The organism is Bradyrhizobium sp. NBAIM01, from assembly GCF_020194115.1.
In the GTDB taxonomy this organism is placed as follows: Bacteria; Pseudomonadota; Alphaproteobacteria; order Rhizobiales; family Xanthobacteraceae; genus Bradyrhizobium; species Bradyrhizobium yuanmingense.
Map to the genome: position 1 here is coordinate 223364 of NZ_JADYVU010000007.1, position 54707 is coordinate 278070.

General features: G+C 65.4%; 56 protein-coding genes (1 of these 56 cut by a window edge). 30 read left to right on the forward strand and 26 right to left on the reverse strand.

Annotation, left to right across the window (positions count from 1 at the left end; genetic code table 11):
- The 3 genes in view from I6F31_RS23320 to I6F31_RS23330 are tightly spaced (at most 19 nt apart) and all read left to right on the forward strand, a layout consistent with a single transcriptional unit that may run on beyond the window.
- Positions 1-280 carry the end of a heme-binding beta-barrel domain-containing protein gene (locus I6F31_RS23320; RefSeq protein ID WP_036027012.1) on the forward strand. 383 nt of this gene lie to the left of the window's left edge, so 280 of the gene's 663 nt are visible here — the last part of the coding sequence; the start codon falls outside the window, past its left edge; it ends in the stop codon at positions 278-280.
- A 19-nt stretch (positions 281-299) separates the two neighbouring features.
- Positions 300-1007: a dihydrofolate reductase family protein gene (locus I6F31_RS23325; protein ID WP_225186164.1), complete on the forward strand. Its 708-nt coding sequence runs from the start codon at positions 300-302 to the stop codon at positions 1005-1007.
- A 9-nt stretch (positions 1008-1016) separates the two neighbouring features.
- Positions 1017-2291, forward strand: coding sequence for an NAD(P)/FAD-dependent oxidoreductase (locus I6F31_RS23330; RefSeq protein WP_225186165.1), 1275 nt, complete (start codon positions 1017-1019; stop codon positions 2289-2291).
- 50 nt (positions 2292-2341) lie between these two features.
- On the opposite strand, the gene I6F31_RS23335 is transcribed toward I6F31_RS23330, so the two are convergent.
- The 5 genes from I6F31_RS23335 to I6F31_RS23355 form a co-directional block, all read right to left on the reverse strand.
- Positions 2342-2644 (reverse strand): hypothetical protein, encoded by a 303-nt coding sequence (locus I6F31_RS23335; protein ID WP_193760572.1) that lies wholly within the window; start codon positions 2642-2644, stop codon positions 2342-2344.
- Positions 2645-3058: 414 nt separating this feature from the next.
- Complete coding sequence (locus I6F31_RS23340; protein ID WP_225140509.1) at positions 3059-3664, reverse strand: hypothetical protein; 606 nt, start codon at positions 3662-3664, stop codon at positions 3059-3061.
- 229 nt (positions 3665-3893) lie between these two features.
- A complete protein-coding gene (locus tag I6F31_RS23345) occupies positions 3894-5207 on the reverse strand; it encodes a tetratricopeptide repeat protein (protein ID WP_225186166.1) in 1314 nt (437 codons plus the stop codon).
- A gap of 12 nt (positions 5208-5219) precedes the next feature.
- The gene (locus tag I6F31_RS23350) at positions 5220-6230 is read right to left on the reverse strand and encodes an aldo/keto reductase (protein WP_036027041.1); all 1011 of its coding nucleotides are present in this window, start codon (positions 6228-6230) and stop codon (positions 5220-5222) included.
- A gap of 297 nt (positions 6231-6527) precedes the next feature.
- Positions 6528-6953 (reverse strand): PaaI family thioesterase, encoded by a 426-nt coding sequence (locus I6F31_RS23355; protein ID WP_036014328.1) that lies wholly within the window; start codon positions 6951-6953, stop codon positions 6528-6530.
- Between the two features lie 70 nt (positions 6954-7023).
- Between I6F31_RS23355 and I6F31_RS23360 the strand changes: the two genes are divergently transcribed.
- Positions 7024-7650, forward strand: a complete 627-nt coding sequence (locus I6F31_RS23360; protein WP_225172155.1) for a CoA pyrophosphatase — start codon at positions 7024-7026, stop codon at positions 7648-7650.
- 56 nt (positions 7651-7706) lie between these two features.
- Entirely contained in the window at positions 7707-8924 is a 1218-nt protein-coding gene (locus I6F31_RS23365; RefSeq protein WP_225186167.1) for a hypothetical protein, read from the forward strand.
- Between the two features lie 202 nt (positions 8925-9126).
- On the opposite strand, the gene I6F31_RS23370 is transcribed toward I6F31_RS23365, so the two are convergent.
- Positions 9127-9432: a hypothetical protein gene (locus I6F31_RS23370; RefSeq protein ID WP_036014324.1), complete on the reverse strand. Its 306-nt coding sequence runs from the start codon at positions 9430-9432 to the stop codon at positions 9127-9129.
- 193 nt (positions 9433-9625) lie between these two features.
- Here I6F31_RS23370 and I6F31_RS23375 point away from each other — a divergent pair, with 193 nt between their 5' ends.
- From I6F31_RS23375 to I6F31_RS23395, 5 genes are all read left to right on the forward strand, one after another.
- A complete protein-coding gene (locus I6F31_RS23375) occupies positions 9626-10105 on the forward strand; it encodes a hypothetical protein (RefSeq protein WP_225172156.1) in 480 nt (159 codons plus the stop codon).
- Positions 10106-10449: 344 nt separating this feature from the next.
- Positions 10450-11397, forward strand: a complete 948-nt coding sequence (locus tag I6F31_RS23380) for a TAXI family TRAP transporter solute-binding subunit (protein WP_225172157.1) — start codon at positions 10450-10452, stop codon at positions 11395-11397.
- 162 nt (positions 11398-11559) lie between these two features.
- The gene (locus tag I6F31_RS23385) at positions 11560-13680 is read left to right on the forward strand and encodes a TRAP transporter permease (RefSeq protein ID WP_036039900.1); all 2121 of its coding nucleotides are present in this window, start codon (positions 11560-11562) and stop codon (positions 13678-13680) included.
- The gene (locus tag I6F31_RS23390; RefSeq protein ID WP_225151903.1) at positions 13641-14054 is read left to right on the forward strand and encodes a DUF1850 domain-containing protein; all 414 of its coding nucleotides are present in this window, start codon (positions 13641-13643) and stop codon (positions 14052-14054) included. The genes I6F31_RS23385 and I6F31_RS23390 overlap by 40 nt, the downstream gene beginning before the upstream one ends.
- A gap of 93 nt (positions 14055-14147) precedes the next feature.
- Positions 14148-14954: a glucose 1-dehydrogenase gene (locus tag I6F31_RS23395; protein ID WP_225186168.1), complete on the forward strand. Its 807-nt coding sequence runs from the start codon at positions 14148-14150 to the stop codon at positions 14952-14954.
- 78 nt (positions 14955-15032) lie between these two features.
- On the opposite strand, the gene I6F31_RS23400 is transcribed toward I6F31_RS23395, so the two are convergent.
- Positions 15033-15368: an antibiotic biosynthesis monooxygenase family protein gene (locus I6F31_RS23400; protein ID WP_225186169.1), complete on the reverse strand. Its 336-nt coding sequence runs from the start codon at positions 15366-15368 to the stop codon at positions 15033-15035.
- Between the two features lie 149 nt (positions 15369-15517).
- Here I6F31_RS23400 and I6F31_RS23405 point away from each other — a divergent pair, with 149 nt between their 5' ends.
- The 4 genes from I6F31_RS23405 to I6F31_RS23420 all read left to right on the forward strand — a co-directional run bounded on the left by I6F31_RS23405 (position 15518) and on the right by I6F31_RS23420 (position 19989).
- The gene (locus I6F31_RS23405; RefSeq protein WP_225186170.1) at positions 15518-16759 is read left to right on the forward strand and encodes an FAD-binding protein; all 1242 of its coding nucleotides are present in this window, start codon (positions 15518-15520) and stop codon (positions 16757-16759) included.
- A complete protein-coding gene (gene glcF / locus I6F31_RS23410) occupies positions 16759-18081 on the forward strand; it encodes a glycolate oxidase subunit GlcF (RefSeq protein WP_225186171.1) in 1323 nt (440 codons plus the stop codon). The genes I6F31_RS23405 and glcF overlap by 1 nt, the downstream gene beginning before the upstream one ends.
- 85 nt (positions 18082-18166) lie before the next feature.
- Positions 18167-18538, forward strand: coding sequence for a histone (locus I6F31_RS23415; protein ID WP_225113355.1), 372 nt, complete (start codon positions 18167-18169; stop codon positions 18536-18538).
- Positions 18539-18975: 437 nt separating this feature from the next.
- Positions 18976-19989, forward strand: a complete 1014-nt coding sequence (locus I6F31_RS23420) for a TorF family putative porin (RefSeq protein WP_036027050.1) — start codon at positions 18976-18978, stop codon at positions 19987-19989.
- A 141-nt stretch (positions 19990-20130) separates the two neighbouring features.
- Here the strand turns inward: I6F31_RS23420 and I6F31_RS23425 are convergent, their stop codons facing one another.
- Positions 20131-21882, reverse strand: a complete 1752-nt coding sequence (locus tag I6F31_RS23425; RefSeq protein WP_225186172.1) for an ABC transporter ATP-binding protein/permease — start codon at positions 21880-21882, stop codon at positions 20131-20133.
- A gap of 387 nt (positions 21883-22269) precedes the next feature.
- Here I6F31_RS23425 and I6F31_RS23430 point away from each other — a divergent pair, with 387 nt between their 5' ends.
- Positions 22270-22668 (forward strand): META domain-containing protein, encoded by a 399-nt coding sequence (locus I6F31_RS23430; RefSeq protein WP_036014293.1) that lies wholly within the window; start codon positions 22270-22272, stop codon positions 22666-22668.
- 125 nt (positions 22669-22793) lie between these two features.
- Here the strand turns inward: I6F31_RS23430 and I6F31_RS23435 are convergent, their stop codons facing one another.
- The 3 genes from I6F31_RS23435 to I6F31_RS23445 all read right to left on the reverse strand — a co-directional run bounded on the left by I6F31_RS23435 (position 22794) and on the right by I6F31_RS23445 (position 26243).
- On the reverse strand, positions 22794-23999 hold the full coding sequence (locus I6F31_RS23435) for a hypothetical protein (protein WP_225175161.1): 1206 nt from the start codon (positions 23997-23999) through the stop codon (positions 22794-22796).
- Positions 24000-24196: 197 nt separating this feature from the next.
- Entirely contained in the window at positions 24197-25828 is a 1632-nt protein-coding gene (gene groL / locus I6F31_RS23440) for a chaperonin GroEL (protein ID WP_036014289.1), read from the reverse strand.
- 118 nt (positions 25829-25946) lie between these two features.
- Positions 25947-26243 (reverse strand): co-chaperone GroES, encoded by a 297-nt coding sequence (locus tag I6F31_RS23445; protein WP_008544107.1) that lies wholly within the window; start codon positions 26241-26243, stop codon positions 25947-25949.
- Between the two features lie 313 nt (positions 26244-26556).
- Between I6F31_RS23445 and I6F31_RS23450 the strand changes: the two genes are divergently transcribed.
- Positions 26557-27078 carry a hypothetical protein gene (locus I6F31_RS23450; protein WP_036014287.1) on the forward strand — a complete coding sequence of 174 codons (522 nt, stop codon included), beginning with the start codon at positions 26557-26559 and terminating at the stop codon, positions 27076-27078.
- 232 nt (positions 27079-27310) lie between these two features.
- On the opposite strand, the gene I6F31_RS23455 is transcribed toward I6F31_RS23450, so the two are convergent.
- On the reverse strand, positions 27311-28096 hold the full coding sequence (locus I6F31_RS23455) for a protein phosphatase CheZ (protein ID WP_036014285.1): 786 nt from the start codon (positions 28094-28096) through the stop codon (positions 27311-27313).
- 316 nt (positions 28097-28412) lie between these two features.
- On the opposite strand from I6F31_RS23455, the gene I6F31_RS23460 reads away from it, so the two are divergent.
- Positions 28413-29243 carry a L,D-transpeptidase gene (locus I6F31_RS23460; protein ID WP_225186173.1) on the forward strand — a complete coding sequence of 277 codons (831 nt, stop codon included), beginning with the start codon at positions 28413-28415 and terminating at the stop codon, positions 29241-29243.
- A gap of 649 nt (positions 29244-29892) precedes the next feature.
- Here the strand turns inward: I6F31_RS23460 and I6F31_RS23465 are convergent.
- From I6F31_RS23465 to I6F31_RS23490, 6 genes are all read right to left on the reverse strand, one after another.
- Positions 29893-30708: a DUF2076 domain-containing protein gene (locus tag I6F31_RS23465; protein ID WP_036014279.1), complete on the reverse strand. Its 816-nt coding sequence runs from the start codon at positions 30706-30708 to the stop codon at positions 29893-29895.
- A 305-nt stretch (positions 30709-31013) separates the two neighbouring features.
- Complete coding sequence (locus I6F31_RS23470; RefSeq protein ID WP_225186174.1) at positions 31014-31859, reverse strand: ChbG/HpnK family deacetylase; 846 nt, start codon at positions 31857-31859, stop codon at positions 31014-31016.
- Positions 31856-32893, reverse strand: a complete 1038-nt coding sequence (locus I6F31_RS23475; RefSeq protein WP_036014274.1) for a glycosyltransferase family 2 protein — start codon at positions 32891-32893, stop codon at positions 31856-31858. Before I6F31_RS23475 ends, I6F31_RS23470 begins: the two co-directional genes overlap by 4 nt.
- A gap of 86 nt (positions 32894-32979) precedes the next feature.
- Positions 32980-33957: an ATP phosphoribosyltransferase gene (gene hisG, locus I6F31_RS23480; RefSeq protein ID WP_036014272.1), complete on the reverse strand. Its 978-nt coding sequence runs from the start codon at positions 33955-33957 to the stop codon at positions 32980-32982.
- Positions 33958-33960: 3 nt separating this feature from the next.
- Positions 33961-35112 carry an ATP phosphoribosyltransferase regulatory subunit gene (locus I6F31_RS23485; RefSeq protein WP_036014271.1) on the reverse strand — a complete coding sequence of 384 codons (1152 nt, stop codon included), beginning with the start codon at positions 35110-35112 and terminating at the stop codon, positions 33961-33963.
- Positions 35113-35349: 237 nt separating this feature from the next.
- Positions 35350-36105 (reverse strand): 16S rRNA (uracil(1498)-N(3))-methyltransferase, encoded by a 756-nt coding sequence (locus tag I6F31_RS23490; RefSeq protein ID WP_036014268.1) that lies wholly within the window; start codon positions 36103-36105, stop codon positions 35350-35352.
- A gap of 208 nt (positions 36106-36313) precedes the next feature.
- Here I6F31_RS23490 and I6F31_RS23495 point away from each other — a divergent pair, with 208 nt between their 5' ends.
- Together I6F31_RS23495 and ubiA are read left to right on the forward strand one after the other, a co-directional pair.
- Positions 36314-36976, forward strand: coding sequence for a hypothetical protein (locus I6F31_RS23495; RefSeq protein ID WP_036014267.1), 663 nt, complete (start codon positions 36314-36316; stop codon positions 36974-36976).
- Positions 36973-37905 carry a 4-hydroxybenzoate octaprenyltransferase gene (gene ubiA, locus I6F31_RS23500; protein ID WP_036014265.1) on the forward strand — a complete coding sequence of 311 codons (933 nt, stop codon included), beginning with the start codon at positions 36973-36975 and terminating at the stop codon, positions 37903-37905. The genes I6F31_RS23495 and ubiA overlap by 4 nt, the downstream gene beginning before the upstream one ends.
- Positions 37906-38014: 109 nt before the next feature.
- Here ubiA and I6F31_RS23505 read toward each other — a convergent pair whose 3' ends face one another.
- Positions 38015-38533 (reverse strand): DUF6101 family protein, encoded by a 519-nt coding sequence (locus tag I6F31_RS23505; RefSeq protein ID WP_225186175.1) that lies wholly within the window; start codon positions 38531-38533, stop codon positions 38015-38017.
- A gap of 265 nt (positions 38534-38798) precedes the next feature.
- On the opposite strand from I6F31_RS23505, the gene I6F31_RS23510 reads away from it, so the two are divergent.
- The 6 genes from I6F31_RS23510 (at position 38799) to lpxK (ending at position 44333) form a co-directional block, all read left to right on the forward strand.
- Complete coding sequence (locus I6F31_RS23510; protein ID WP_036027073.1) at positions 38799-40190, forward strand: TldD/PmbA family protein; 1392 nt, start codon at positions 38799-38801, stop codon at positions 40188-40190.
- Complete coding sequence (locus I6F31_RS23515) at positions 40177-40995, forward strand: 3'(2'),5'-bisphosphate nucleotidase CysQ (RefSeq protein ID WP_225186176.1); 819 nt, start codon at positions 40177-40179, stop codon at positions 40993-40995. The genes I6F31_RS23510 and I6F31_RS23515 overlap by 14 nt, the downstream gene beginning before the upstream one ends.
- Positions 40996-41056: 61 nt before the next feature.
- Positions 41057-41299, forward strand: a complete 243-nt coding sequence (locus I6F31_RS23520) for a DUF4170 domain-containing protein (protein ID WP_036039955.1) — start codon at positions 41057-41059, stop codon at positions 41297-41299.
- The gene (locus I6F31_RS23525) at positions 41296-42015 is read left to right on the forward strand and encodes a lysophospholipid acyltransferase family protein (protein ID WP_036039958.1); all 720 of its coding nucleotides are present in this window, start codon (positions 41296-41298) and stop codon (positions 42013-42015) included. Before I6F31_RS23520 ends, I6F31_RS23525 begins: the two co-directional genes overlap by 4 nt.
- Positions 41978-43324: a 3-deoxy-D-manno-octulosonic acid transferase gene (locus tag I6F31_RS23530; RefSeq protein WP_225186177.1), complete on the forward strand. Its 1347-nt coding sequence runs from the start codon at positions 41978-41980 to the stop codon at positions 43322-43324. The genes I6F31_RS23525 and I6F31_RS23530 overlap by 38 nt, the downstream gene beginning before the upstream one ends.
- Complete coding sequence (gene lpxK / locus I6F31_RS23535) at positions 43317-44333, forward strand: tetraacyldisaccharide 4'-kinase (RefSeq protein WP_225186178.1); 1017 nt, start codon at positions 43317-43319, stop codon at positions 44331-44333. The genes I6F31_RS23530 and lpxK overlap by 8 nt, the downstream gene beginning before the upstream one ends.
- A 317-nt stretch (positions 44334-44650) precedes the next feature.
- On the opposite strand, the gene I6F31_RS23540 is transcribed toward lpxK, so the two are convergent.
- From I6F31_RS23540 to I6F31_RS23560, 5 genes are all read right to left on the reverse strand, one after another.
- Complete coding sequence (locus I6F31_RS23540) at positions 44651-44836, reverse strand: hypothetical protein (protein ID WP_225124433.1); 186 nt, start codon at positions 44834-44836, stop codon at positions 44651-44653.
- Between the two features lie 351 nt (positions 44837-45187).
- Positions 45188-45565: a TadE/TadG family type IV pilus assembly protein gene (locus I6F31_RS23545; RefSeq protein WP_225113339.1), complete on the reverse strand. Its 378-nt coding sequence runs from the start codon at positions 45563-45565 to the stop codon at positions 45188-45190.
- The gene (locus I6F31_RS23550; RefSeq protein ID WP_081494560.1) at positions 45562-46065 is read right to left on the reverse strand and encodes a TadE/TadG family type IV pilus assembly protein; all 504 of its coding nucleotides are present in this window, start codon (positions 46063-46065) and stop codon (positions 45562-45564) included. The genes I6F31_RS23545 and I6F31_RS23550 overlap by 4 nt, the downstream gene beginning before the upstream one ends.
- An 11-nt stretch (positions 46066-46076) precedes the next feature.
- Positions 46077-47312 carry a pilus assembly protein TadG-related protein gene (locus I6F31_RS23555; protein WP_225186179.1) on the reverse strand — a complete coding sequence of 412 codons (1236 nt, stop codon included), beginning with the start codon at positions 47310-47312 and terminating at the stop codon, positions 46077-46079.
- Between the two features lie 304 nt (positions 47313-47616).
- Positions 47617-47841: a DUF2093 domain-containing protein gene (locus I6F31_RS23560; protein ID WP_036009228.1), complete on the reverse strand. Its 225-nt coding sequence runs from the start codon at positions 47839-47841 to the stop codon at positions 47617-47619.
- A 192-nt stretch (positions 47842-48033) separates the two neighbouring features.
- Between I6F31_RS23560 and I6F31_RS23565 the strand changes: the two genes are divergently transcribed.
- A complete protein-coding gene (locus I6F31_RS23565; protein WP_225186180.1) occupies positions 48034-48828 on the forward strand; it encodes a dienelactone hydrolase family protein in 795 nt (264 codons plus the stop codon).
- 43 nt (positions 48829-48871) lie between these two features.
- Positions 48872-49018, forward strand: coding sequence for a hypothetical protein (locus I6F31_RS23570; RefSeq protein WP_225147348.1), 147 nt, complete (start codon positions 48872-48874; stop codon positions 49016-49018).
- Positions 49019-49163: 145 nt separating this feature from the next.
- Here the strand turns inward: I6F31_RS23570 and xseA are convergent, their stop codons facing one another.
- Positions 49164-50783: an exodeoxyribonuclease VII large subunit gene (gene xseA, locus I6F31_RS23575; RefSeq protein ID WP_225186181.1), complete on the reverse strand. Its 1620-nt coding sequence runs from the start codon at positions 50781-50783 to the stop codon at positions 49164-49166.
- 170 nt (positions 50784-50953) lie between these two features.
- Between xseA and I6F31_RS23580 the strand changes: the two genes are divergently transcribed.
- The 3 genes from I6F31_RS23580 to I6F31_RS23590 all read left to right on the forward strand — a co-directional run bounded on the left by I6F31_RS23580 (position 50954) and on the right by I6F31_RS23590 (position 53835).
- Entirely contained in the window at positions 50954-51757 is an 804-nt protein-coding gene (locus I6F31_RS23580) for an acetoacetate decarboxylase family protein (RefSeq protein ID WP_225186182.1), read from the forward strand.
- 150 nt (positions 51758-51907) lie between these two features.
- Positions 51908-53083, forward strand: coding sequence for an ABC transporter substrate-binding protein (locus I6F31_RS23585; protein WP_225186211.1), 1176 nt, complete (start codon positions 51908-51910; stop codon positions 53081-53083).
- Positions 53080-53835: an SDR family NAD(P)-dependent oxidoreductase gene (locus I6F31_RS23590; protein WP_225186183.1), complete on the forward strand. Its 756-nt coding sequence runs from the start codon at positions 53080-53082 to the stop codon at positions 53833-53835. Before I6F31_RS23585 ends, I6F31_RS23590 begins: the two co-directional genes overlap by 4 nt.
- A gap of 440 nt (positions 53836-54275) precedes the next feature.
- Here the strand turns inward: I6F31_RS23590 and I6F31_RS23595 are convergent, their stop codons facing one another.
- Positions 54276-54470: a hypothetical protein gene (locus I6F31_RS23595; protein WP_225186184.1), complete on the reverse strand. Its 195-nt coding sequence runs from the start codon at positions 54468-54470 to the stop codon at positions 54276-54278.
- Between the last annotated feature and the right edge of the window lie 237 nt (positions 54471-54707).

The window sequence follows — 54707 nt, forward strand, 5'->3', positions numbered from 1 at the left end:
CAAGACGATCTCGGTCACTGCCAAGCGCGGCGACACCGCCTACGGGATCTGCTCGACCGATTTTCTGGAGCAGGCCTTTCGCACCGATGCTTATCGCTGCGACATCACCTTCAACGAGGACGGCAGCTGGACCTATCTGATCCAGACCGAGTTGTTCGTGCGCGGCGCGCCGTTCAATCACCACGACACCAACACGCTCCAGCTCATAGCGCCACCCAAGCTCAATCCGCTGGCGGCGATCGTGAACGATCGTGCCGCGCGCGGTGGACCCGCGGCCTGAGCGCTGCCCTGAGGATTGCATGAAACCGTATGTCATCTGCCTGATGCACTCCAGCCTCGACGGGCGCACGCATCCCAGCCGCTGGCGTCCGAAGGGCGCGGGCACGGACTGGTTCGAGAAGATCCATGATGAGCTCGGCGGCGATGCCTGGGTGATCGGCCGCGTCACGGGTTCGGAGTTCGCCAAGGGCAGGCCCTATCCCCCGACAGACGCGAAAGTTCCGCGCGAAAACTGGTTCGCCCGGCGCGATGCAAAGACCTACGGCGTCGTGCTCGATGCAGAGGGCAAGATCGGCTGGGGGCGCGCGGAGATCGGCGGCGATCCGATCGTCGTCGTGCTGACCGAGAATGTCCCGGATTCGCATCTCGCTGGCCTCCGCGGCGAGGGCGTGTCCTACATCTTTGCCGGCAAATCCGAGATCGACCTCGCACTGACGCTGGACATTCTCAGCCGCGAGCTCGGCGTGAAGCGCCTGCTGGTCGAGGGCGGCGGCGTTGCCAACGGCGCGTTCCTGCGCGCCGGCCTCATCGACGAATTCAACCTGATCCTCAGCCCTGCGATCGACGGCGCAAAGGGCGCCCCGTTCGTGTTCGATTCCACCGAGGCGGACAGCGACCGGCGCGCGCCGATCGCCGCGATGACGCTGGAGAGCACGCGCGAGCTCGGCGGCGGCGTCCTGCTGCTGCGCTATCTGATCCAGAACGACCCGCAAGCCGTGAGCCGGTAAGGCGCGGCCATGTCCGATCCGTCCGAGCACATCGTCATCGTCGGCGCCGGCGCGGCCGGCCTGATGGCGGCGCGCGAGCTGGCGCGTGCGGGGCGCAAGGTGACGATCCTGGAGGCGCGCCAGCGCTGCGGCGGCCGCATTCATTCGCTGCCGGCCTCGGAGTTCGGCTATGCCGCCGACGGCGGCGCCGAGTTCGTCCATGGCGAGGCGCCGGTCACGCGCACATTGCTGCGCGAGGCAGGCCTGTCGCTTCAGGAGATCGAGGGCGAGCAGTGGAGCTTTGACGGGACGAAGCTCACGCGCGAGGCGCGTGACGATCCCCATGAAGCGGAGCTTCAGGCCAAGCTGGCGGACTTGAAGGACGACCTCACGGTCGCCGACTTCCTGCGCCGGCATTTTGCAGGCGACGACTACGCGCCGATGCGCCATTCGATCGAGCGGATGGTCGAAGGCTATGACGCGGCCGATCCCGAACGCGCCTCCACGCTGGCGCTGCGCGCGGAATGGATGGACGGCGGGCACGCTCCGCAGGCGCGCATCGAAGGCGGCTACGGCGCGATGATCGACATGATGACGGCCGACTGCCGCAGGCACGGCGTCACCATCCGCCTCGGCAGCGTCGTGTCGGCGATTGCGGAGGAGGGCGGCGCGGTGATCGTTCGCTGCGCCGGCGGCGACGTGCACGCCTGCGACCGCATGATCCTCACCGTGCCGCTGCCGCTGCTGCGCGAGATCGCGCTACCGGCAGGCGCGCGTGCTAAGCTGGCTGCTGTCGACGACATCGGCTTTGGCAACGTCATCAAGATCCTGCTGCGCTTCGCGCGGCCATGGTGGCGCGAGCGCAAGGAAGACCTTGCGGACATGACATTCCTGCTCTCGGACGAGGCGATCCCGGTCTGGTGGACGCGCTATCCGGACCAGCATCCCGTGCTGACGGGCTGGTTCGGCGGCCCGCGCACGGCGGAGCTGGAAAGCCTCGACGCGCGAGCATTGATCGATGCCGGGCTCGGCTCGCTCGCCGCAATCTTCGGCCTGCCGCGCGATCACATCGCGCGCGAGCTGGTGGCGTCCGCGGCGACCAACTGGGCGCATGATCCGTTCGCGCGCGGCGCCTATTCGTGGGCGACGCCGCGCACCCGAGCGGCACAGGCGATCCTCGCGCGTGGCGACGGCTTGGTGCTGTTTTCCGGCGAAGCGCTCTATCGCGGCCGCGACATGGGCACGGTCGAGGCGGCACTGGCGAGCGGCATGGAGACGGCGAACATGATCCTTCGGGGACAATGAAAAGAGGCCCGCATCTGATGCGGGCCTCTCGTCGCGTGTGTCTCCAGATCTTACCAGCGTCCGCCGCCGAAGCTGAACGTCACGCCGGGGCCTCCGCCGTAATAGCCGTAGGGCCCGCCGCCGTAATAGCCGTGGTGCCGCGGGTAATAGCCGTAGCTCCTGTAATACGGCCGGTAATAGCCGTGATGATGCCGCCAATGATGATGGTGGCGGTAATGCCTGCGGTGCGCGCTGATGTCGGTGGTCTGGCTTTCCTGCGCGGTCTGCTTGGCGCTTACGCTGCCGGCCGCACTCGCCGATCCACCGGCCAGCGCCGCAGCACCGAGGGCGATCGCGGCAATGAGATATTTCATGTCATCACTCCAGTTGAAGGTCGTGTGACAACACATGAGCATCCCGCGCGTTCCTGCCACTGCGGGCGTCGAAACGACGCAGATTTCAGTTCCCCGATGAACGTACGTTAACGTTCGTGAACGAGCGAAGGCCGCGCGATCTATCGTCGCATGAAGAGCCGTGGCTTGCGACTCGTGCCCCGGACGCAGCGCAGCGTCTCTTCGACGATGCGGTGCGAGTCCGGGACACGAGAGTGGCGCATGTAGATTTTCGCAACTGTCACGGATGCGGATTAGGAAAGCGGTGTCGCTCGGAGAGCGCAGCGAGGATCGCGTCCTTGTCTGCGATGAATGTACGACCGTGATAGCTGAGCGCAGTGCCAGGGCTCCGTGGCATCAGCGCGATCGTACACGTTGACGCCAGCGGACACGGACCTACTTGAACGGGTCCTGGATCGACGGGGCCGACTGACGGATGCGGCGCACGCTGACCGGGGTGCCGTCGGAGACGAACAGCAGCTCGTATTTGCGGCCCTCGCTATCGGTCGCCGAGCAGGTGACGTCGTTCACCTTTCTGGCGGCGAAGTTGCCGGTCTGCCGGCAGATGCCGGTCGAGGTCTGCTCGGCGGGCACGGGCAGGCCGTCGACCTTGGGGCGGTTCTTGGAGTTGAGCAGCACGCGGTCGATCCGCAGCTCGTAGGAATTGTCGTCGGCGCGCTTGCCGTTCTCGCCGGAGAACGACACCACGTGGCTGTCATCGGAGGGATCGTCGACCGCGACGGCGAAATTGACCCGGCCCGTGTCGCCATGGGCATAGGCCACCGTCTTGCACGGGAAGGTGCGGCCCGCGACCCTGAATGTCTTGCAGTGGCCGGACATCAGCGCCAGGAGATCGATGAAGGCGTTCGGCTGCGCCGGCGGATTGTTGACCGGAACGGGTTTGGAAGTCTCGGCAAAACAAGGACTTGCCGCGATCACGAGCAACGCGGCGAGGACCAATCGGCGAAGGCGCGTTGTCGGGCTCATGAGCCAGGGGGCCATGGCGGAAGAGTTCCGCACCATAGCCATCGAGCCGCAAGTTGGTTGCGATCCCGTTTGTGCTGCAAATCCCGTCTGGAATATCACCGCGTCAACCCCGAGGGCGATTCGTCCAAATCGCCCGATCCGTCCCGGCGGCCACATGCCATCAGGGCGGTGTTTTTTTCGTGGCGGAGCATGATCCGAAAAAGTGCGTAGCGGTTTTCCGAAAAAATCATGCTCAAACAATAACCTAACCCATTGCCGCCTGCCAGCGCGTGTCGCGGAAGGAGGGGCGGCGGTGGAGGCGGGCGTCCAGCACGGCGCGGGCGCGGGGCAGCTCACCGCTGCGCATGAGCGCGACGATATAGGTGTCCTCGATCAGCTCGCGCTGGGCGTGGCTGCCGCCGATGCGCACGACCTCGCCGAGCACCGGCGCGAGCATCTGCACGCAAGTCCGGTAATCCTCATCGGCGAAAGCCGCGAGTGCGCGGAAGATCGCCGGCACCACAGGGCCCGCCGGCAGCTTGCCGTCGGCAAGCCGCTGCTCGATCGCCGCAAGGCGGGCGGCGAGCGCTTCGCGATTCTGCGTCGCGGCTGCGAATAGCGCCATGTGGACGTCGGCAAAGGACAGGCTCGATTTCGGAAACAGTTTTTGCGCGGCGGCGTCGGCTTCCTGCCACAGCGCCTTCGGTACCGCATGACCGTACATCGACAGGCGCCACAGCAGCGAAGCGCTGTCGGTGATGACGTTGAGCGGCGGCGCCTGCGTGGCAGTGGGCCGAAGCACGTCGGCATAGATCGCGAGCGCCCGCGCCGCATCGCCATGCTCGAGCGCGCCGAGCGCCTGATGCCAACGGATATGGCCGTGGAGGATTCCGGAGCGGTCATAAGCCGGCAGCCATTCGTCGACGAGACGATCGGCGTCCTCGATCGATCCGTCCTCGAACATCGCATGCAGCACCGCGTGCGCGGCGTGGGCATTTTCCCGGCGCAGATGGAAGCCGCGCTCGGTGACGGCGCGGCCGCGCGCGACGTCGCCATTCTCCGTCATCGCCCAGCCGGACATGGTGAGGAACCACCAGTCCTCGCCGTAATGTGGGGCGACGCGTTCGCAGAGCTCGTGCCGGGCGCGGTCGTGATCGGCCATGCCTGAGAAGGCGAACAGGCCGAACGCGCCAAGCGGCAGCGACAGCACCAATGCGTCGCGGGGCCATGCGTCGATATGCTTCAGCGTCGATGCGATCGCCTCCGGCAGCCGGCCCTCGATCGCGAGCGCCAGCGTCTCGACATGCGAGCGCTCGCGCTCGCTGCCGCGCCCGGCCACGAGCTCGCGCGCGCGTGCCGCCTTTTGCCGCGCGAGATCGCCCTGCTGGTAGAAGGCATGAACGCGGCCGCGGGCGATGTGGGCCAGCGCGAAATCAGGGTCGGCCGCGATCGCGCGCTCCAGCATCTCCGCCGTGCCGGTCCAGCCCGCGAGCATGAGGTCGACGCCGTCGCGATAGGCGGATGCTGCCTCGTGCGAGGTGGTGGAGAGCGGCAGGCCGTAGCGGTCTTGAAGCGCCATCGAAGGCCCCCCTCACGCCGTCCGCGCGCGGCGGCCTTCGATCGGATAGGCCGGATCATTGTAGCCTGGCGTCGAGGGATGGCCTGGCGTCACCAGGCGGTCGATCAGCGCCTCGTCCTCCGCGGTGAAACGATAATCGAGCGCGCTGATGTAGCCGTCCCATTGCTCCTCGGTGCGGGGACCGGCGATCACCGACGAGACGAAGGCGGAGTTGAGCACCCAGCCGACCGCGAACTGGCCGGCGGTGATGCCTTTCGTCTCGGCGTGAGCCTTGATCTCCTGCGCAAGCTGGAGCGATTCCGGCCGCCATTCGGTCTGCATCATGCGGGTGTCGTTGCGCCCCGCGCGCGTCTCCTTGTCGGGCGCTGCATCCACCCTGTACTTGCCGGTGAGCACGCCGCGAGCAAGCGGGCTGTAGGGCACGATGCCGAGACCGTAATAGGCGCAGGCCGGAAAGTGCTCGACCTCCGGCATGCGGTTCATGGCGTTGTAATAAGGCTGGCTCACCGCGGGCCGGTCGATGCCGAGCCGGTCGCAGATGTTGCAGATCTCGGCGACGCGCCAGGCGCGGTAGTTGGAGACGCCGAAATAGCGCACCTTGCCGGCGTGGATCAGGTCGCTCATGGCGCGCACCGTCTCCTCCAACGGCGTGGCATGGTCTTCCTTGTGCAGATAGTAGATGTCGATGTGATCGGTGCCGAGCCGCATCAAGCTCTCGTCCGCCGCCTGCAACACCCAGCGCCGCGACAGCCCGCCGCGATTGGGATCGTCCCCCATGGGGTTTGCGAGCTTTGTGGCAAGCACCCAGGCACCACGATTGCGCGCGATGGCGCGGCCGACGACCTCCTCGGAGGCGCCTTTGGAATAAGCGTCCGCTGTGTCGATGAAATTGATCCCGGAATCGCGTGCCTTGTCGATGATCCGCTTCGACGTGGCCTCATCGGTCGGCCCGCCGAACATCATGGTGCCCAGGCAAATCGGCGAGACCTTGAGGCCGCTGCGGCCGAGCTGGCGGTATTGCATGGGCGAGTCCTCGATGTTGGTGGACGGCAGCATAGCCAGCAAAGTCCGTCATTGCGAGCGCAGCGAAGCAATCCAGAGATGTGTCCGCGGAGGGATGCTGGATTGCTTCGCTGCGCTCGCAATGACGGTGGGGCACGTTTGCGCCTCACATTCAGTGTCATCGCCCGCGAAGGCGGGCGATCCAGTACGCCGAGACAGTCGTGATCGATCGAGGGGCCGCGACGTACTGGATTCCCCGCCTTCGCGGGGAATGACGGCTGCGGGTGTGGCGCGCAGCAGCGCCGGCCTGATCGCCCGCTACCCCGGCCCCTTCAAGATCTTGAACACGCCGTTCGCCATCACGATGCAGCGGTCGTCCACGGTCACCTCGGTGCTCATGAAGATCAGGCTGCGGGTCGAGCGCACCACGCGCGGGCGGGAGATCAGGGTGTCGCCGATCTGGCCGGCCTCGACGAAATGGGTGTCGAGCTGCACCGTCGCCAAGTACTCCTTGCCGGAGACGTAACGGGCCGTCATGCCGCAGGTGCGATCGGCGAACGTCATCATCACGCCGCCCTGGACCATGCCGCGGCGGTTGTGGTGCTTGTCCTCGGTCGCGAGCGCGAACTCGTAATGGCCGTCGACCTTGCGCTCCCACAACGGGCCGATCAGATGCAGGAAGCCCGTGGTCTCCAGGATGCTCCAGCCCTCTGATTTCAACCTTGCGGCGGCCTTGCTGGTCATGTCGTCGTTCGTCCTTGCAACGCGATGTCTCCTCGTTTCATCAGATGCAGTCCTGGTGTAGTCAAGCATCATGAGAACGTTCGACGATGCCACCAGACGGAATATCGCAGAGGCCTGCGCGGCCTTCGCGCGGCTGCCCGTCACAGCCGAGCCGTCGGCGCTGAAGCGCGCCGCGGTCGTGCTGGCGCTGACCGAATCCGACGACGGTGGCGACACCGCCTTCCTGCTCACCAGGCGCGCCCCGCACCTGCGCGCCCATCGCGGCCAATGGGCGCTGCCCGGCGGACGCTGCGATGCCGGCGAGACGCCGGTCGAGGCGGCGCTGCGCGAGCTCGACGAAGAGCTCGCACTCGCGCTGTCAGCCGATGCGGTGCTCGGCCTGCTCGACGATTATCCGACGCGCTCGGGCTATCTGATCACGCCGGTCGTGGTCTGGGCGGCCGACAGTGCTGCGATCCGCCCGAACCCGGATGAGGTCGCCTCCGTTCATCGCATCGCGCTGGCCACGATCGAGCGCGACGATGCCTTCGATTTCACTGAGATCCCCGAGAGCAGCCGCCGCGTGATCCGCTTCCATCACCAGATGAGCCTGATCCATGCCCCGACCGCGGCGCTGATCTACCAGTTCCGCGAGGTGCTGGCGGGGCGGCACACCCGCGTCACCGACCTGGAACAGCCGGTATTCGCCTGGACGTGACGATGGTAAACGGCGCGTTAACGCGACGGTTACCGGATGCCTGCTAAGAAGGCAGCATGCATCATTCGATTCGAAATAAATTGGCGCTGGTTCCGCTCGCGCTCGTCCTGATCTCGCCTGCGGCGCGCGGCGCCGAGGCCGACGCGCTGTCGCCCGCCGTTCGCAATGCCAACGCCCAGCTGCTGTCGCAGTTTTTCGCGCAAGGCGCGGGGGCTTCGCCGGCCGTGCTCGAATATCGCCGCAAGCTCGCGGAATATCAGGCCGCGCGCGCCGCCTTGGATGCCGAGGCCGGCGCCTATTGGAGCCAGATCTCGGAGAAGCGGAAGGCCCGCAACGCCAAGCGGCGCAATGGGCAGCAGATCACGCTCGATGACTACGTGCTGGAGCATCCGCCGCTCTATACCGGGCCGAAGAAGCCGGTGAATCCGGAGCCGGAGGAAACGCCGGATCGCCCCGCGAGAAGACCGATCCCCGTGGTCGCCGATTTCCTGCGTGCGGCGCAGGAACTCTACCAGTTCACGCCGCAACGCCCGTCCAGCGAGCTCGAGTTCAAGCGCGCCTATGCGCGCTACGCTCTGGCCCATGGCCTGACGCGCGAGCAGGCGGTGCGGGTCTATTCGTTCGAGACCGGCGGCACCGGCAGTTACGACGTGCAGGCGGGCATCGAGCATGGCGGCAAGCGCGCGATCTCGACCGCGATGGGCTACAACCAGCTGCTCACCACCAACAGCGTCGAGCTGCTCGCCGAGCAGGGCCATGAACTGATCCGCGCGCTGTCCGAGAAGGTGACGCGCACATCTGGACCGGCGCGGCATGCGCTCGAGCACAAGCTCACTGTCCTGAAGAAGATGGTGGCGCACGCGAAGTCGGTGCCCGATACCTGGTCGGAGCACGAGAAGATGGGCGCCACCCCGCAGGGCTGGGCCATGCATGCGATGGTGCTCGACGTTGACATCGGACCGATGCTGCAGACCCACAAGCTGCTGACTTCGGTGCATTTCGCCCGCGCCAAGGGACACTCGCGCCCGCTGTCGGCGGCCGAGCTCGAGATGATGAACCTCACCGGCGACGGCACCGGCCTCGACATGGTGACGATGCCGCAAGCGATGCGCGAGCGGGTGCCGACCTCGAATTTCTTCCAGCGCGGCGGCTATGAGCGCAACCCAGTCGCGATCCGCCACAACACGGTGGCGAAGCTGCTGGCCGTGACCGACGAGCGCATGGACGTGAACAGCGGCAAACCCGGCGCAAGGGAATTGGCAGGGGCGTTCTAGGACGCTGGCGCTTTCTTCACCTCTCCCCGCTTGCGGGGAGAGGTCGGATTGCATCGTCAGATGCAATCCGGGTGAGGGGGTACAGGTCCCTCGACGATCTCATGCGTGGAGAGAGGCCCCTCACCCCAACCCTCTCAGCGCGAGCGAAGCTCGTCGCGGCCCTGTAAGAACGGGGCGAGGGAGCGCACCGTGATCGCAGCTTCTACTGATCCGGCCCGAACTTGAACTTGCCGTCACCCTCCAGATACGGGCCGGTGCGCATGTAGAGCTGGCCGTTCTGGCCGATGAAGAACAGTGTGCCCTTGGGTACCTTCTTGGCGCCCTTCAAGAGCTCGCCGGCGTTGCTGGTGCCCATCTTGTAGGAATAGGTCTTGCCCTCCCTGTCGTAGGCGTAGCCGGTGTCGGTCTTCAGCTCCCAGGGCGTCGCTGCGGTTTGCGCCAATGCGGGCGCTACCAATGCGCCGAGCGCGGCTGCGAGTGCAAATGTCTTGATTGAAAATGCCGTCATCCCATCCTCCCAAGATCGGGACATTCCATGATTGAACAAATCACGAACGATGCGTCCCGGTCAACTTGCGATAGCGCCGCAGCGCATCACGTCTTGCCCAGCAGTTTGTGATTTTCCCTCCGTCCCCTCGCGACTATGTTCCGCTTTCCGTTTAGAACGCAACTCGACAAAAATATTGGTGGGGATGATTCGAATGAACCTTGTCGTCAAAGCCTGCTCGGCTGCCGCGCTGTTGCTCACGGCGCTGGGGCCGGCCGCCCAAGCCGATGACTACCGGCTCAGCCACAACCAGCGGATTTCGTGCAGCCGCGGCCTTGCCCCGGGCAAGCTGAACACGGCGACCTGCAAGTCCTACACCTATCTCTTCAACACCAGGACCTCGGAATATTTCCGCTGCCAGGTCTCCCTGGCGCTGACCCGCGACAACAAGGAAGTCATCAACGTCCAGACCGACGGCGGCTGCACCAAGAAACCGCGCATTTTCGAGACCGACGGCAAGTACGATTTCGACGCCACCGAGACCGAGCCGCCGAACACCAATTCGTTCTTCGGCCCCGGCGGCTATTCGGTCTGGGCCGCCGACGTCGGCGCGCAGAAGGTGCGCGGCTGCATCACCATCTCCTCCGGCCTCGGCTCCGACATCTCCAAATGCCTGGACATGACGTTCCAGTGAGCGATCGCTCGATAGCCACTGCGTAGACGGTGCGCTCCCTGCCCCGCCTACGGGGGAGGGCTGGGGAGAGGTGTCTCCGCATCGGGACAATCTCCTAGAGGAGAAAACCCTCACCCGCGCCTTCGGCGCGACCTCTCCCGCAAGCGGGAGAGGTGACCGAGCAAGCCGCTCCGACTCGAACCTAACGCGACTCCAGTCCCGCTGCGCCACCTCGCCGCACCGTCCGGTTCCCAAAAACCCAGCGGGAACGGCCCTTTGCCGCAGTCCTGTTTTGCCTTTTGGATGGGTTGACCCGCATCCCTCATCCGGCCAATTTCGCCGCCGGTTTGGGGAGAACAACAACCATGAAACGGACGATTTTCGGCGCGGCCGCGGCTCTGGCTCTGGCGGCGTCGGCACCTTGCGCCCAGGCGCAATCCTTCATCAACGTGCTGACCGGCGGCACCTCCGGCGTTTACTATCCGCTCGGGGTCGCGATCGGAAAGATCTACGGCGAAAAGATTCCGAACGTGAAGACGCAGGTGCAGGCCACCAAGGCGTCGGTCGAGAACCTGATCCTGCTGCAGCAGGGCCGCGGCGAGCTGGCGTTCACGCTGGGCGACTCGCTGAAAGCCGCCTGGGAGGGCGAGGAGGAGGCGGGCTTCAAGACCAAGCTCGACAAGCTGCGCACCATCGGCGCGATCTACCCGAACTACATCCAGATCGTCGCGACCGCGGACAGCGGCATCAAGACGCTCGCCGACCTCAAGGGCAAGAGCCTGTCGGTCGGTGCGCCGAAATCGGGCACGGAGCTGAACTCCCGCGCGATCCTGGCCGCTGCTGGCATGAGCTACAAGGAGCTCGGCAAGGTCGAATATCTGCCCTTTGCCGAATCCGTCGATCTCATGAAGAACCGGCAGCTCAACGCCACGCTGCAATCGGCCGGGCTCGGCGTCGCCTCGCTGAAGGACCTTTCGACCTCGAGCCCGATCACGGTGGTGTCGGTGCCGAAGGAGACCGTCGACAAGATCGGCCCGCCGTTCGTCTCTGCGACCATTCCGGCCAACACCTATACCGGCCAGGACAAGGACGTGCCGACTGCGGCCGTGATCAATTATCTGGTCACGAGCTCCGCCGTCTCGGACGATCTCGCCTACCAGATGACCAAGCTGGTCTATGAATCGCTGCCCGAACTCGTCACTGCGCACGCGGCCGGCAAGGAGATCAAGCTCGAGACCGCCGCCACCGGCAGCCCGGTCCCGCTGCACCCCGGCGCGATCCGCTATTACAAGGAAAAGGGGCTGATCAAGTAATCAGCTCCTGTCGTCGGACGTCATGGCCGGGCTTGTCCCGGCCATCCACGTTCTGCGGCTGTGCATGGAAGTTTCGTGGATGCCCGGGACAAGCCCGGGCATGACGGCTCGGGACATACCGTGCCAATGCTACAAGCGCTCGACGATTGGGGATGGGCTGAGATGCTGGAAAAGGCAGAGGGGACTGAGATCGCGCCCGACAAGGTCAAGGTCGAGTTCGACAATTTCGAGCATGGCTTCCCAGAAGGCTTCGGCCCGGGCTGGTGGGGCCGGCTCGCCTACTGGATCGGCATCGCGTTCGCGATCTTCCAGCTCTACGTCGCCGCCTTCAACTATCTGCCGAGCCAGGTGGTGCGCGGCGTCCATGTCGGATTCCTGCTGCTGCTGACCTTCGGCCTGATCGCCAACTTCACCGCGAAGAGCAATTTCGGCCGTGCGCTGGGCTGGGCGATCGGCGCCGCCGGCTTCTACTGCGGTCTCTACCAATGGATCTTCTATGCCGACCTGATCGCGCGCGATGGCGATCCGACCAGGCTCGATCTCGCCGTCGGCACCCTGCTCGCGGTGCTGATCTTCGAGGGCACGCGGCGGCTGATGGGCGCGGCGCTGCCGCTGATGTGCGGTGCGTGTCTCGTCTATTGGTTCTTCGGTCAGTACCTGCCGTCGCCGCTCAACCATCGCGGCTATGATTTCGACCAGATCGTCACGCATTTGTCGTTCGGCACCGAAGGCTTTTACGGCGTGCCGGTCTACGTCTCCGCGACCTACATCTTCCTGTTCATCCTGTTCGGCTCGTTCCTGGAGCGCGCCGGCATGATCCAGCTGTTCACCGACGTCTCGCTCGGCCTGTTCGGCCGCACCCGCGGTGGACCTGCCAAGGTCGCGGTGTTCGCCTCGGGCATGATGGGGACCATCTCCGGCTCGGGCGTCGCCAACGTCGTCACCGTCGGCCAGTTCACGATTCCCTTGATGATCAGGTTCGGCTACCGCCGCGCCTTCGCGGCCGGCGTCGAGGCGACGGCCTCGATGGGCGGCCAGATCATGCCGCCGGTGATGGGGGCGGTCGCCTTCATCATGGCCGAGACGCTCGGCGTGCAATATTCGGAGATCGTCAAGGCCGCCGCGATCCCCGCGATCCTCTATTTCGCCTCCGCGTTCTGGATGGTGCATTTGGAAGCCGGCAAGCACGGCCTGGTCGGCATGAAGCGCTCGGAGATCCCGAGCGCCTGGAAGGCGCTGGTGACGCGCTGGTACCTCGTGCTGCCGCTCGCGGCTCTGGTCTACATGCTGTTCGAGGGTTTTACGCCGCTCTATGCCGGCAGCATGGGCCTTGCGCTCACGGTGACGCTGATCCTCGGCACCGCCATCACGACGGGCGCCTCCTCGAACGTGATCCGCACCATCTTCTGGGTCGGGCTCGCGCTCGTCGTCGCGGCATTGTCGCGCGACGGCCTCCAGATCGTGCCGGTCGCGACCGTCGTGGTCGGCCTGATTGTGATCACGGCGTTCGTGCGCGGCGGCTTTGCGGCGTTGCGGGCCTGCCGCGATGCGCTGGCCGAGAGCGCGAAATCCGCCATCACCGTCGGCATGGCCTGCGCGATCGTCGGCGTCATCATCGGCATGATGTCGCAGACCGGCGTCGGCACCATCTTCGGCGGCTGGGTGATCGGACTCGGCGAGAAGAGCCTGTTCCTGGCGCTGGTCATGACCATGCTGCTGTCGATCCTGCTCGGCACCGGCATCCCGACCATCCCGACCTACATCATCACTGCCGCGCTCGCAGCTCCCGCGCTGGCCAAGCTCGGCGTGCCCTTGATCGCGAGCCACATGTTCGCATTCTATTACGGCATCATGGCCGACCTCTCGCCGCCGGTGGCGCTCGCCGCGCTTGCGGCCGCGCCAATCGCCAAGGAGAACCCGGACAAGATCGGCTGGGAGGCGATGCGCATCGCGCTCGCCGGCTACGTCATTCCCTTCATCTTCGTCTATTCGCCGGCCTTGATGCTGCAGGCCGGCGATCCCATGGCGGCCAAGCTCGGCTTCTACGGCGCGGTGGCGCTGGCGAGCTTGAAGGCGCTGGTGGCGATCGGCCTGTTCGGCATGGCCGCGATCGGCTTCCTGTTCACGCGGCTGACGCTGATCGAGCGCCTGGTCGCGCTCGGCGCCGCGTTCTGCCTGCTCGGCGAATTCCCCTTCAGCGATACTGCGGGCTTCGTGCTCGCCGCCGCGCTTGTGTTGTGGCAATGGCGGCAGCGTCCGCCGGCGCCGGTCGAGGCGGTGTGAGCCTCTGTCTTGCGACAGCGGGCGGCGTGAAAGCGCTGACGCTGTCCGCGTTCACGCTTGTCTGGACGCATTCGATCGCGAAGGTCGAATGGCAGGAAGACTGGCGCCTCACGCCATCAGGCCTCGAGCTGGTGCAAGCCCGCGTCAAGGGCACCGGCCCCGGCATGGAGCCGCCGGCCGAGGCGCGGCTGGTCGACGGCTGGTTTCAATGGCGGCCGCAGCGTGCGCCGATGCCGGAATTGGTGCTCGGCAATTCCGGCGCGGCCGGAGAATGGCGGCTGTGCCATGACGGGACGTGCTGGACATTGTCGGAGATTGTCGGGCATCCCATTGGTGCTAACGTCACCACGTTGAGCGTCTGCAAAGAACCGTAGCCCGGATGGAGCGGAAGCGTAATCCGGGACCACTGCCCCGGATTGCGCTGCGCTCCATCCGGGCTACAAGAACAACAACACGGGAGACACGCGATGGATCGGCTCAAGGGCAAGGTTGCGATGGTGGTGGGGGCCGGCTCGATCGGTCCAGGCTGGGGTAACGGCAAGGCGACCGCGGTGACCTTTGCGCGCGAGGGCGCGCAGGTGTTCTGCGTCGATCGCAACGGTGCCGCGGCCGAGGAGACCGCGAAGATCATCAGCGGCGAGGGCGGCAAGGCGACGGCGTTCACGGCCGACGTGTCGCGCGCCGGCGAGATCGAGGCGATGGTCGCGGCGTGCCTCAAGGCCTATGGCCGCATCGACGTGCTCGACAACAATGTCGGCATCGCCGAGATGGGCAGTGTCGTCGAGGTGAGCGAAGAAAGCTGGGACCGCGTCTTCAGCGTCAACCTCAAGAGCGCCTATCTCGCCATGAAGCACGTGATCCCTGTTATGGTGAAGCAGGGCGGCGGCTCGATCATCAACATCTCCTCGATCGCCTCGATCCGCCACATGGGCATCTCCTACGTTACCTACGGCGCCTCGAAAGCGGCGATGAACCAGATGACGCGCACCACAGCGATCGAGTTCTCGCGCCATCACGTCCGGGTCAACGCGATCCTGCCCGGCCTGATGAAGACGCCGATGGTCGAGCACTCCGCCGGCCTCGCCGCCAGCTACGCCAAGGGCGATGTCGAGGCGATGTGGCGCGCGCGCGACGCCCAGGTGCCGATGGGCCATATGGGCGATGCATTCGACGTCGCCAACGCAGCGCTGTTCCTGGCCTCGGACGAGTCGAGATACGTGACGGGCATCGAGCTCGTTGTCGACGGCGGGATCACGTGCAAGGCCGGGGCTTGATCCAGCCCCAGCTTGCACGCAGCCCGCCGCTGCGAGTCATAGGCGATCGCCCTGGCTCGCAAGGAGGAAGCAGATCATTCACAGCAGGGCGTATTGCGCGCGTTCGCGCCTGGTCAGCAGCGGCAGCGCCTGTTCCGCGATGTAGCTCTTGAAATGCGCGCTCTCCTGGTGCGCCCTAAAGGCGTCTTCGTCGCGGAACAACTGGTAGAACAGGAACTGGGCCGGATTGTCCTTGGCGCGCGAGATCAGGAACAGCTTGACGCCTGGCTCGCGCTGCGCCTGAGGGAGGAAGCCGCGCAGGATTTCGGCAATGCGGTCGGCCTCTTCGGCCTTTGCTTCCCATTGCGCCACGACGAGAAGTCCGCCGCCGATGGCCGGGTGGCCGGCCTCTTGATTCATTGCCTGTTCGGTCATGATGGAGCTCCTTGAGAATGCTCCATTCGATAGCGCGGCTCTGGGCGGCAATGGTTCGATGAAGATCGTAGTGCGAATGTCGCCGCGGCCCAGCGTTCCGTCGCGGGTCGAATTGATTTCCTGCGCGATTTTCGCTACCGCCTTTTCCCGTGGATACGCTCAAGGTCAGAGACGCCAAAGACGTCGAAGAGGTGGTGCGCGCGGCGATCGCGAGCGAGCAGCCGCTCGAGATCATCGGCCATGGCGGCAAGCGCGGCATCGGCCACGCCATGGCGACCAACGCCGTGCTCGACGTCTCCGCGCTCAATGCCGTCACCGCCTACGAGCCGAACGAGCTCATCATCACGCTCCAGGCCGGCGCGCCGCTGGCCGACGTGCTGGCGCTGATCGACGCCAAGAATCAGCAATTCGCCTTCGAGCCTGTAAACACCGCCCCGCTGCTCGGCACGCCGGCAACAGGCACCATCGGCGGCATGATCGCGGCCGGGCTCGCCGGGCCGCGGCGGATCCGGGCGGGCGGGGCGCGCGACCACCTGCTCGGCGCGCATGCCGTCTCGGGCTTCGGCGACAGCTTCAAGACCGGAGGCAAGGTGGTGAAGAACGTCACCGGCTACGATCTCTGCAAGCTGCTGGCGGGGTCCTGGGGCACGCTGTCGGTGATGACCGAGGTCACGCTCAAGGTGATGCCCAAGCCCGAGGCCGAGCGGACGCTGTTGCTGCGCGGGTTAGATGATGCCGCTGCCAACAAGGCCATGACTGCGGCGCTGGGCTCGCCCTTCGACGTCTCCGCCGCCGCGCATCTGCCGAAATCCGCACTCCGGGCCGGGACCGAGGGGCTGGGCGACATTGCGGGCCAAGGCGAGGCCGAGGCGCTGACCGTGCTGCGGCTCGAGGGCATCACCGCGTCCGCTGCGCACCGCGCCGGCTCGCTGCGCCAATTGCTGGCGCCGTTTGGAACCGCGACGCTGATCGAGGACGTGGCATCCGCGGCGTTGTGGAGCGCGATCCGCGACGTGCTGCCGTTCGCGGCGAGCGGCGCGCTCGGCGCCTGGCCGGTCTGGCGGATCGTCTGCCCGCCGGCCTCGGGCGCCGCGCTGGGCTCGCAGCTGGCGCGCGAGACGGGCGGCGATGTGATCTACGATTGGGGCGGCGGGCTGATCTGGGCGGCGCTTCCGCCGAAGCCGGACGCGCATGCCCCGGCCGTGCGTGCGCGCGCGAACGCGGCCGGCGGGCATGCCACGCTGATCCGGGCGACTGATGATGTCAGGCGCGAGGTCGACGTGTTCCATCCGCAGGCGCCGGGGGTTGCCGCGCTGAGCGACCGGGTGCGCGCCAGCTTCGATCCGAAGATCATTCTCAACCGGGGGCGGCTCACGCGGAGCGCTGGCTGATGAAGACCGAATTCTCACTCGCGCAGCTCGCCGACCCCGATATCGCGGAAGCCGACAAGATCCTGCGCGCCTGCGTCCATTGCGGCTTCTGCACCGCAACCTGCCCGACCTATGTGCTGCTCGGCGACGAGCTCGATAGCCCGCGCGGCCGCATCTATCTGATCAAGGAGATGCTGGAGAAGGACCAGGCGCCGACCGCCGACGTGGTCAAGCATATCGACCGTTGCCTGTCGTGCCTTGCCTGCATGACGACCTGCCCCTCGGGCGTGAACTACATGCACCTGGTCGATCAGGCCCGGGTGCAAATCGAGCAGCGCTATCGGCGGCCGCTGACCGAGCGGCTGCTGCGCCAGGTGCTGGCCTTCGTCCTGCCGGACCCGCAGCGCTTTCGCGTCAGTATGTGGCTGGCGCGGCTCGCCCGTCCGCTCGGCGTCTTGCTGCCGACACCCCGGCCTGCGGCGACGCCGGGCTTGATCCAGCGCATCAAGGCGATGCTGGCGCTGGCGCCGGACCGGCTGCCGCCCGCAGGGCCCGCCGCCGGCAGCGTGTTCGCGGCGCTGGGCAAGAAGCGCGGCCGTGTGGCACTGCTCCAGGGCTGCGCCCAGCAGGTGCTGGCGCCGCGCATCAACCAGGCCGCCATAAGTCTCCTGACCCGCCACGGCATCGAGGTCGTCCTTGTCAAGGACGAGCAATGCTGTGGCGCGCTGACCCATCACCTCGGCAACGACCAGGATGCGCTGGCGCGGGCTCGCGCCAACGTCGCGGCGTGGCGGAAGGAAATGGTCGGCGAGGGGCTCGATGCCATCCTGGTGACGACCTCCGGCTGCGGCACGGTAATCAAGGATTACGGCTATCTCCTGCGCGAGGACACAGCGTTCGCGGCCGATGCTGCGAGGGTCTCGGCGCTTGCCAAGGACATCACCGAATACGTCGCCGGCCTCGAGCTTGCGACCGCGGCGCGAGCGGACGACATCGTCGTCGCCTATCACTCCGCGTGTTCGTTGCAGCATGGACAGAAAATCACAGGCCTTCCGAAAGAATTGCTTTCCAAGAATGGATTCGTGGTGAAAGATGTGCCCGAGAGCCATTTGTGTTGCGGTTCGGCGGGGACCTACAACATTCTCCAGCCCGAGCTTGCGGGTCGGTTGCGTGATCGCAAGGTCGCCAACATCGCGAGCGTCAAGCCGGACATGATTGCCGCGGGCAATATCGGCTGCATGGTGCAGATTGCCAGTGGCACGTCAGTTCCGGTCGTACACACGATTGAGCTTCTCGATTGGGCGACGGGCGGGGCGCGGCCGGCACTGAACGCGCAGGTTTGAGCTTTCAGGAGCCCGAACTGTCCTCCCGAGGTGACGACTGAAGACGCCCGATCAAGCATTGTTCGGCGGCAACAGGAGGACCACGATGGCGAAAGCGAAGAAGAAGAAAAGCAAGAAGGCCAAAAAGGCCAAGAAGGCCGTAGCGGCGAAGAAGTCCGCGAAGAAGGCGACGAAGAAGAAGGCGGCCAAGAAGACCGCCAAGAAGTCTGCCAAGAAATCTGCCAAGAAATCTGCCAAGAAGGCCGCCCCGAAGAAGGCTGCCAAGACGACCGCAAAGAAGTCGGCGGCCAAGAAGGCTGCTCCGAAGAAGGCCGCGAAGAAGGCGGCACCGAAGAAGGCGAAGGCAGCGCCTGCTCCGAAGCCGTCGGCACCGGCGGAGACCCCCGCGCCCGCCGAGACAAGCTGGGCGATGCCTTCGTCTTCTGCGGAAGCGGCGCCGGCCGAGGGGCAGGGGTAGGAAGGCGGTCTCTCAGCGCCTTCGGACTGTCACTCGGGATTGTTACTTGGGATTGTTACTTGGGATTGTAACGAGAAGGCCGCGGCACCCCGGTGCTGCGGCCTTTTTGCATCGTGGAAAGCCGCCCTGGCAAAGGCGCTCCGGGCCCACCCTGATTCGTAGCGAAGGTGTCACGCCGCCTGGCGATCCCCGGGTTTACACGGGTCTGCACTGCACCTTGGAATGCAAATAATGTGATCGAGAAGCCACACAGCCTGACAACCTTTCGTGAATTCGTCAAAACGCCTAAAAAGTCGGCAGATGCCCGTGCTTTTTGCTTCACGGTTCCTGTCCATCGATCCAAATTGCCGCAGTGACGCAATTTTGCAGGTAGGCCGCATGCCCCGGGGGGCTTCCGGGGGCGACTGCTAAGTAAGAACGGGTAGATGGGGATCGAAATGAAAAAAGTGGCTTTGTTGGCAACGGCGCTGGCAATGGTGACGACGGGTTCGGCGTTCGCGGCAGATCTGCGCGTGAAGGCATTGAAAGCCCCGCCGCCCCCGGCGTTCGATCCTTGGGATATCGCCTTCGGCGGCGGCATCATGAGCGATTACGTCTTCCGCGGCATCACCCAGTCGAACCATAAGCCGGCCGTCACGGCCTATTTCGAGCCTCGCTACAACGTCACCAAGGACTTGCAGCTCTACGTCGGTACGTCCGCCTCGAGCATCTCCTTCCCGAACCGCGCTGCGGCGGAAGTCGACTTCTACGGCGGTATCCGCCCGACCTTCGGCATGTTCGCCTTCGACTTCGGTCTCTGGGGCTACCTCTATCCGGGCGGACAATGCTTCGGCTCGCAGTACACATTGGCTCAGGGCAATTGTGGCGGCGACATCGATTACTCGCAGGGGGCAATCGGCCTTCCGATCAACGGCAACTTCGCCAAGAAGGACGCCAGCTTCTTCGAAGCCTACGCCAAGCTGAACGTCGTCATCAACGACCAGTGGACGGTCGGCTTCAACGAGTACTACTCGCCGAACTTCCTGAACCTCGGCGCCTGGGGCAATTACGCCTCGATCACGGCCAAGTGGACCGCCCCGAGCACAATCTTCGGTGCCAGCGGCGTCGGCATGTACGTGTCGGGTGAGTTCGGCCGGCAGTGGTTCGGCACTTCCGACATCTTCTACGGCATCGCGGGCGATCCGGTTTATGCGAACGGCATCAAGGAGCCGAGCTATAACACCTGGAACGTCGGCGTCGGCTTCACCTACAAGGTGTTCACGCTCGATCTGCGTTATCACGACACCGACCTGAACAAGGGCGACTGCAACGCCTTGACCAGCGATCACACCGCGAAGTTCACCGGAAGCTTCACCCCCATCAACCCGGGCGGCTTCGGCTCCAACTGGTGCAGCGCGGCCGGCGTGGCCAAGCTCTCTTTCGACCTGACGGCGATGAGCAATCTGAAGTAAGCTTCTTTCCGAAACGACTTCGCGAGGGCGGCAGGGCAACCTGCCGCCCTTTTGCTTTTCTCCACGCCGTCATGGCCGGGCTTGACGCGTGTATGGAGTGACGACTCGAACTTGATGATCAGCGGCTACCCAGCGCTCGCCTCAGCGCGCGGCGCTCGGCTCCGCCGCAGTCCGCTCGCCGCCGACGACGTGGATCGCACCGTCCTTCACCAGCGCCACCTTGCGGGTGTGGAAGGCATCGAGCGTCGAGCGGTGGCCGATCGAGACGATGGTGGCCTGCGGCAGTCTCTCCGCCAGCAGCCGGTAGAGCCGGGCTTCCGACGGCTCGTCGAGCGAGGCGGTGGCTTCGTCCAGGAACAGATAGTCCGGCGCATGCAGCAGCGCGCGCGCTAGCCCGAGACGTTGCTGCTCGCCGAGCGAGAGCATCCTGTTCCAGTGGCCGTCCTCGTCCAGCCGCTCGGCGAGATCGGGCAGCCCGACCGCGATCAGGGCCTCGCGGACCTGCACGGCGTCGAACGCGCCCGGCGCTGCCGGATAGACCACGGCATCGCGCAACACACCGACCGAGAAATAGGGCCGCTGCGGCAGCATCATCAGCTTTGCCTTTTCCGGGACGACAACCGTGCCGGTGCCGAACGGCCAGATGCCGGCGATGGCCCGGAACAGCGTGGACTTGCCGGAGCCGGACGGTCCGGTCACCAGCACGCGCTCCGAGGCCTGAATGGTGAAGGCCTTGGCGGCCACCAGCGGCGTGCCGTTGGGCAGGTTCACGCAGAGCTGCTCGAGGTCGATATGGCGGCCGGCGACTTCCAGCGCGATGGCAGGCTCATGCGCCGGCAGATTGACCGCCGAGGCGACCGACATCTCGAAGCCATCGAGACGGGCAACCACCGCACGCCATTCGGCCAGGGATCGGTAGGCGCTCACGAAGAAGGACAGGGCCTTCTGCACGCTGCCGAAGGCGGAGCCGGTCTGCACCATCCCTCCAAGTTGAATCTTACCGGCAAAGTAGGCAGGCGCGGTGAGGATGAAGGGAAAGATTACGGCGGCTTGGGAATAGCTCGCCGTGAAGGCAGTCAGACGCTTGGTCCGGCTCATGATCGCGTACCAATTGCCGACGACATAGCCGTAGCGGAGTAGCAGTCGTTCGCGTTCGGCCCCTTCGCCCTTGAGCAGTGCGATCTGTTCGGAGTTCTCGCGCACGCGGACGAGGTTGAAGCGGAAGTCGGCCTCGTAGCGCTGCTGCTCGAAATTGAGATTGACCAGAGGCGAACCGATCCAGTGCGTCAGCGCGGTGCCGAAGATCGCGTAGACGAGCGCCGCCCACACCAAATAGCCGGGAATGGGAAAGTCGAGGCCCGAGATATGCAGCGGTGCCGCGTTCGACAGCCCCCACAGAATGACCACGAACGAGAGCAGCGTGACGATCGAGGAGAGCAGTCCGATGCCGATATTGAGAGTCTGCTCGACGAAACTCCGGACGTCGTCGGTGATGCGTTGGTCCGGGTTGTCGGCCGCATCGCCCTTGAGCTGCATCCGATAGTGGGTCGCGCTATTCAGCCATTCGGCCAGATAGTGACGCGTCAGCCATTGCCGCCAGCGAATCTGGAGCCACTGATTGAGATAGAGCTGGTAGACGGAAAGCGCGACGCTGGCGCTCGCGAGCAATGTGAAGACGCCCAGCTCCCAGACGAAGCCGTTCCAGTCGCGCTCCTGGAGATAGTTGTAGAAGCGGCTGTACCATTGGTTCACGAGCACATCGATGGCGACCAGCAGCAGTTCGATCACGATCACCGCCCCGAGCAGGCCGCGGCCGGCCCATTTGTCCTCTGATCGGAAATAAGGGATGGCGATTCGCCAGACGATCGCGAGCGTGGCGCGGATGTTGTTCACAGAGCTGGATCTCCTCAGGGGATGTGCACGATGCCCAGAGCCAAATAGCTGAGGCGATGGCGGAAATGGGCGCGCTTAGACGAAAGTCGCAAGTTCTGCAATTTGCGTTGGATTGTCGCAGCCAGCAACCCTAGCATGGTGCCCGCCGGTGCGGGGCAGGGTGCTCCGGGATTTCGCGACCTTGTGAGCGGACGGGAACCGCCGGATGCGCGAGAACTTCGCGCCGCGGCTGCAACTGGCTGCCGATCGCTTTCTCGTTCGGCGTGGTCTTCGAAGGCGCCCCGGGCTTCGCCATGCCGGTGCGCCTGCATCGACCATGCGCGAACCTTCTCAACGCCCCCGCCGTCTCATAGAAGGTGCGGCAAGTCAGGTCGGTCGAGAGGTCTCATGGTTTCGTTCCAGCGATTGGTGTGTGCGGCGGTTGCAATGTTCGCGATGTCCACACTCGCGCGTGCTCAGGAGGGGTTTCCGTTCGGCACCGAGATGACGCTGGAGGCGTTGCCGCAGGCAGGCTCGAAGCGGATTCCCAACATCGAGATCGGCGACAATGGCGAGGTCGTGCTGGAGCTCTGGTGCAAGGGCGGCAAGGGCCAGTTCTCGGTCGCCGGCAACACCGTGATCTTCGTGCCCGGCCAGATCCAGAACCGCAACTGTCCGCCGGCGAGAGCGCAGGCCGACGACGAGCTCGTCGCAGCCCTCGGCAGCGTCGAGACCTGGAAGCGCCAGGGCGACGTGCTGACGCTGATCGGCCCGAAGCCGCTGCGCTTCAGGACGACGGGGAATTAGGCCTCTGTCATTCCCCGCGAAGGCGGGGAATCCAGTACGCCGCAGCCTATCGATTCCATCGCTGCTGTCTCGGAGTACTGGATCGCCCGGTCAAGCCGGGCGATGACAGCGGTGGCTGTCTCAGCCTACTTCCACACCGACTTGTCGGCGTCCCAGCGCTGGCCCTTCAGCTCCTTGACGAGCGCCTCGATCGAGCCGTTGTCGTCGGGCAGATCGCCTTCTTCGTCGAGGCTGGCATCGTCGGACAGATTGAGCCTGGCACCGCTGCCCTCGTCGGCCGTCGTGGTCGCCGGGCTGCCGATCCAGAGCATGAGCTTGTCGGTGGTGCCCGGCTTGTCGGGCGAGACCAGGCCTGCAACCTCGATCGTGTCGGTGAGCTCGAGCGCCGGGAAGTCCTGGTTCGGCCGCTTGAACACCAGCTTGAGCCTGCCGGTGGCCGGGTTGAAGTTTTGCGTGACCGGCTTTGCCGCGAGCGTCCTGCTCAGCACGCTCGCCACCGCCGTTGCAAGCTTGCCCTTGTTGATCTTGTCGCCCTCGCGCCAGTCGGCCGCAGGGAAGCGGATGGTGCGGTCCATCTCGGTCATGCCCGCGGTCCAGCCTGCGGCGGTGACGCCCGGCATTGCCTTGAACTTCGCCAGCAGCGCGCCGGCGCGCTCGGGATCGACCGACATGGTGATGGTCTGCTCGCCCGCGCGCAGCGCGTCGCAGCCGACATTGAGGCTCGCCAGCGTCACCTCGACCTCCTGGCCCTTCAGGCTCTTCAGGAAGTCGGTCGCGGCGTCGAGCTTGACCTTGACCGCGATCGCTTCCGGCGAGACGTCGGTGAAATCCTTCGGCTGCGGCGTGATGCCGTCGTCGGAGGCCTGACTGTCCAGGAATTCCTTTTCGCTGAGATCGGAATTGTCCGGCGAGGTCACTTCGGTCACCGCCTGGCCGACCGCGATCTGGCCGCGGAATTCGAACATGTCGCCGGACTGCTTGCGCGTCAGCTTGACGCTGACCGGCGACTTCTCACTGATGCTCTGCGTCGTTCCGGTCAGCGTCTGGCCGGCGACCTGGAGGTTGACGACGAAGCGGTCCTTGCGGTCGGAGTTCTTCGCGATGGGGTAGCAGACGTCGAGCACCGCCGCGCTCAGCGTCTTGCCCTGGCGCGTCTCCTTCAGGATCACGTCGGCATTGCCGTCCATCAGCCCGTCCATCGCGGTGAAATAGCGCGTCTCGGTTCCCCCCGGCGCGGTCGCCTTCGGCGACAGCTTCATCTGGGCGGAGGCCTGCGGTGGAACAGCGAGCAGGGCCAGAACGGCCGTGGAGCAAACCAGAAGCGCACGCATCGATGACATCCTCGCGCAACGGCCATGATCCGGAAAGCGTGAAGCGGTCTCTAGGATCATGCCCGAACAATCAGAATCGGCGCGCCACCGTAGTGGGTTTTGGCCGCTGGTTGAATCGGAAAGCGAAACGGGCAGGGTCGGCAAAAAAGAAGGCCGCCCGGAGGCGGCCTTCGCAACTCTGTCACGGAACGGGAGGCTTAGAAGCCGCCCATGCCGCCGCCGGGGGGCATCGCGGGCGGAGCTTCCTTCTTCGGCATCTCGGCGACCATGGCCTCGGTGGTCACCAAGAGGCCGGCCACGGAAGAGGCGTCCTGCAGCGCGGTGCGCACCACCTTGGCGGGATCGATGATGCCCTTCTCGACCATGTCGACATAGTCCTCGTTCTGGGCGTCGAAGCCGAAGGTCTCGGACTTGTTCTCCAGGATCTTGCCGACCACGATCGAGCCTTCCACGCCGGCGTTCTCGGAGATCTGGCGGATCGGGGCTTCCAGCGCCTTCAGCACGATGTTGATGCCGGCCTGGACGTCATCATTGGCGTTGGTGAGACGGCCGACCGCCTTCTTGGCGCGGAGCAGCGCGACGCCGCCGCCCGGGACGATGCCTTCCTGAACCGCGGCGCGGGTGGCGTTGAGCGCGTCCTCGACGCGGTCCTTCTTCTCCTTGACCTCGATCTCGGTGGCGCCGCCGACGCGGATCACCGCGACGCCGCCGGCGAGCTTGGCGAGGCGCTCCTGGAGCTTCTCGCGGTCGTAGTCCGAGGTGGTCTCCTCGATCTGCGCCTTGATCTGGCCGACGCGGGCCTCGATGTCGGGCTTCTTGCCGGCGCCGTTGACGATCGTGGTGTTCTCCTTGTCGATCACCACCTTCTTGGCGCGGCCGAGCATCTTCACCGTGACGTTCTCGAGCTTGATGCCGAGCTCCTCGGAGATCAGCTGGCCGCCGGTCAGGATCGCGATGTCCTCCAGCATGGCCTTGCGGCGGTCACCGAAGCCCGGCGCCTTGACGGCCGCGACCTTGAGGCCGCCGCGGAGCCGGTTGACGACCAGGGTGGCCAGCGCCTCGCCCTCGACGTCCTCGGCGATGATGACGAGCGGCTTGCCCGACTGCACCACGGCTTCCAGCACCGGCAGCATGGCCTGCAGGCCCGAGAGCTTCTTCTCGTGCAGGAGGATGTAGGCGTCCTCGAGCTCGGCGGTCATCTTCTCGGCATTGGTGACGAAGTAGGGGCTGAGATAGCCGCGGTCGAACTTCATGCCCTCGACGATATCAACCTCGGTCTCGAGCGACTTGTTCTCCTCGACGGTGATGACGCCCTCGTTGCCGACCTTCTGCATCGCCTGGGCGATCATCTTGCCGATGGCGGCATCGCCGTTGGCCGAGATGGTGCCGACCTGGGCGACCTCGGAGGAGGCGGCGACCGGCTTGGCGCGCTTCTCGATGTCCTTGATGACGGCGGCAACCGCGGTGTCGATGCCGCGCTTGAGATCCATCGGGTTCATGCCGGCGGCGACCGCCTTGGCGCCTTCGCGCACGATGGCCTGGGCCAGCACGGTCGCGGTGGTGGTGCCGTCGCCGGCGAGGTCGTTGGTCTTGGAGGCGACCTCACGCACCATCTGGGCGCCCATGTTCTCGAACTTGTCCTCGAGCTCGATCTCCTTGGCGACCGTGACGCCGTCCTTGGTGATGCGGGGGGCGCCGAAGCTCTTCTCGATGACGACGTTGCGGCCCTTCGGGCCGAGCGTCACCTTGACGGCGTTGGCGAGAACGTCGACGCCGCGCAGCATGCGATCGCGCGCGTCTCCGGAAAACTTGACGTCTTTGGCAGCCATGGTCTGCAATCCCTCGTGTTATGTGATGTGTGTTGTCTTGTGCCGTGCGGCGGAACGATGGATGCCCGGATCGCCTGGATCCGGGCATGACATTCAGCGGCTGTTCAGGCGGACGGCCTTAGGCCAGCACGCCCATGATGTCCGACTCCTTCATGATCAGGAGCTCTTCGTTGTCGATCTTGACCTCGGTGCCCGACCACTTGCCGAACAGCACGCGGTCGCCGACCTTGAGGTCGATCGGGATCAGCTTGCCGGTCTCGTCGCGGCCGCCGGGGCCGACGGCGACGATCTCGCCCTGGGAAGGCTTTTCCTTGGCCGTGTCCGGAATGATGATGCCGCCCTTGGTCTTTTCCTCGGCGTCGATACGTTTGACCACGACACGGTCATGCAGCGGACGAAATTTGGATTTAGCCATGACGTTTCCCTTTGGAGGCTCGCTTCGGAAGTAGTGGGGTCGGTGGGGCGGCGCTTCCGTCCCCCTCTCGTCGAGGATCGAACGGCGCGCTTAGCAATCGGGCTTTCCGAGTGCTAATAGTGGGTCCGGAAATATGGCTTGGCCGCGATCCTGTCAAGCAAAGGTGGTTAAGCGATTGTTGAGGCGGATATAGGATGGTGGCATTGGAAACTCGCTCGGGGCGTCGCCGTAAAGAACGACGTCATTGCTGCGGCAGCGGTTTTGCGCTTGGCTGCGGGAGGGGTGCGGCCATGGTCTTGTTCGGGGGAATGCCATGATCAGTTCGGCTCACGCGCGCACGGTTGCCAATCTGGCGGCCGCCTCTTGTCTGGCGCTGCTGCTGGGCGCCTGCGGCGGCGGCTTTAACCTGCCGTCCCTCACGTCGTCCCCGCCGCCGCCCGAAGCCGAACCTGGCGTCGCTCCGGAAATGCCCGCCAGCATCCGCGCCGACGAGATCGTCGGCCGCTGGGGCCTCGCCTCGTTCCAGAACCCGGCCGATCGCGCCCGCACCGAGAAGATGGCGCGTGAGCAATGCAGGAACCCCTACGTGATCACCGCCGGTTCCTCCGGTGGCGTGATCATGCATCTCGCCGACCAGGCGACGCCGCAGGAGCTGCGGCTGAAGGGCTCGCCGAGCGGCAAGAACTACATCGGGCCGGCCGGCCCGACCCCCGGCGACCAGGACCGCGAAATCGTCTCCTTCGACGGTCGCGTCATGATCACCCGCTTCATCGACAAGGACGCTGGCACCCGCTACGGCAACATGGTCTACGTCCGCTGCGCGCCGAGGGCGTGACGGTCTCTTACCCTCTCCCCTTGTGGGAGAGGTGGCTCGCCGCGTAACGGCGAGACGGGTGAGGGGTCTATCTCCTCACGAACGGTCTTGCGAGTCGAGAGAACCCCTCATCCGGCGCTTCGCGCCACCTTCTCCCACAAGGGGAGAAGGGAAGAAGAGTTCACGATCTGCACCGGCCAAACAAAAACGCCGGCCCAAGGCCGGCGTTTTGTTATTCCTATGTCGTCGCCGCTCAGTCGAACAGCGCGTCGATGTCGTCCTGCGAGGCGTGGCCGACGTCGCCGGCGAGCTTGGGGCCGTTGAGGAGCTTCTCGTCCTCGCTGCGGTTGTCGACCTGCGCGGGCACATGGGACTTGATCGCGTCGACGCCGCCCCAGATCTCCATCATCGCGTTGATGTGCTGCTCGATGAACTTCATCGTGCCCATGACCTTGCTGATGCGCTGGCCGGTCAGGTCCTGGAAGTTGCAGGCTTCGAAGATCGAGATGACGCGTTCCTGGATGTCGTCGGCAAGGCGCTTCTGCTGATCGATCGAGTCCACCTTCGACATCGCGCTGGCGGCCTGGTCGATCGATTCCGCGGCTTCGAGGATCTGCTGGGTCGCCTGCTCGGTGCCGCCGACCACCGCGCCGAGCTCGCCGTTGACCTTGGCCATCTCGCCGCCGTCGAAGCTCTTGCCGTGCAGCGTCGCGATCTCGCGCTTGGTGCGGTCGATGGCGTCGTGGATGAGGTCGAGCTCGACCTTCAGCTTCTCGCACTGCTCGATCTGCGCCCGGTAGGTATCGAGCATGGTGCGCGCTTCGGCAAGCTCGTGCGCGGTCGAGGCGTCGATCGCCGCCATGGCAGCGCTGCCGGACAGCGGGGCCGCGACGATGCCCTTCGCCATCTGGGCGCGGATCGCGCGCAGCTCGGCCATGATCTCGCTATGCATCGGGAGTGCCTCTTCAGTTACGTCTACAATGGGCATCTCGCCACCGACGATATCTTCGACGCGAAAACGCTTGCGGTGAACAGCCATCAGGATACTCCCCCCACCTCACTCACGCGTCTTTGTAGGCAGAAGCGATTTAACACGAAGTTCACAGCAGGAACTGCTGATCGGCCGCGCGCGACGCGGCGCAAAGAAGCGATTAACCATCACCGCGCGGCGTTCATCGAAAATAAACGCTGATCGCCAAATTGCAGGCGCGCTCGCGACGTGGTGAATCCAAACGCGCTGTCCGTTTACCAAACAAAACGGCTTTTGCTTTTTATTGACCACGTCGAAGAGCGCGGATCAGCCACCGGCTCTCCACGACGCATGTGATCTAGACGAAACAGTACAGAGTACGTCGATGTTCAAGAAAATGTCTGTCGCGCTGCTCGGCAGCGCTTGCACCTTCATGGCCGGCGCGAACGACGCGGGCGCCTTCGACAACAGTGTGCCGAACGATCCGCCCGCGGTGCTGTACCAGCCGCGCGTGCCGCCGGCGCCGGTGCGCGTGGCGTCCCATTCCAACATGGGCGGCGGCTTCATCGAATTCCTGTTCGGCGATGGCCCCGGCCGCGGCCCGGCCTACGCGCCGGAGCGGCCGGTGTATCAGCAGCAGCCGGGCTATTACGACCAGCGGCGCCTGCCGCCGATGGGCGAGCCGCAGATGCAAGGTGGGTATCAACTAGGCGGATATCAGCAGGGCGCGTCTCTGCAGCAGGAGGCGATCGATCCGCGGCAGCGTCCGTTGGATCCGAAATTCGAGAAACAACTCGTTGACTATAGCGGCAAGGAAAGTCCCGGCACGATCGTGGTCGATACGCCGAACAAGTTCCTCTATCTCGTCGAGGGCAACGGCCGGGCATTGCGCTACGGCATCGGCGTCGGCCGTCCCGGTTTCACCTGGTCCGGCGTGAAATCGATCACCGCCAAGCGCGAATGGCCGGACTGGACGCCGCCGGCGGAAATGCTCGCGCGCCGGCCCGATCTGCCCAGGCACATGGAAGGCGGCCCGGAAAATCCGCTCGGTGCCCGTGCGATGTATCTGGGATCGACGCTCTATCGCATCCACGGCTCCAACGAGCCCTGGACCATCGGCACCAACGTCTCCTCCGGCTGCATCCGCATGCGCAACGAGGACGTCATCGATCTCTACGGCCGCGTCAATGTCGGCACCAAGGTCGTGGTGATGTGAAGCGTCATGCGCTCGATGCAGCGATCAAGTCCGGGTGCCGCGTCGGCTCGAAATGCGCGGCGTCGAAGGGACGCTGCCGCCGCCAAACGTCCGCCTGAATAGTCCTACGTCCGCTGACGGTGCCTCGACCCGCGACGAGGGACAGCGGAGCGGCGAGGACGAGCTGATGAAGCCGAATGCGGTGCGCGAGCCGAGCGGTTCAGCCGCCGCACCGACAGCTCTGCCTTCCTGAGGCGCTCGTGCAGTCCCTCCAACTCGTACAATTCGGTGATGAGATGGGTCGTGACGTCGCTCAGGGTCGCGATGCGCTGTTGAAGTGAACTCATTCTTAAAACCCCCGACTGTAGCCAAGAGAGGCAGCCACGATGTGTGGCAGAAGCAGTGTGTTCTTCCAATTGAACACCCATGTCCAAATTTGGAAATCCGGGAGTCTACGGCGGCGTGTGTCGGAGGACGATTTCGCCCGGCATGGTGAAGTCAGGCGCACCTCGTGACGTTCTGCACGGTGCTGTCCGACAACGCACGCACTAGTCATATTATATCGAATGGCATCATGGCGTGTGGTGGCAGAGCAGAACTGCGTTGAGCTCTGCTTGAACAGAAATCGGCCGCCCGGAGGCGGCCGTTCCACATCTGTCGGTCGAATGGCCTACGCGTAATCGCTGCCGCCGTCGTCGTCGCCGCCGAAATCGCTGTTGTCGGCCGTGTCGAAGCTGTCGTCGTGATCGTTGCCGTAGTTCTGGTCGTAGTTGTCGCGCTCGTTCGACGCCTGGTCGAAGAAGCCCTGGCGGGATTCCCGGTTCGAGCCAATGTCATCGAGGCCGGCCTCGCGCGCCAGCGAGCCGCCGGACTGATCGCCGCCGCCCCAAGGACTTCCACCAGCGCTGCGGTCGCCGAGCGCGTTGCTGTCGCCAAAACCCTGCTGGTGCGATCCGCCCATCATGCCGCGGATGCTCGAGAGCAGCAGCGAGCCGCCGACGACGCCGGCCGCGGCTGCCGCCGCCGTGCCGAGGAACGAGCCGCCGCCACCGCCGATCGGCGGAGCGCCCTGACCCGGACCTTGGCCGTAAGCCTGTCCGTAAGGCGGCGCGCCGTAACCCGGCTGGCCTTGCGGCATCGCCTGGCCGGTGTTCCAAGCCGGACGCTGCTCACGCTGCGGCACATTCGGCACCGAGCCGCGGGACGGGCCGCCGCCAAACAATGTGTCGCGCATGGTGTCGAGGAAGCCGCCGGACTGCGCCTGCTCGGGCGCGTGGGCCGCTTCCAGCTCCTGGATGCGGGCATTGGCGCGCTTCAGCGCTTCGTCCTGGACCAGCGTGGTCTGCACCAGCGCGTAGATGGCGCCGGGCGCCTTGCGCAGCCCGTCGGAGATCGCGGCGATCGCATCGGGATCGCGCTGTGCATTCTCCAGCTTAGAAAGCCGGTCAAAAAGGTCGTCGACGAGCTGGCGTTCCTGCGGCGTCATGATCTGTCTCCTTCGCGCCAAACCAAGCGCGAGAGGAGATGTAGGGTTCCATTATGGCCCCAACAGTGCCGGCCGGATTAAATTTCGGTATGCGACAAGCTGCCTCGCCGCTTCGGCAGATTCCTCGCGTCTTCGGCGGTTTCCTTCATCAGAAGTGGGACGTCGTGACCCATGCGGCTAACGGAGCGACCGTCCTCGTGGAAGCCTTCGGCCCGGTGAACGCCGAAAGACGTCTCCGTCAGCGTGAAACGCCAGCCTGGGAGCTCTGGAAAAGGGCGGTCTCGATTGTCCATGAGGACAACATATCACTCCAATGTCACGTTGCTGTCGGCCAGCAGGCGCGCGAAGGCATCGCCCGCGAGATAGGCGTGCTCGCGCTCGCGGACGTCGGTCATGGGGTCGAGGCCGGTGAGGACATCATCGACAAAGCCAGGATGGCACATCACGATGCCGCCATCGGGAAGGCCGTCCAGGAATTGCCGCATCAGCGCGCCGAAATCGGCGGCGCGCGTGAAATCATAGGCGCCGGCGAAGCCGGGGTTGAAGCTGAGGCCGGCGCTGCCGGCGCGGCGGCGGAATTGCGCGCTGAGGATATCGAGCACCATGGCCTTGGGGGAGGCCAGCCGCTGCCGCAGCGGCAGGTCGCGGCCGCCTTGGCGCACCCAGGCGTTCGGCGCGACTTCGCTGACCGCATCGACAAAACCGTCGCGCACCTGCGGGAAGAGCTGCACATGCTGGTGACCGTCGACGAAGTCGGGGGTGCGTCCGAACGCGTCCATGAAGGCGGCCAGCTGTGCCTTCACCTCGTTGCGGATGAATTCACGGTCGAGCCGGCGCATCAGTCCGGCGCGCAGCAGCTTGGGAAAGGCGAAGAACATGTCGCCGTCCAAGGGGCGGAAATGCATGGTGAGCGGCCGGAACGGCGCCGACAGCGTCACGTGCAATCCGATCGCGCAGCGCGGGCTTTGCGTTGCCGAAGCCTGCAGCGCCTCGACGTCGCCGCGCGCGATCGCGGGTCCCACCATCATCACCGAGGTGGCATTAAGGCGGCCGCGTTCGATCAGGTCGCGGATGGCGCGGTTGACGCCCGGGCTGATGCCGTAATCGTCGGCGCAGAGCCAGATCCGCCGCGGGCTCGCGGCCACGCTCATTCGGCTGCCGTCCTGCTCGCGGCATCATCAGCTTCGGAATGCTTCTCGCTGTGCTCGGCGACGAAGTAGATCGGGCGCGCCTTCAGCTCGGAGAGGATCTTGCCGATATATTCGCCGACGATGCCGATCATGATGAGCTGCACGCCGCCGATCGTCATCAGTCCGATCACGAGCGAGGGATAGCCGGGCACCTGCTTGCCGGTCGTGAACACTTCCCAGAGGATCGAAAGGCCGAACAGGAAGGCGCCTCCTGCGAGAATGACGCCGAGCAGGCTGGCGAAGCGCAAGGGCGCCACTGAAAAGGACGTCAGGCCCTCGATCGACAGGCCAAGCAGGCTCGCGGCGTTGAAGGTGGTGACGCCATGGGCACGCGCTGCGGGCTCGTAGTCGACGCGGATCTGGCGGAAACCGATCCAGCTGGCGAGGCCCTTGAAGAAGCGGTTGCGTTCCGGCAGCTGCCTCAGCGCCGCGACCGCGCGCGGCGACAGCAGGCGGAAATCGCCGGCGTCCTCCGGAATCTTCTGACGGGCGCCCCAATTGATCAGCGCGTAGAAGCCGTGCACCGCGACCCGGCGCAGGAAGGACTCGTTGTCGCGATGCGCCTTGGCGGTATAGACGACGTCATAGCCGTCATCGATCCAGTGCCGCACCAGCTGTTCCACCAGCGCCGGCGGATGCTGGCCGTCGCCGTCCATGAACATCACCGCGCCGAGGCGGGCATGGTCGAGGCCCGCCATCAGCGCGGCCTCCTTGCCGAAATTGCGCGACAGCGACACCACCTGGACGTCGATGGCGTCGGCCGGCAATGACCGCGCGATCGACAGCGTCGCATCCTTGCTGCCGTCGTCGACATAGACGACTTCGCAGGACAGGCGATAGCGCTGCCGCAGGGTCTTGGCGAGCTCGCAGATGCGCTGATGCAGGCCGGCAAGGCCAGCCGCCTCGTTGTAGACGGGGATGACGATCGACAGCCCCTTCGCGGCTGCGCTGGCTGCGGTGGTCGTCATGCCGGATACGTCAGAGCCCAGCGTCATCGATCAAGGTTCCAGAGGTGTTTAGGTCTTCTCAACCGCATATGGTAGCTGCCGTTTGCTGTCGCAAAGCTGAACAAACCTTGGGCTCACCGCCGCAGGAACGCCTCCAGCCTGGCGAACAGCGGATTCTCGCGGTCGAACACGTAGTCGAGCGACACCACCGAGACGGTCTCGGCGCCATGCTCGCGCAGGAAGCTCGCCAGCGCGTAGAGCTGCCCCGGTGGGCAGTGCAGGGTCAGCATGCCTGACGAGGTCGGACCGCCGAACGGGGCCTCCACGCCGAACCGGCTGTGGGCTTCCCCGAGCAGGGCGGCATCGCATTGGCGGAAGCGGGTGCGGACTTCGCGGTACTTGTTGGCCCGCGCCCGCGCTGCGATGTGATCGAGGATGACACGCGCCGTCTCGCGCGCCTGCGGCGACCAGTCGGCCTCCTTGGCGGCCACCAGATTGGCCTGGCTGCGCAGGATCACGCCGTCATCGAGCACCCGCAGGCCGTTGGCCGCAAGCGTCGCGCCGGTCGTGGTGATGTCGACGATCAGCTCGGCGCTGCCGGCCGCCGGCGCCCCTTCGGTGGCGCCCGCGCTCTCGACGATGCGGTAATCGCTGATGCCGTGAGCCTGGAAGAAGCCGCGGGTGAGGTTGACGAACTTGGTCGCGACCCGCATCCGCATGTGATGCTGCTCGCGGAAGCCGGTGGTGACGTCGTCAAGGTCGGCCATGGTGCGGACGTCGATCCAGGCCTGCGGCACCGCGACGACGACGTCGGCATAGCCGAAGCCGAGCCCGTCGATCAGCGACACGCGCTTGTCGGCATCGGCGATGTTCTCGCGCACCAGGTCTTCGCCGGTGACGCCGAGATGCGCGAAGCCGCGCGACAATTGCGCGGCGATCTCGCTCGCCGAGAGATAGGCGACCTCGACATTGTCGAGGCCTGCGATGGTGCCGCGGTAGTCGCGGGCGCCGCCGGCCTTCGACAGTTTGAGGCCGGCACGGGCAAAGAAGGCCTCAGTGTTCTCCTGCAGGCGGCCCTTGGAGGGAACGGCCAGAACGAATGGCGCGCTCATGACTTAAGCTCCCACCTTGCGGCCGATCCGGTTCAGCGCCTCCACCCAGACCGAGAAGCCGACCGCCGGAATCGGCTCAGCTGATCCGAGCTGGGTCATCAGCCCGTCGTAGCGGCCGCCGGCGACCAGCGGCTCGGTGCCGTTGCCGCTGTGATGCAGCTCGAACTCGAAGCCGGTGTAATAATCGAGCCCGCGCCCGAACGCGGTCGAGAAACGAATCTGCCTCACGTTGATGCCGCGCGCGGCCATGAAGCCGACCCGGCTCTCGAACTGATCGATCGCGGACGCGAGATCGAGCTTCGCGTCGGTGGTGAGTGCGCGCAGCTCGGCGATGGCATCGTCTGGATTGCCCGATATCGATAAGAAGCGCTTGAGCACGGCGATCGCCTCGCGCGGCAGCGCGCCGCCCTTCAGCGTCGATTGCTCAAGGAAGCGATCGGCGATCTCTGCCGTGGTGCGGCCGCCGACATTGGTGGTGCCGGCGATCGACATCAGATCGGTGACGAAGGCGAGCGCCGCCTTGCGGTCGGAGCCGGCAAGGGCCGCCAGCACGCCCTCATACTCGCTGCGCGTCGCTTTGGTCGCGGCCGCCAGCCGCTCCAGATCCTGCTCCAGGCTGATCTTGCGGTTGAAATCCTTGACCAGGCGGCGCCGCCAGACCGGATAGAGATTGAGGGCGTCGAGCAGCGCATTGAACAAGGCGACATCGCCGGTGCGGATCTCGACGTCGCGGACGCCGAAGGCGGCCGTCGCCTCCAGCCCCAGCGCCAGCATCTCGGCATCGGCCGCGGCGCGGTCCTGACGGGCGAACGATTCGATACCGGCCTGGAGGAATTCACGGGCCTGGCCGCTACGGTAGCGGAACACCGGACCGAGATAGCTGAACCCCGCCGGCTGGCCGGCGCGCCCCGAGGCCAGATAGTCGCGCGCGACAGGAATGGTCAGGTCCGGGCGCAGGCAGAGCTCCTCGCCGGAGAGGTCGGTGGTCAGGTACAGGCTCTTGCGGATGTCCTCGCCGGACAGGTCCAGGAACGGCTCGGCCGGCTGCAGGATGGCGGGCTCGGCCCTGACGTAGCCGGCCTGCGCAAACGACAAGAGCAGCGTATCCGCCCAGGCGGCGGAGCCGGCAGCATTTGAGGTGGCAGTCGCGGTCATCTCACGGGTCCATCGTCCCGGCGGAACCGGGTAGGCAAGGGGAGGCGAATTGGCGCAGCCCTTAGCATGGCCCGACAGCGGTTTCGACCTCCAAAGGATCAATCGCTTAACGGGTGGCTCATTCGTCATGGCCGGGCTTGTCCCGGCCGTCCACGCCTTGCCCTCCGGCGCAAAGGACGTGGATGCCCGGGACAAGCCCGGGCATGACGACGCCATGCGTTTGCACCGCTGACGAAGTTAGCTGGCCTTTCCGCTCCAATCCCCCAGCACCGCTTGCACCAGCGCCAGGGCGGCGACCGCGGCGGTGTCCGCCCGCATGATGCGGGGGCCGAGCGCCAGCCGCAGGATTTTGGGCTGGCGCAGCAACAGCGCCCGCTCTTCCTCGGCAAAACCGCCCTCGGGGCCGATCAGCACGTCGATACCGCGTCCGACCTCGCGCGCGCCTTGCAGGTTCTGAATGGGATTCTGGACCTCCGCCGCCTCGTCGCAGAAGATCAGCAGGCGGTCGGCGGGCCGCTGGCTCAGGAAGCGCTCCAGCGGCACCGGCTCGGCCACGCTGGCGATGCTGAGGATGCCGCATTGTTCGGCCGCCTCGACCACATTGGCGCGCATCCGCTCGGTGTTCACCCGGGACGCCTGGGTGAACCGGGTCAGCACCGGCTGCAGGGCGGCGGCGCCCATCTCGATGGCCTTCTGCACCATGTAGTCCAGCCGGGCATGTTTGAGCGGGGCAAAGACGTAAGTGAGGTCGGCGAGATGGTCCTGGGGCCGGGTCTGCTGCAGGATCACGAGGCCGTCCGGCCGCTTGCGGCCCTCGATGGCGGCCTGCCACTCGCCATCCCTGCCGTTGAAGGCCAGGACCTCGGCCCCGGCCGCCAGCCGCAGCACATTGCCGAGATAGTTGCTCTGGTCGCGGTCGAGCGGCACCCTGGCGTCCTGGGCCAGGGGGGCATCGACGAACAGGCGGGGCGCGCGAAAATCGTGGGAAGGCATCGCTTGGGATCCGATTACCGGCCGTTCTTAACCGAAAGGCGCCATTTCGGGGGTAAATATTGCCGAACTGGTGCGTCCCAGCGCCGCGCTCTCGCCCTATTCCACGGGTTGTTAAGCGCCGGCGGGAATCGTAAAAACGCGAACACGCTGGTCGCGCTTCAATTGGGAAGCCCTGAACCCGTAAGCTCCTGCCGGAGAGACTATCTTGATGATCCGCCATTTGATGGTTCCGATCACTGCCGCCATGGTGGCCATGGGTGCTGCGGGCGCGTCTGCGCAAAGCGCGTTCCCGGCGCCGCTGCCCAACCAGCCTGCCGCCAATTCCCCATTTCCTCCGGTTAACGGTTCGGCACCCGCAGCTTCGCTCGGTGCGGCGCCGCAATCGTCCTTTCCCGTGAACGGTGCTGCCCCGATCGGTGGCGCCGGCGCCTTCAGCGCGGCTCCCCCGACGCAGGCCGGTCCCGGCGAGGACTGCATGAAGGCATTCATTCCGCTGCGCGAGGAAGCCGAGAAGCGCGGCAAGCTGATCAAGGCCGCGAGCGATCGTCGCGCGCAACCGGACGAGGCCTGCAAGCTGATCCGCAATTTCAGCCAGGCTGAAGTCAAGATGATCAAGTACATCGAGACCAATGCCGCCAAATGCGGAATCCCGCCCCAGATCGGTGCGCAGCTGAAGGAAGGTCACAAGAACACCGAGGCCATGGCGACGAAGGTCTGCAACGTCGCGCAACAGATGCAGAACCAGCCGCGCGGTCCGGCCGGTCCGTCGCTGAGCGAGGTGCTGGGCTCTGGCTCCGCGCCCGAGGCCAATGCCGGCAGGAAGGGTGGCAGCACCTTCGATACGCTCAACGGCAACGTCCTGACCCGATGAGCGATACATCCGCCCGCGTTGCCGATTCCACCGGCAACTGGGTCGATACGCTCGCGCCGCATTGGGCGCGGCCTTACCTGCGCCTGTCCCGCTTCGATCGCCCGATCGGCTCCTGGCTTCTCCTGATGCCATGCTGGTGGTCGGCGGCGCTGGCCGCCGGCATGGCGCATGACGTTCGCGGCCTGCCGCTCACCATCGTGCTGTTCTTCATCGGCGCTTTCGTCATGCGCGGGGCCGGCTGCACCTGGAACGACATCACCGATCGCGACCTCGACGGCAAGGTCGAGCGCACGCGCTCGCGGCCGCTGCCGTCGGGGCAGGTGACCACCAGGCAGGCGCTGGTCTTCATGGTCGCGCAGGCGCTGGTCGGTCTTGCGGTGCTGCTGCAGTTCAACCGCTTCGCGATTGCAACGGGCATCGCCTCACTCCTGATCGTCGCGATCTATCCCTTCATGAAGCGCATCACCTGGTGGCCGCAGATCGTGCTCGGGCTCGCCTTCTCCTGGGGCGCGTTGATGGGGTTTGCCGTCACCTTCGGCCGCATCGACGCCACCGCGCTCGTGCTCTATGCCGGCGCGATCTCCTGGGTGATCGGCTATGACACCATCTACGCGCATCAGGACACTGAGGACGACGCGTTGATCGGCATCAAGTCGACCGCGCGCCTGTTCGGCGCGCATACGCGCCAGGCGCTGGTCCTGTTCTACGGGCTCGCGGTGATGCTGATCGGCCTCGCGCTGGCATCCGGCGAAGCGCGCTGGCCGGCCTGGCTTGGGCTTGCCGCCTTCGCCGCGCATCTGGTGTGGCAGATCGTGCGGCTGCGCATCAACGATCCCGAGCTGTGCCTGCGCCTGTTCAAGTCGAACAAGCATGCGGGCCTGTTGCTGTTTGCGGGATTGCTCGCGGACGCGATGATGCGAGCGGCGTGACGCGAAAATGCGTAGGGTGGATTAGCGAAGCGTAATCCACCAACTTCTATCCGCGCGAAAAGCAAAGAGGTGGGTTACGCCCTTCGGGCTAACCCACCCTACGGCACCGTCAATTCCTCGCGATGATCTCGCGCTCGCCCTGATGAACCGGCAGCTCGCGCGCCATTGCGGTGCGCCGGCGCATCAAGAATTTCGGACGGCGGGCGCGGATCGCATTGGCGCGGCGGCGGCGCGGTGCGGGTTTGCGCGCGTCTTCGTCGAGCTGCGGCAGCGCAAAGATCTCGCTCCAGATCGCCCAGGCCTGCGCGATCTCGTCCGCGTCCGCGCTGATCAGTAGCGGGATGGACAGCGAAGGATCGCGATGCACGAGGACGAGCGTCTGCGTCTCGTCATTGCCGCGGAGCGCAACGCCGGTGAAGTCGGCGACGCGCACGTTGATCGCCATCTGCATGCCGCGCACGGCACGGCGCAGCACGACACGCTCGCGATGAAGCTCGATCTGCCTGACATGCCCGTCGGCGCGCGGATCATGCGCATCGAAGCGGACCGGAAGGGAAAGAGGGTCGAGCCGCAAGGAGCGGCTCGACCCGGCGGGGTGGGCCCCGCATGTTGCTGTTTGACGCCTCACGGCTTTGTTCTCCCCGCCAGGATTATGTTCCCGGTCGATGCGAGGACCTTAGCGCCGGGCGGTCCGAAACCGCTTAAAAAGGCTGGTTAACCCACCGTCACTCGCTCCTCATGATTGACAAGACCTTGGCGTGCATGATTGACGAGACGTTGCGCCGACGTCGCGAATCTGAGCTTTTTGGCGGGCTGAAAATGCTTGAAGTCCGCGCTATCAGGGCACATCTGTGGGTTCCGGTCCCGAACCCCGCCCCAACAGGATTTCGTTCGTGAACTCTTCACCAAGCCCGACGCTTTCGCCTTCCGCCAATCGCGACCTGTTCGATCAGTCCGCGCTCTCCGATCTCGCGCAGCGGCTGGTCGAGGCGGCCAAGCGCGCCGGCGCGGATGCGGCCGACGCGGTCGCGGTGCGCGGCGTCTCGCAGGGCGTCGAGGTCCGCGACGGACGCGTCGAGGAATCCGAGCGGTCCGAGGGCGACGATGTCGGTCTGCGCGTGCTGGTCGGTCAGCGTCAGGCGGTGGTCTCCACCAACGACGTCAGCGGCGATGCCGTCACCAAGCTCGCCGAGCGTGCGGTTGCGATGGCGCGCGTCGCGCCCGACGACAAATATGTCGGCCTTGCCGATCCCGCGCTGCTCGCGCGCGACTTTCCCGATCTCGACCTGCTCGATCCCGCCGTGCCCACGACGACCGAGCTCGAGCGCCGCGCGCTCGCGGCCGAAGCTGCCGCGCTCGGCGTCAAGGGCGTGACCAAGTCCGGCGGCGCCTCGGCCTCATCCGGCATCGGCGGCATGGTGCTCGTCACCTCGACCGGCTTCCACGGCTCCTATCTGCGCTCCAGCCAGGGCATCTCCGCCACCGCCATATCGGGCGAAGGCACCGGCATGGAGCGCGACTACGACTTCACCTCGGCGCCGCATGGCGCCGATCTGCTGTCGCCGGAGGTCGTCGGCCGCTCCGCCGGCGAGCGCACCGTGGCGCGCTACAATCCGCGCAAGGTCGAGACCTGCAAGGTCCCGGTGGTGTTCGATCCGCGCGTCGCCGGCTCGCTGGTCGGCCATCTCGTCGGCGCCATCAACGGCGCCTCGATCGCGCGCAAGACCAGCTTCCTGAAGGACAAGCTCGGCCAGCAGCTGTTTGCGAAGAACATCCGCATCATCGACGATCCCCTGCGCAAGCGCGGGCTGCGCTCGCAGACCTTCGATGCCGAAGGCGTCGCGGTGAAGCGGACCGCGCTGGTCGACGACGGCGTGTTGACGACTTGGCTGCTCGACTGTGCCACCGCGCGCGAGCTCGGCCTCACCACCACCGGTCACGCCCATCGCGGCGTGTCCTCCTCGCCTTCGCCGGGGCCGTACAATCTGCATCTCGAGCCCGGCTCTGCAACGCCGGCCGAGCTGATCGCCGACATCAAGCAGGGCTTCTACGTCACCGACCTGATCGGCTCCGGCGTCAACGGCGTCACCGGCGATTACAGCCGCGGCGCCTCCGGCTTCTGGATCGAGAACGGCGAGATCACCTATCCCGTCAGCGAGGTGACGATCGCCGGCCATCTGTTTGAGATCTTCAGGTCGATGCAGCCTGCGAACAATCTCGAATTCCGCTACGGCATCAATGCGCCGACGGTGCGCATCGAGGGTTTGACGCTTGGCGGACGCTGACGCGCATTCTCTCGACCACACCCTCCTGACCCGCGACGCGGCGCTGCTGAAGGACACGGTGCGGGAGGCGGGCGCGCTGGCGCAGTCGATGTTCCGCACCGAGCTGAGGAAGTGGACCAAGGGCGCGTCCTCGCCGGTGTCGGAGGCCGACATCGCCGTCAACGATCTGCTCGAATCGCGCCTGCGTGCCGCGACGCCCGAATATGGCTGGCTGTCCGAGGAGAGCGCCGACGATGCGGCGCGGCTGTCGCGGCGGCTGACCTGGATCGTCGATCCCATCGACGGCACGCGCAATTATCTCGGCGGCCATGACGAATGGTGCGTCAGCGTGGCGCTGGTGGCGGACGCTTCGCCGGTGCTCGCCGCCGTATTCGCCCCGGCCAGCGACGAATTCTTCTTCGCGGTGCGCGGCAAGGGCACGACGCTCAACGACAAGCCGGTGCGCGCGACAGGCGGATCCGGACTCGACTTCGCCCGCGTCGCCGGCCCGAAGCCGCTGGTCGAGCGGCTGAAGCCGTCACTCGGCGAGATCAAGCTGCACCGGCGGATCGGCTCGCTGGCGCTGCGGCTGTGCCGGGTCGCCGATGGCGCGCTGGATGCGGCATTTGCGGGCGGCAACAGCCATGATTGGGATCTTGCGGCGGCCGATTTGATCGTGCAGGAAGCGGATGGTAGGATGAGCGACCTCTCCGGAGAACCCATCCTCTATAACCGCCGGGAAGTGGCGCACGGGGTGCTGGTGGCAGCGGGACGCGAACGTCATGCGGGCATTGTCGCGCATTTTCGCAACCGTCCGATAGCCTAAGGCGCATTCGTGGTGCTTCTCGAACACTGCTTTGCCGGGCAGCCCCTTAGGAACAGAACTCATGCCAGATAGCGCCCCGCAACAACTGCTCCACCTCGTCATCGGCGGCGAGCTCGTCGATCTCGAGCACAACACCTTCAAGAATCTGGACGAGGTCGACATCGTCGGCCTGTATCCGAACTATGCCAGCGCCCACGCCGCCTGGCGGGCCAAGGCGCAGAGCACGGTCGACAACGCGCAGATGCGCTACTTCATCGTCCACCTGCATCGGCTGCTCGATCCGAATCAAGAACCGGCGCGTTGAAGAAACTGCTTCGCAATACGCTGCGAAGCAGCTGGTTTCAGCGTGCCGTCGGGGTCCTGGCGGCCGAATATCTGCGTCTGGTCTGGCGGACCAACACCTTCACCTTCGATCCGCCCGACGTCTACGAGCGCGTCGAGCCGCAGCTCCCTGCGATCTTCGCGTTCTGGCACGGCCAGCATTTCCTGACGCCCTTCATCAAGAACCAGAACAAGGCCTCCTATCGGGCCAAGGTGCTGATCTCCCGGCACCGCGACGGCGAGTTCAATGCCATCGCCGCCGAGCGGCTCGGGATCGGCACGATCCGCGGTTCCGGCGACCATGGCGGCGCGTTCCACCGCAAAGGTGGCGTCGGCGCCTTCAAGGAAATGGTGCGGACGCTCCAGGCCGGTTGTAATGTCGCGTTGACCGCCGATGTCCCCAAGCGCTCGCGCGTGGTCGGGCTCGGCATTATCATGCTGGCACGGGAATCGGGACGGCCGATCATGCCTTTCGCGATGGCGACCAGCCGCTTCGTCCGGCTCAAGAACTGGGATCGCACCACCATCAATTTGCCATTCGGGCGGGGCGCTTTGGTCGGCATCAAGGAAATCCACGTTCCCGCAGATGCCGACGCCGCCATGATGGAGACGTTGCGGCAGGAGCTGGAAGACACGTTGAACGAGGCGACCCGTCGCGCCTATGCGCAGCTCGGCCGTCCGGGACCGGAAGATGCCTAAGTCGCTGCCCATTGCGCTGCCGATCACGCTGCGGATGTATCGGCGCCTGGCCGCCGGCCTGGTGCCACTCGCGCCTGCGCTGATCAAGCGGCGGCTGAAGCAGGGCAAGGAGGATCCCGCCCGCGTCGGCGAGCGGCGCGGCCTGTCCGCCGACGTGCGGCCGCACGGCCCGTTGGTCTGGATTCATGGTGCCAGCGTCGGCGAGGTCCTGGCGGCGGCCGCCCTGATCGAGCGCCTGCGCGATCTCAATCTGCGCATCCTGCTCACCTCGGGCACGGTCACCTCGGCCGCGGTCGTCGCAAAACGCTTTTCCCCCGACGTCATCCATCAATACGTGCCGTATGACTCGCCGCGCTACGTCGCGCGCTTCCTCGATCATTGGAAGCCGTCGCTGGCGCTGTTCATTGAATCCGATTTGTGGCCGAACCTGATCCTCGCCGGCGCGGCGCGCCGGGTGCCGATGGTGCTGATCAACGGGCGGATGTCGCCGCGTTCCTTCCCGCGCTGGCGCCGCATGCACGGCACCATCTCGGCGCTGCTGTCGCGGTTCGACATCTGTCTTGCGCAGTCGAAGAAAGATGCCGAGCGCTTTGCCGCGCTCGGCGGCCGCGACGTCGCGACGACGGGCAATCTCAAGCTCGACGTGCCCGCGCCGCCGGCCGACCCCGCCAAGCTCGAACGGCTGATGGCGATGACGCGCGGGCGTCCGATCATCGTCGCGGCCTCGACCCATCCGGGCGAGGACGAGATGCTGGTCGCGGCGCATCGCAGCCTGGTCGGCTTCTTCCCGCAGCTTCTCACCGTGATCGTGCCGCGGCACCCGGATCGCGGCTCATCGATCGCAGGCCTCGTCACGGCGTCGGGCCTGAAGCCCAGCTTGCGCTCGCGCGAGGAGCTGCCGACCGCGACGACCGACGTCTATGTCGCCGACACCATGGGCGAGCTCGGCCTGTTCTATCGGCTCTCGGGAATCGTGTTCATGGGCGGATCGCTGATCCACCATGGCGGGCAGAACCCGATCGAGGCGATCAAGCTGGGCGCCGCGATCGTCCACGGTCCGCACGTGTTCAACTTCGCCGACGTCTATGAAGCGCTCGATACCAGCGGCGGGGCGCGGCAAGCCGACACGCAGGAGGCGCTCGTCAAGCAGCTCGGCCAGTTGCTGGCCGATCCCACCATGCGCGACAAGATGCAGCGCGCAGGCACGGGCGTGGTCGAGCAGCTTGGCGGTGCGCTCGATCGCACCATGACCGCGCTCGAGCCGTATCTGCTGCAATTGCGGATCGAGATGGGGGCCGCCAATGCGTGAGCCGGCCTTTTGGTACCGGCCACGCTCCCTTCAATCGTACGCGCTATGGCCGCTCGGTGCGCTTTACGGCGCGTTCACTGCACGGCGCATGCTGCGCCAGGGCGTGGACGCCGGCATCCCCGTGATCTGTGTCGGCAACTACCATGTCGGCGGTGCCGGCAAGACCCCGACCGTGCTGGCCTTGACCAAGCTCTTGCGCGAGCTCGGCGAGACGCCGGTCGTGCTCAGCCGCGGCTATGGCGGGCGCCTGAAGGGTCCGGTGATGGTGGACCGCGAGCGTCACGATGCGGCCGACGTCGGCGATGAGCCCCTGATGATGTCGCGTGACGTCCCGGTCGTGGTCGCGCGCGACCGCCTCGACGGCGTCGCGCTGGCGAAGTCGCAAGGTGCCACCGTGATCCTGATGGATGACGGCTTCCAGAATCCTGCTCTGTTCAAGGATGCCTCGTTGATCGTGATTGACGGCGAGCGCGGCCTCGGCAACGGCGAGGTGTTTCCCGCAGGGCCCCTGCGCGCACCGCTCGCGGCGCAGCTCGCGCGCACCGATGCGCTGGTGCTGATCGGCGACGGCAATGCCGCCAACGACGTCGCGGCGGAGATCGCCAAGCGGAACAAGCCCGAGCTGCGCGCGCGCCTGAAGCCGGATGCGGCCTCGCTCGCGCAGCTGCTCGGCAAGCGGGTGTTCGCCTTCGCCGGCATCGGCGATCCAGAGCGTTTCTTCCGTACCCTGCGTGCGAGCGGGATCGACGTCGTTCGCACGCGCGCCTTCGCCGACCACCACATGTTTTCGGAAGGCGAGATCGCAGCGCTCGCAGCGGAGGCGCAGCGCGAGCAGCTCACGCTGGTGACCACGGAAAAGGATCTTGCACGCTTGCGCGGCAGCGCAGGCGTGCCTGACGGCATCGTGCCGTTCGCCGTTCAGCTCGAGTTCGATGACCTGGCGAAGCTGCGGCAATTGATCAGCGATCATCTATACAGAGCGCGCGAGCGAAGGTTCAGTGCGCGCTGATCTCGCAACGTGAGGCAACGTCTCTGCCCTGGTCGCGAAACGTGTCGTACTCGCCGCCGGGAAGCTGATCTGCGGATCCAAAGTGCAGCCGCCGCCGTCGGACGACGCGGCGGCTGTACTCATGTCGAAGTCGGAATCATGTCTGCAACGAGCCATGCTCACCACGCGCCGGCGGCCATCAATCCGATGATGGTCAGGCACGACATGCAGGCGACGACGACGGTGTAGCATTCGGGTGTATTCATTGCCGTCTCCCAAACTGTTGCCAATTGCTTGGTCACTGCTACGCGGGAGTGATCGCCGGTCTTGGAGCCGCTTCAATTCGGCAGGCCAAGACCGGTCTTGCGGTGCGGGTCCGTTCTCTCATCGTCACTCAGCGTCGCGGGATAATGATCCGCTGCGACAGCTTCAGCGCGCTCAGCTGCGATCAGAAGCTGTTTGCGCATCTCAGCGAGACGGGCGCGGCAATATTCACGATAGAGCAGGTCGAAAATGGCGGGCATGATCACCCCCATCGCTTGATTGTCGATTTACAGATATTCCACCGCGAATTTTCAAGGTGATCGTCGCCCGTCAGATGGCTCTTCGATATGAGCCCGTTCACAGACCGCGCCAATTCCAACGCTCGATGGCTGTTTGGTTGACCTGATCGTCTGTGCGATAGAAAGAACAGGGCCAATTACCTAACCTGCACTATAGCAATGCTTTGTTTCAGCAGAACTTCATCAAACAACTCTAGGGCGCGGAATTGCAACAAAGAATCCAACCACAGGGCGAAACGACTCACCCACGGCTGCAAGGAATGTAGAACGCAAGCGATTGGCATGGCAGAATCCAATTTTCTGTCGGCGACCTCAACTCGGGAAGCAGGCTCGCGCGGTCAGCGTGATCGGAGACAGGTTGATGATCTGCGGAAACTCGAATGAATAGCTCGCGCTGACCTGGTTGCCGCATGCGGCCGTGGCAAAGGTGAATGTCCCCGGCGGGAGCGTGAGGCCGTAGGCCTGCTGGGCAGCGTAGGTCGTGATCGCGCTGCTGCTCGGGCAGAGCGTGTTGTTGACGCTCGCGCAGCGCGCCGCCATTTCGCTGCCATGCTGGATTCCGAGCTGAGTCCAGAACAGCAGCCCGCATTCGATGATCCCGAATATGAACAGGAAGAACACGGGAGCGGTCAGCGCAAATTCCAGCGCTGTGGTGCCGCGCGTGTCCCGCCATAATGCGGTGAGCTTCACTGCAGCCTCGTGGTGGACTGCGCGGTGTATGTGTAGGTAGCCGCCACGATCTGATAGTCGATGATCGTATAGTACGTCGCTTGCGCCGAGACCGTCGTATATGTTCCGGCCGGCGCACCGCCGGTGCAGACCGTTCCGCAGCTGGTGGCGCTCACGCCCGCACTCGTCGGACATCCGCAGAACTGGACCGGCGGAGGTGAAGCGGTAATGTTCGTCGCGCTGGTGGCACTTGCGACGGCGTTCGCGATGCCGCTCGTGTCGAAGCCGCGCGCAATCGCGTACTGGGCTCCCGCTTGCGCGGCATTTTCGACCTGCATCTTGCGATAGAGGGCAAGCCCGATGTCCGTGACCGAGACGACCATCAGGGACAGCAGGGGAACCAGGATGGCGAATTCGGCTGCCGCGACGCCCCGTTGATCGCCGGCCGCATTGCGCACGTGCCGCGCCAGATAACCAAGCCATCGACGGCCAAACCTGGATGAGACATTCTGGATCTGCATCGCTCCAAACCTCATTCGACGAGCTGCGCGGTCTGCGAACCGATCGTCGCGGTGCCGAGCGCGGTGCAATTGACCTGCAGGTTCGACGTGCCGCTGAACGTTAGCGTATCCGCGATGATCTTGGTGCAGGACGTGCTGGTGCCGTTGCCGCCGCTGAAGCTGAGATTGGCCTTCGGCAGGTAGATGGCACCGCCGAAATTCTGCGTAGCACCGCCGGTGAGATTGAAATTGGTCCCGGCCGGCATGTTGCGGTCGCCGTACATGACGATGCCCTTCGTCGGGCCGCTGGTCGGGCCGGTCAGGTCGACGCTCGCGTTGCTGCCGATCGAGGCGGTGCCCCAGTCGCTGCCGGAGCCCGTGAACACCAGGGTGACGCCGCTGCCGGTGATGGTGGCATTTCCGGCGACGCTCAAGCTGGCGCCGTCCAGATAGTAGATGCCGGGATTGAGGTTCAGGACTGCGCCGGCGTTGACCGTGATGCTGCCCATGTAGCAGCCGGGGTCGAGCGAGTTCGTCTTTCCGTTGGCGTTGACCGTGATCTTGGCATTGCTGCAACTCGGCCGCGTCGGCGGAGTGACGTCAGCATAGGGATCGGCGACAGGCGTGATGTGCGTCTTGACCCCGTTGGTCGCCGTGATGCTGCTCGCGCCGGAGACGTCGCCGACCACGCCGACCTGGTTTGCCGCCACCGAGGCGCTGCCGGCGACGTTGAGCGAGGGGCTCGCGCTCGAATTGCTGTAGAGATTGCACTTGATCAGGTTGAGCTGGTTGCCGCCGCTGACGTTGACGGCGGGGCTTGCGCTCCTGTTGAGCGCAAGGACGCAGCCCGTCCCGGAGTTGGGCAGCGCGACCGAGCGCGCGGTGATTGGTACGCGATCCGAGCCGAACAAGGCCGACAGCAGCCGACGCTGCGGTTGACTGACGATGACTTCGATGGCCTGCGCGTTCGACGCTTGACTGCCTGTTTTCGGTGGCTGGTTCACGGTGACAGTGACGTCGTTCGCGCCGTCGGTGTAACCATAATTTGCCGCGACCGCCTTGGCTTCCGACGAGGGGTCGCCGCCGACACTGGCAGCCGTCGCAGCGCTGACTGCGCCGGAATCTGCAACGCTCTGCATGTTCTTGTGCTTGTAGTACCACCAGCCCACTTCCGTTCCCAGGCCGGCGGTGCCGACCAGGACCGGCATGAGCACCGCAGAAATGAGCACGTAGCTGCCCTGCTCGTCGCGGATGAACCGTTCGAGCAAATGATCCCTTGCGCTCGAAGGTACACCGAACGAACGGCTGAAAATTCTCCGGAGGTCCATGCTTCCTGCCCGCTTGCCACTTTATCCCGAGGCAATGTGGTGCGGGCCGGCTTAAATGGGCCCCAATGGAAGCCTGACAATTTTAAATATCGGCGAACATTCAGCCGGCATTCATGGCCGCAATCTTATGGAATGAAGCCGCGTCCAGGAGAAGTCAGATGGAATTGCACTCTGCAATTGTTACCGCCAGCATTATAGGTCTGCCGGTTTTACCCGCCTTACGAGAGTTGCGAGAGCCGAAGGATCACGGCTGCTTCAGCGCGCCGGGAAAATGCCGCTGCAGCACCGCGGTGGGCGTGGCATAGGCCTCCTGCAGATCGACGCTCCAGTACTTCAGCTCGTCGAGCGGGATGCGGACGTCGGTGATCGCGCAGCGCACGAAAGTCCCCGGCGAGATCACGCGGAAATCGCCGTCGAGATATTGCACCTGCGCTTCGCCATGGCCCGAGGGGCCGAACTTGTTCAGCACGGTCGAAAGTCTCCGTGGGGGCCTCTCCAGGAACGCCGTGGAAGGCACGATGTGTTGGACGGGATGTAGCATAGATGGGGTGGCTTGTCCGCCCGTTAAACCCACCGGTTCGTGATGATTTGCCGCCGTTTTCGCATGATAAGGCTTCGGTCGAAGGGGCGCCGGTTCCGGCAGCTCCTGCCGCAGAGTCCGATGCGCCTTCGCCTCGCCGCTTTGTTCCTGACGCTGCTGATGTCGGCCGCGCACGCCGCCCCGGCGCCGCAGCCGGTCGAAATTCCGCTCGCCTCCGGGGTGCTCCATGCGCAGCTCTACAAGCCCGCGGGCGAGGGGCCGTTCCCGGCCGTGATCGCGCTGCACGGCTGCGGCGGGCTGGGTAGCCATTCCGATCCCGTGCTGCCGCGCTATCGCGAATGGGCCGAGCGTCTGCTCAAGGCGGGCAATGCCGTGCTGCTGCCCGACAGCTACGGCTCGCGCGAGCTCGGCCCGCAATGCCGCGTCAAGGAGATGCACGTCAAGGCGCGGCGCGAACGCGTCGCCGATATCGCGGCCGCGCGCGCCTGGCTGATGCAGCAGCCTTTCGTGGCGCGGGACCGTGTCAGCCTGATCGGCTGGGCCAATGGTGCGAGCGCGCTGCTCTGGGCCGTGCGTCCGCAGAGCGCGGGGCGCGATCACGGTCCGGACTTCCGCGCCGCGATTGCGTTCTATCCCGATTGCCGGATCTCGGCGGGCCTCGGCTGGAGCACGCGGGTGCCGACGCTGGTCTTGATCGGCGCCGATGACGAGGTGTCGTCGCCGCCGTCCTGCCGCCAGATGGTGGACGGCGCGCGCGGCCGCAGCGCGCTGGCGCGCATCGTGGTCTATCCCGGCGCCGATCACGATTTCGACCGCGCCGGCGCGCCGGTGCACGCAGCCGCCGCGCCCGAGCACGGAGATGCCGAAGCCCGCGCCGCCTCGCAGAAGGACGTCGCGCAATGGCTGGCGCGGTGATGGCGCCATCATTCGACCACGATGTCGATTAAACGCATCTCACATGCATGGCCGCATCACGCTCTTCGCTTCCGCCCTGGTCGTCTTCACCGTCGCGATCCTGCTGTTCGAGGCCCACGCCGGCCCCCACCGCGCGCCGGACCATTGCGGCTTCTGGACCACGATCGAGGCGGGATTGTCGTGTCGCTGAAGTAGATTTGAATGGGCGACGCGCTGTCGCCACATCGTCATTGCGAGCGCAGCGAAGCAATCCAGAATCCCTCCGCGGAAGCAGTCTGGATTGCTTCGTCGCAAGGGCTCCTCGCAATGACGCGGATAGAGCCTGTCCTCCCTCCTCAGAACAAGCTGCCCTGATCCACCGGCTTGGCCACGCGCCTCGGCGCCGGCTTGGTCTCCGCAGCCGGCTTCGGCTGCGCCGGCGCGCGCCTCTCCGCGGGCGCCGGCCGATCCGCATCCGCGGTCGCGCCGACACGGCCGTCCGCGAACTCGATCTCGACCCGCGCGCCGGGGCCGATCGCATCCGCCGCATGCACGGGATGGCCGGCCTCGTCGCGCACCAGCGCAAAGCCGCGCGCGAGCACGCTGCGATAGGACAGCGCGGAGAGCAGCTTGCCGCTGTTCTCGACCCGCGCCTCGAGCCGGTGCAGCAGCGTGACGAGCGCGCGCTGTGCCCGCTCAGTCAGACGATGCGTGCGCTCGCGCTGGCGGGCAATCGCGTTGCGCTGCGCCTGCGCATTCGCAAGTTTCGAGGCGCGCAGCCGCACCTCCAATCCCGCAAAGCGGTCGCGCCGCCGTCGCAGCAGCGAGCGCGTGGAGAGACCAAGCCGCTCGCCGCAAACCGTGAGGCGATGATCGGCCTGCGAGATCTGGCCGTGCAGCACCCGCAGCGTCAGCTTCGCGCTTGCGGCCGTGAACCTGCGGAAATGCGCGTGCGTGTTGGCCTTGAGGCAGCGGGGCAGGGATGCGCCCGCCGAATCCAGCCGCTGCCGCGGGATCGCCAAGAGATCGCCAGCCGCCGGCAGCGCGCGCGCCGCGGCACGCAGCTCGCTGCGGCGGCTCTCCTGGGCGCGCTGCCAATAGGCGCGGGTGCGGCGGCCGAGATCGCCGACTTCGACGAACAGGTCGCTGCGCACCGGCACGGCCATTTCCGCCGCCGCGGTCGGCGTCGGCGCGCGCTTGTCGGCGACGAAGTCGATCAGCGTGATGTCGGTCTCGTGCCCGACCGCCGAGATCAGCGGGATCATGCTCTCGGCGGCCGCGCGCACCACGATCTCCTCGTTGAACGACCAGAGGTCCTCCAGCGAGCCGCCGCCGCGCGCGACGATCAGCACATCGGGCCGCGGAATCCGGCCGCCTTCGGGCAGCGCGTTGAAGCCGCGGATCGCGGCGGCGACCTGCTCGGCCGAGCCGTCGCCCTGCACCTTCACCGGCCACACCAGCACGCGGCGGGGAAAGCGGTCCTCCAGCCGATGCAGGATGTCGCGGATGACGGCGCCGGTCGGCGAGGTCACGACGCCGATCACCTCCGGCAGCCACGGCAACAGCTGCTTGCGCGCCTCGTCGAACAGGCCCTCGGCGGCGAGCTTCTTCTTGCGCTCCTCCATCAGCGCCATCAGCGCGCCGATGCCGGCCGGCTCGAGCGCCTCGATCACGATCTGGTATTTCGAGGAGCCCGGATAGGTCGTCAGCTTGCCGGTGGCGATCACCTCGAGCCCCTCCTGGGGCTTGAAGCGCATGCGGCTATGCACGCCCTTCCAGATCACCGCCTCGATCTTGGCGCTCTCGTCCTTGAGCGCGAAATAGCAATGGCCGGAGGAATGGGCCCCGCGGAAGCCGGAGATCTCGCCGCGGACGCGGACATGGCCATAGGCGTCCTCGACCGTCCGCTTCAGGGACAGGGACAGTTCGGAGACGGTGAATTCAGGCGCGTTGAGCAGTTGTTCCGCAGGCGGCATAGCAAACGATTCGGCATTTCGGGGTCAGGCCCGACGTTAAGGATTTTCGCAGGCAAGCGCCAATCGATTCGGGGGGTGCCGGGGAACCGCCCTGGAAGGCGACTTGACCAACCTCGATTTTCATATATGAAATTGTAAAATCATATATGGATTCAGAGGAAGCGGACCCGATGACTGCGGTTACTGATCCCGACGACCCGCGCGGACGCATGTTCGGGCAGTACCAGCTCAAGCCGAATAGTGGGGTCAATCCGCCCTATTCGCCGGCTTATCCGGTGGAATGGGGCTGCACCTTGCGGACCGTCGAGATCATGACCCGTGTCGCGCCCGGCAAGGTCGCGACCTTGCTCGCAGAGACGCCGTTCGAGATCGCCAGCGACCGCGTGGCGTTCCGCTTCATGCGTTCGCCTGGCCATTCTCTCGCCGTGCATGCGGGCGAGATGTTCGATCTGATGATCTCGGTGCCCGTGCGCTACAAGGGGCTGTTCACCGAGACGCATATCTTCATGTATTGCAGCGATCCCATGGGGATCTGTGCCGGACGCGAGGTGTTCGGCTACACCAAGAAGGATGCGCATTACGCCTTCGACGAGCATGCCGATGGATCGATCACCGGATGGGTGCGGCGCCGCGGCATTCCGCTCGCCGATTTCGCCTTCACGCCGGATCCGTCCGCGCCGGTCGTCCGCATCGTCGACGGCGATAAGCTGCCGGCCGGTGAGATCCATGTGCGCCGTCTGCCGCATCCCGAGCGGCTCGGCACGGCCTATGCGGACATCGCCTACCGCCGCACGCCGTTGAAATATTCGACGCCGGTGCCCGGCCGCGCCGCGATGACGCTGCACGCCACCGCGTACGATCCGATTGCCGAGCTCGAGCCGGAGATTCTCGGCGCGCATTTCATGGTGTCGGACGTCTATGGCGGCGGATTCGAGGTCGAGGACCGCAGGCTCATCGAGCGCCTCACACCCTGAACGACAAGATCAGCCTGCGTGCCATGTACATGCGGGCGGCGAAAATTGGGAAGAAACATGCACAAGGCAAAGGAGGGTCTGCCCATGGCAGCACGATTTCGGGTGAGCCGCCGCCGGCTGCTGGCTGGCGCCGGCGGATTGGCGCTGGGCATGACGGGGCTCGGTGCACGGGCGCAAGACGCAAAGCCGCTGCGCATTGGCGTGCTGACGGACATGTCCAGCCTCTATGCCGATGTCACCGGCCCGGGCTCGCTGTTGGCTGCCAAAATGGCGGTCGAGGATTTCCAGGCTTCGGGTCCAAAGCTGACCCGGCCGGTCGAGATCATCAGCGGCGACCACATGAACAAGGCCGATCTCGGCGCCAACATCGCGCGCGAGTGGATCGATCGGCAAGGCGTCGATGTCATCGTCGATGCGCCGAATTCGGCCGTCGCCCTCGCGGTGCGCAACGTCGTGCAGCAGAACAACAAGACGCTGCTGGTCTCCGGCGCCTCGTCGTCGGACCTGACCGGCAAGTCCTGCTCGCCCAATCTCGTGCACTGGACCTACGACACCTACGCGCTCTCGTCGGGTGTCGCGCGCGCCGTCGTCGAGAGCGGCGGCAAGAGCTGGTTCCTGCTCACGGCCGACTATGCCTTCGGCCATGCCATGGAGGGCGACATCAAGAACGTCGTGCAGAAATTCGGCGGCAAGGTTCTCGGCGGCGTCCGCACGCCGATCAACACGCAGGATTTCTCATCCTTCCTGTTGCAGGCGCAGTCTTCGAAGGCGGAAATCATCGCATTGATCAATGCCGGCGGCGACACCATCAACTCCATCAAGCAGGCCGTCGAATTCGGGATTCCGCAAGGCGGCCAGCGCGTGGTGGCGACGGTGCTGTATCTCAGCGACGTGCATTCGCTCGGCCTGAAGATTGCGCAGGGGCTGCAGTTCACCGAAGCTTTCTATTGGGATCTGAATGACGATACGCGTGCCTGGACCAAGCGATTCGCGCCGCGCAACAACGGCCGCTATCCGACCGCGCTGCATGCGGGCGCCTATGCCACGACGCTGCACTATCTCAAGGCCGTCGCTGCGCTCGGCGCCTCCAGCGACGGCAAGGCCGTGGTCGAGCAGATGAAGAAGCTGCCGACCGATGATCCCCTGTTCGGCAAGGGCAGCGTGCGCGCCGACGGTCGCAAGCTGCACAACATGTATCTGTTCGAGGTGAAGACCCCCGGTGATTCCAAATACCCCTGGGACTATTACAAGCTGGTCAAGACCATCGCGCCGTCCGAGGCCTGGCGGCCGCTGGCGGATGGCGGCTGCGAGTTCCTGAAGTCGTGAGTGGCACTGATCGGCCGGTCGCGCTGGTCACGGGCGGCGGGGGCGATATCGGGCGCGCCATTGCGCTAAAGTTGGCGCAGATGAGCGCTGCGGTCGCGATCGTCGACCGCGACGAAGCGGCTGCACGCGCCACCGCGCAGCTGGTCGAGAAGGCCGGGGCAAGGGCGCTCGCCATCCGCGCGGATGTCTCCCTCGCTCAGGATACGATCGCATTCGTAGAGGCGACCGAAGCACGTCTGGGGCCGATCGGCATCTTCGCCAACAACGCGGGCATCGAGGGCGTCGTCGCTCCTCTTCACGAATATCCCGACGAAACGTTCGATCAATTGCTGCAGGTGAACGTCAAGGGCGTTTTTCTCGGCCTCAAGCACGTGATCGCCAGGATGATGCAACGCGGGACGGGCGCGATCATCAACACTGCGTCGACATCCGCAATCCGGGGACGCGCAGGACTCGCCGGCTATGTCGCCTCCAAGCACGCCGTGCTCGGGCTGACACGCACGGCGGCGCTCGATGTCGCGGAGACGAGGATCAGGGTCAACGCCGTTCTGCCAGGGCCGGTCGAGTCGCGCATGATCCGGGAATTGGAAAGCCAGGCGCGTGACGGCGACATAGCGTTGCGCCGAAACGTTGCAAGCACTCATGGGCGGCCGCAGGATGTCGCCAACGTCGTTGCTTTTCTCGCCTCCGACGAGGCTGCGCACGTGAACGGTGCCGCCTGGGTCGTGGATGGCGGGATGACGCTGGCGTGAGGCGTGTCCGCATCAAAGCATGTCGGCGTCCGGAGGAACAACCGGATATCTCGTGATCGGCCAAGCATTACCGCTTGTGGACCGAAGGCGGGCGATGACCGGTGCCCTTCATCTGTCGTCTTCGAAAGCAAAACGCAGATGGATCTCGCGTATTCGAGTCTTGGAACTCAACCTCGGTTACTTGCCCGACGGCGCTGCCGAAAGTGAGCCCGAGTAAATTCGAACGCCAAGTAGGCGATGAACACCACTATGACCCAGAACCACAAGTCGTGCGCTCTGGCCTTCAGACCGGCGGCCGCGGCGTAAAACACCAGCCAAAATGCACCCCACGCATCTATGTCCAGTAGAATGAAGCACATGTCGTCGGCCTTTTTTATCCCTTCGGTCCTTGGACCACCCATTCGCAGAATGGACCGCATTGTTTCGATCCGGCGGAGTGCCTAGTGCGGGTTTCTGGCGATCCTGAAGAAGCCAAGCCCCACGATCAGAAACACCGGCACGACTACGAAGAAGGTGATGAGCGAAATGAGACTAGGATACCTGAAAAGGAAATACGCGCAATACGCGACGATAATCAGCGACGCAACCGAGATTGCAACCAGCAATCCCTGCTTTACGTTATTCATGGCTTGCATCGATAACTCTCCGCGCAAGTAGGGTTATCAGAACCGACGAAGCATGTCGCCGTTTGGCCCGCAGCGGTGCGTGTCGCCTGATCCAGCGGCGCCGGCGCTGAATCCAGGGAGACATTTGAGCGAGCGCTGTTGGGCCCGTCGAGCCGTGCTGAGCGCATCGATGCCGGCCTGGCTGTTCGGCTGGCATGTGCCGCGGCTCGACGAAGGGCGTCAACGGAATCGGGAACAATGTCCAGG

Excerpts from the sequence above, each read along its gene's own strand:
- I6F31_RS23400 (WP_225186169.1), bottom strand. The coding sequence starts at position 15,368 with ATGACCGAACAGGCAATGAATCAAGAGGCCGGCCACCCGGCCATCGGC.
- I6F31_RS23455 (WP_036014285.1), bottom strand. The coding sequence starts at position 28,096 with ATGGCTGTTCACCGCAAGCGTTTTCGCGTCGAAGATATCGTCGGTGGC.
- I6F31_RS23465 (WP_036014279.1), bottom strand. The coding sequence starts at position 30,708 with ATGACGCCGCAGGAACGCCAGCTCGTCGACGACCTTTTTGACCGGCTT.
- I6F31_RS23470 (WP_225186174.1), bottom strand. The coding sequence starts at position 31,859 with ATGAGCGTGGCCGCGAGCCCGCGGCGGATCTGGCTCTGCGCCGACGAT.
- I6F31_RS23530 (WP_225186177.1), top strand. The coding sequence starts at position 41,978 with ATGCGCAGCTCGGCCGTCCGGGACCGGAAGATGCCTAAGTCGCTGCCC.
- I6F31_RS23370 (WP_036014324.1), bottom strand. The coding sequence starts at position 9,432 with ATGACGGCATTTTCAATCAAGACATTTGCACTCGCAGCCGCGCTCGGC.
- I6F31_RS23395 (WP_225186168.1), top strand. The coding sequence starts at position 14,148 with ATGGATCGGCTCAAGGGCAAGGTTGCGATGGTGGTGGGGGCCGGCTCG.
- I6F31_RS23460 (WP_225186173.1), top strand. The coding sequence starts at position 28,413 with ATGTTCAAGAAAATGTCTGTCGCGCTGCTCGGCAGCGCTTGCACCTTC.
- I6F31_RS23330 (WP_225186165.1), top strand. The coding sequence starts at position 1,017 with ATGTCCGATCCGTCCGAGCACATCGTCATCGTCGGCGCCGGCGCGGCC.
- I6F31_RS23325 (WP_225186164.1), top strand. The coding sequence starts at position 300 with ATGAAACCGTATGTCATCTGCCTGATGCACTCCAGCCTCGACGGGCGC.
- xseA (WP_225186181.1), bottom strand. The coding sequence starts at position 50,783 with ATGCCGCCTGCGGAACAACTGCTCAACGCGCCTGAATTCACCGTCTCC.
- I6F31_RS23585 (WP_225186211.1), top strand. The coding sequence starts at position 51,908 with ATGACGGGGCTCGGTGCACGGGCGCAAGACGCAAAGCCGCTGCGCATT.
- I6F31_RS23485 (WP_036014271.1), bottom strand. The coding sequence starts at position 35,112 with ATGACCGCGACTGCCACCTCAAATGCTGCCGGCTCCGCCGCCTGGGCG.
- I6F31_RS23335 (WP_193760572.1), bottom strand. The coding sequence starts at position 2,644 with ATGAAATATCTCATTGCCGCGATCGCCCTCGGTGCTGCGGCGCTGGCC.
- I6F31_RS23375 (WP_225172156.1), top strand. The coding sequence starts at position 9,626 with ATGAACCTTGTCGTCAAAGCCTGCTCGGCTGCCGCGCTGTTGCTCACG.
- I6F31_RS23580 (WP_225186182.1), top strand. The coding sequence starts at position 50,954 with ATGACTGCGGTTACTGATCCCGACGACCCGCGCGGACGCATGTTCGGG.
- I6F31_RS23540 (WP_225124433.1), bottom strand. The coding sequence starts at position 44,836 with ATGCCCGCCATTTTCGACCTGCTCTATCGTGAATATTGCCGCGCCCGT.
- I6F31_RS23380 (WP_225172157.1), top strand. The coding sequence starts at position 10,450 with ATGAAACGGACGATTTTCGGCGCGGCCGCGGCTCTGGCTCTGGCGGCG.
- I6F31_RS23550 (WP_081494560.1), bottom strand. The coding sequence starts at position 46,065 with ATGCAGATCCAGAATGTCTCATCCAGGTTTGGCCGTCGATGGCTTGGT.
- I6F31_RS23390 (WP_225151903.1), top strand. The coding sequence starts at position 13,641 with ATGGCGGCAGCGTCCGCCGGCGCCGGTCGAGGCGGTGTGAGCCTCTGT.
- ubiA (WP_036014265.1), top strand. The coding sequence starts at position 36,973 with ATGAGCGATACATCCGCCCGCGTTGCCGATTCCACCGGCAACTGGGTC.
- I6F31_RS23520 (WP_036039955.1), top strand. The coding sequence starts at position 41,057 with ATGCCAGATAGCGCCCCGCAACAACTGCTCCACCTCGTCATCGGCGGC.
- I6F31_RS23595 (WP_225186184.1), bottom strand. The coding sequence starts at position 54,470 with ATGCAAGCCATGAATAACGTAAAGCAGGGATTGCTGGTTGCAATCTCG.
- I6F31_RS23450 (WP_036014287.1), top strand. The coding sequence starts at position 26,557 with ATGATCAGTTCGGCTCACGCGCGCACGGTTGCCAATCTGGCGGCCGCC.
- I6F31_RS23420 (WP_036027050.1), top strand. The coding sequence starts at position 18,976 with ATGAAAAAAGTGGCTTTGTTGGCAACGGCGCTGGCAATGGTGACGACG.
- I6F31_RS23490 (WP_036014268.1), bottom strand. The coding sequence starts at position 36,105 with ATGCCTTCCCACGATTTTCGCGCGCCCCGCCTGTTCGTCGATGCCCCC.
- I6F31_RS23495 (WP_036014267.1), top strand. The coding sequence starts at position 36,314 with ATGATCCGCCATTTGATGGTTCCGATCACTGCCGCCATGGTGGCCATG.
- glcF (WP_225186171.1), top strand. The coding sequence starts at position 16,759 with ATGAAGACCGAATTCTCACTCGCGCAGCTCGCCGACCCCGATATCGCG.
- I6F31_RS23350 (WP_036027041.1), bottom strand. The coding sequence starts at position 6,230 with ATGCAATACCGCCAGCTCGGCCGCAGCGGCCTCAAGGTCTCGCCGATT.
- I6F31_RS23565 (WP_225186180.1), top strand. The coding sequence starts at position 48,034 with ATGCGCCTTCGCCTCGCCGCTTTGTTCCTGACGCTGCTGATGTCGGCC.
- I6F31_RS23435 (WP_225175161.1), bottom strand. The coding sequence starts at position 23,999 with ATGCGTGCGCTTCTGGTTTGCTCCACGGCCGTTCTGGCCCTGCTCGCT.
- I6F31_RS23355 (WP_036014328.1), bottom strand. The coding sequence starts at position 6,953 with ATGACCAGCAAGGCCGCCGCAAGGTTGAAATCAGAGGGCTGGAGCATC.
- I6F31_RS23445 (WP_008544107.1), bottom strand. The coding sequence starts at position 26,243 with ATGGCTAAATCCAAATTTCGTCCGCTGCATGACCGTGTCGTGGTCAAA.
- I6F31_RS23430 (WP_036014293.1), top strand. The coding sequence starts at position 22,270 with ATGGTTTCGTTCCAGCGATTGGTGTGTGCGGCGGTTGCAATGTTCGCG.
- lpxK (WP_225186178.1), top strand. The coding sequence starts at position 43,317 with ATGCGTGAGCCGGCCTTTTGGTACCGGCCACGCTCCCTTCAATCGTAC.
- I6F31_RS23365 (WP_225186167.1), top strand. The coding sequence starts at position 7,707 with ATGCATCATTCGATTCGAAATAAATTGGCGCTGGTTCCGCTCGCGCTC.
- I6F31_RS23415 (WP_225113355.1), top strand. The coding sequence starts at position 18,167 with ATGGCGAAAGCGAAGAAGAAGAAAAGCAAGAAGGCCAAAAAGGCCAAG.
- I6F31_RS23345 (WP_225186166.1), bottom strand. The coding sequence starts at position 5,207 with ATGGCGCTTCAAGACCGCTACGGCCTGCCGCTCTCCACCACCTCGCAC.
- I6F31_RS23570 (WP_225147348.1), top strand. The coding sequence starts at position 48,872 with ATGCATGGCCGCATCACGCTCTTCGCTTCCGCCCTGGTCGTCTTCACC.
- I6F31_RS23340 (WP_225140509.1), bottom strand. The coding sequence starts at position 3,664 with ATGGCCCCCTGGCTCATGAGCCCGACAACGCGCCTTCGCCGATTGGTC.
- hisG (WP_036014272.1), bottom strand. The coding sequence starts at position 33,957 with ATGAGCGCGCCATTCGTTCTGGCCGTTCCCTCCAAGGGCCGCCTGCAG.
- I6F31_RS23475 (WP_036014274.1), bottom strand. The coding sequence starts at position 32,893 with ATGACGCTGGGCTCTGACGTATCCGGCATGACGACCACCGCAGCCAGC.
- I6F31_RS23360 (WP_225172155.1), top strand. The coding sequence starts at position 7,024 with ATGAGAACGTTCGACGATGCCACCAGACGGAATATCGCAGAGGCCTGC.
- I6F31_RS23385 (WP_036039900.1), top strand. The coding sequence starts at position 11,560 with ATGCTGGAAAAGGCAGAGGGGACTGAGATCGCGCCCGACAAGGTCAAG.
- groL (WP_036014289.1), bottom strand. The coding sequence starts at position 25,828 with ATGGCTGCCAAAGACGTCAAGTTTTCCGGAGACGCGCGCGATCGCATG.